50 protein-coding genes and 1 pseudogene (1 of these 51 only partly in view) are annotated in these 56,907 nt (G+C 72.7%); 29 read left to right on the top strand and 22 right to left on the bottom strand.

Annotation, left to right across the window (positions count from 1 at the left end):
- Both ACZ5D2_RS32050 and ACZ5D2_RS32045 read right to left on the bottom strand, forming a co-directional pair.
- A protein-coding gene (locus ACZ5D2_RS32050; RefSeq protein ID WP_371675863.1) for a CocE/NonD family hydrolase crosses the window boundary here: on the bottom strand, positions 1-777 show its 5' end (the start). It extends 813 nt beyond the left edge of the window; the window shows 777 of its 1,590 coding nt (coding positions 1-777); the start codon lies at positions 775-777; the stop codon falls past the left edge of the window.
- Positions 778-887: 110 nt separating this feature from the next.
- Positions 888-2,060, bottom strand: coding sequence for a L,D-transpeptidase (locus ACZ5D2_RS32045; RefSeq protein WP_468934254.1), 1,173 nt, complete (start codon positions 2,058-2,060; stop codon positions 888-890).
- Between the two features lie 347 nt (positions 2,061-2,407).
- Here ACZ5D2_RS32045 and murJ point away from each other — a divergent pair, with 347 nt between their 5' ends.
- From murJ to ACZ5D2_RS32020, 5 genes are read left to right on the top strand one after another with little or no spacing between them, the layout of a single operon-like run.
- On the top strand, positions 2,408-4,102 hold the full coding sequence (murJ, locus tag ACZ5D2_RS32040; protein WP_371675862.1) for a murein biosynthesis integral membrane protein MurJ: 1,695 nt from the start codon (positions 2,408-2,410) through the stop codon (positions 4,100-4,102).
- 22 nt (positions 4,103-4,124) lie between these two features.
- On the top strand, positions 4,125-4,814 hold the full coding sequence (locus ACZ5D2_RS32035) for a response regulator (protein WP_371675861.1): 690 nt from the start codon (positions 4,125-4,127) through the stop codon (positions 4,812-4,814).
- A gap of 10 nt (positions 4,815-4,824) precedes the next feature.
- Positions 4,825-6,270, top strand: a complete 1,446-nt coding sequence (locus tag ACZ5D2_RS32030) for an ATP-binding protein (RefSeq protein WP_371675860.1) — start codon at positions 4,825-4,827, stop codon at positions 6,268-6,270.
- A complete protein-coding gene (locus ACZ5D2_RS32025; RefSeq protein ID WP_371675859.1) occupies positions 6,267-6,788 on the top strand; it encodes a hypothetical protein in 522 nt (173 codons plus the stop codon). Before ACZ5D2_RS32030 ends, ACZ5D2_RS32025 begins: the two co-directional genes overlap by 4 nt.
- Before the next feature lie 54 nt (positions 6,789-6,842).
- Positions 6,843-8,168, top strand: coding sequence for a cytochrome P450 (locus ACZ5D2_RS32020; protein WP_371675858.1), 1,326 nt, complete (start codon positions 6,843-6,845; stop codon positions 8,166-8,168).
- On the opposite strand, the gene ACZ5D2_RS32015 is transcribed toward ACZ5D2_RS32020, so the two are convergent.
- A complete protein-coding gene (locus ACZ5D2_RS32015) occupies positions 8,128-8,853 on the bottom strand; it encodes a beta/alpha barrel domain-containing protein (protein WP_371675857.1) in 726 nt (241 codons plus the stop codon). The genes ACZ5D2_RS32020 and ACZ5D2_RS32015 overlap by 41 nt on opposite strands.
- Positions 8,854-8,954: 101 nt before the next feature.
- Between ACZ5D2_RS32015 and ggt the strand changes: the two genes are divergently transcribed.
- Positions 8,955-10,775 (top strand): gamma-glutamyltransferase, encoded by a 1,821-nt coding sequence (gene ggt / locus ACZ5D2_RS32010; protein WP_371675856.1) that lies wholly within the window; start codon positions 8,955-8,957, stop codon positions 10,773-10,775.
- On the opposite strand, the gene map is transcribed toward ggt, so the two are convergent.
- Entirely contained in the window at positions 10,762-11,529 is a 768-nt protein-coding gene (map, locus tag ACZ5D2_RS32005; protein WP_371675855.1) for a type I methionyl aminopeptidase, read from the bottom strand. The genes ggt and map overlap by 14 nt on opposite strands.
- Positions 11,530-11,595: 66 nt before the next feature.
- Between map and ACZ5D2_RS32000 the strand changes: the two genes are divergently transcribed.
- The 7 genes from ACZ5D2_RS32000 to ACZ5D2_RS31970 all read left to right on the top strand — a co-directional run bounded on the left by ACZ5D2_RS32000 (position 11,596) and on the right by ACZ5D2_RS31970 (position 18,610).
- Positions 11,596-11,847 carry a helix-turn-helix domain-containing protein gene (locus ACZ5D2_RS32000; RefSeq protein ID WP_371675854.1) on the top strand — a complete coding sequence of 84 codons (252 nt, stop codon included), beginning with the start codon at positions 11,596-11,598 and terminating at the stop codon, positions 11,845-11,847.
- Between the two features lie 104 nt (positions 11,848-11,951).
- Positions 11,952-12,128 (top strand): hypothetical protein, encoded by a 177-nt coding sequence (locus ACZ5D2_RS31995; protein ID WP_371675853.1) that lies wholly within the window; start codon positions 11,952-11,954, stop codon positions 12,126-12,128.
- A gap of 173 nt (positions 12,129-12,301) precedes the next feature.
- Positions 12,302-13,780, top strand: a complete 1,479-nt coding sequence (locus tag ACZ5D2_RS31990; RefSeq protein ID WP_468934183.1) for a hypothetical protein — start codon at positions 12,302-12,304, stop codon at positions 13,778-13,780.
- 167 nt (positions 13,781-13,947) lie between these two features.
- Positions 13,948-14,790, top strand: a complete 843-nt coding sequence (locus ACZ5D2_RS31985) for a nitrilase-related carbon-nitrogen hydrolase (RefSeq protein WP_371675851.1) — start codon at positions 13,948-13,950, stop codon at positions 14,788-14,790.
- Positions 14,787-16,082 (top strand): aspartate aminotransferase family protein, encoded by a 1,296-nt coding sequence (locus ACZ5D2_RS31980; protein ID WP_371675850.1) that lies wholly within the window; start codon positions 14,787-14,789, stop codon positions 16,080-16,082. The genes ACZ5D2_RS31985 and ACZ5D2_RS31980 overlap by 4 nt, the downstream gene beginning before the upstream one ends.
- A 52-nt stretch (positions 16,083-16,134) precedes the next feature.
- Positions 16,135-17,535 (top strand): dihydropyrimidinase, encoded by a 1,401-nt coding sequence (gene hydA, locus ACZ5D2_RS31975; protein ID WP_371675849.1) that lies wholly within the window; start codon positions 16,135-16,137, stop codon positions 17,533-17,535.
- A 58-nt stretch (positions 17,536-17,593) separates the two neighbouring features.
- Positions 17,594-18,610 carry a TIGR03842 family LLM class F420-dependent oxidoreductase gene (locus tag ACZ5D2_RS31970; RefSeq protein ID WP_371675848.1) on the top strand — a complete coding sequence of 339 codons (1,017 nt, stop codon included), beginning with the start codon at positions 17,594-17,596 and terminating at the stop codon, positions 18,608-18,610.
- A gap of 120 nt (positions 18,611-18,730) precedes the next feature.
- Here ACZ5D2_RS31970 and ACZ5D2_RS31965 read toward each other — a convergent pair whose 3' ends face one another.
- Positions 18,731-20,311 (bottom strand): alpha/beta hydrolase, encoded by a 1,581-nt coding sequence (locus ACZ5D2_RS31965; protein ID WP_371675847.1) that lies wholly within the window; start codon positions 20,309-20,311, stop codon positions 18,731-18,733.
- A 269-nt stretch (positions 20,312-20,580) separates the two neighbouring features.
- Positions 20,581-21,315, bottom strand: a complete 735-nt coding sequence (locus tag ACZ5D2_RS31960) for a hypothetical protein (RefSeq protein ID WP_371675846.1) — start codon at positions 21,313-21,315, stop codon at positions 20,581-20,583.
- A 273-nt stretch (positions 21,316-21,588) separates the two neighbouring features.
- Here ACZ5D2_RS31960 and ACZ5D2_RS31955 point away from each other — a divergent pair, with 273 nt between their 5' ends.
- On the top strand, positions 21,589-22,095 hold the full coding sequence (locus ACZ5D2_RS31955) for a hypothetical protein (RefSeq protein WP_371675845.1): 507 nt from the start codon (positions 21,589-21,591) through the stop codon (positions 22,093-22,095).
- Between the two features lie 175 nt (positions 22,096-22,270).
- Positions 22,271-23,713, top strand: coding sequence for a serine/threonine-protein kinase (locus ACZ5D2_RS31950; protein ID WP_371675844.1), 1,443 nt, complete (start codon positions 22,271-22,273; stop codon positions 23,711-23,713).
- A 103-nt stretch (positions 23,714-23,816) separates the two neighbouring features.
- Here the strand turns inward: ACZ5D2_RS31950 and ACZ5D2_RS31945 are convergent, their stop codons facing one another.
- Together ACZ5D2_RS31945 and ACZ5D2_RS31940 are read right to left on the bottom strand one after the other, a co-directional pair.
- Complete coding sequence (locus ACZ5D2_RS31945) at positions 23,817-24,116, bottom strand: hypothetical protein (protein WP_371675843.1); 300 nt, start codon at positions 24,114-24,116, stop codon at positions 23,817-23,819.
- 152 nt (positions 24,117-24,268) lie between these two features.
- Entirely contained in the window at positions 24,269-25,279 is a 1,011-nt protein-coding gene (locus ACZ5D2_RS31940; protein ID WP_371675842.1) for a glutathione S-transferase family protein, read from the bottom strand.
- A gap of 169 nt (positions 25,280-25,448) precedes the next feature.
- On the opposite strand from ACZ5D2_RS31940, the gene ACZ5D2_RS31935 reads away from it, so the two are divergent.
- From ACZ5D2_RS31935 to ACZ5D2_RS31925, 3 genes are all read left to right on the top strand, one after another.
- Positions 25,449-26,273 carry an inositol monophosphatase family protein gene (locus ACZ5D2_RS31935; RefSeq protein WP_468934175.1) on the top strand — a complete coding sequence of 275 codons (825 nt, stop codon included), beginning with the start codon at positions 25,449-25,451 and terminating at the stop codon, positions 26,271-26,273.
- A 79-nt stretch (positions 26,274-26,352) separates the two neighbouring features.
- Positions 26,353-27,771, top strand: coding sequence for a phytoene desaturase family protein (locus ACZ5D2_RS31930; RefSeq protein WP_371675840.1), 1,419 nt, complete (start codon positions 26,353-26,355; stop codon positions 27,769-27,771).
- Positions 27,771-28,289, top strand: a complete 519-nt coding sequence (locus ACZ5D2_RS31925; protein ID WP_371675838.1) for an O-acetyl-ADP-ribose deacetylase — start codon at positions 27,771-27,773, stop codon at positions 28,287-28,289. Before ACZ5D2_RS31930 ends, ACZ5D2_RS31925 begins: the two co-directional genes overlap by 1 nt.
- Before the next feature lie 63 nt (positions 28,290-28,352).
- Here the strand turns inward: ACZ5D2_RS31925 and ACZ5D2_RS31920 are convergent, their stop codons facing one another.
- Entirely contained in the window at positions 28,353-28,835 is a 483-nt protein-coding gene (locus ACZ5D2_RS31920) for an Lrp/AsnC family transcriptional regulator (RefSeq protein ID WP_371681118.1), read from the bottom strand.
- Between the two features lie 167 nt (positions 28,836-29,002).
- Between ACZ5D2_RS31920 and ACZ5D2_RS31915 the strand changes: the two genes are divergently transcribed.
- The 7 genes from ACZ5D2_RS31915 (at position 29,003) to ACZ5D2_RS31885 (ending at position 36,983) form a co-directional block, all read left to right on the top strand.
- Positions 29,003-30,001: a DMT family transporter gene (locus ACZ5D2_RS31915; protein ID WP_371675837.1), complete on the top strand. Its 999-nt coding sequence runs from the start codon at positions 29,003-29,005 to the stop codon at positions 29,999-30,001.
- Positions 29,994-31,181 carry an amino acid aminotransferase gene (locus tag ACZ5D2_RS31910; protein ID WP_371675836.1) on the top strand — a complete coding sequence of 396 codons (1,188 nt, stop codon included), beginning with the start codon at positions 29,994-29,996 and terminating at the stop codon, positions 31,179-31,181. The genes ACZ5D2_RS31915 and ACZ5D2_RS31910 overlap by 8 nt, the downstream gene beginning before the upstream one ends.
- 273 nt (positions 31,182-31,454) lie before the next feature.
- Positions 31,455-31,940, top strand: coding sequence for a BTB/POZ domain-containing protein (locus ACZ5D2_RS31905; protein ID WP_468934169.1), 486 nt, complete (start codon positions 31,455-31,457; stop codon positions 31,938-31,940).
- Positions 31,937-33,157, top strand: coding sequence for an MAB_1171c family putative transporter (locus tag ACZ5D2_RS31900; RefSeq protein ID WP_371675834.1), 1,221 nt, complete (start codon positions 31,937-31,939; stop codon positions 33,155-33,157). The genes ACZ5D2_RS31905 and ACZ5D2_RS31900 overlap by 4 nt, the downstream gene beginning before the upstream one ends.
- On the top strand, positions 33,154-34,047 hold the full coding sequence (locus ACZ5D2_RS31895; protein ID WP_371675833.1) for a DNA-binding protein: 894 nt from the start codon (positions 33,154-33,156) through the stop codon (positions 34,045-34,047). Before ACZ5D2_RS31900 ends, ACZ5D2_RS31895 begins: the two co-directional genes overlap by 4 nt.
- 160 nt (positions 34,048-34,207) lie before the next feature.
- The gene (locus tag ACZ5D2_RS31890) at positions 34,208-34,684 is read left to right on the top strand and encodes a DUF3574 domain-containing protein (protein ID WP_371675832.1); all 477 of its coding nucleotides are present in this window, start codon (positions 34,208-34,210) and stop codon (positions 34,682-34,684) included.
- Between the two features lie 241 nt (positions 34,685-34,925).
- Entirely contained in the window at positions 34,926-36,983 is a 2,058-nt protein-coding gene (locus tag ACZ5D2_RS31885; protein WP_371675831.1) for a SpoIIE family protein phosphatase, read from the top strand.
- A gap of 56 nt (positions 36,984-37,039) precedes the next feature.
- Here ACZ5D2_RS31885 and ACZ5D2_RS31880 read toward each other — a convergent pair whose 3' ends face one another.
- Together ACZ5D2_RS31880 and ACZ5D2_RS31875 are read right to left on the bottom strand one after the other, a co-directional pair.
- Entirely contained in the window at positions 37,040-39,847 is a 2,808-nt protein-coding gene (locus ACZ5D2_RS31880) for a SpoIIE family protein phosphatase (RefSeq protein WP_371675830.1), read from the bottom strand.
- Positions 39,844-40,851: a GlxA family transcriptional regulator gene (locus ACZ5D2_RS31875; RefSeq protein WP_371675829.1), complete on the bottom strand. Its 1,008-nt coding sequence runs from the start codon at positions 40,849-40,851 to the stop codon at positions 39,844-39,846. The genes ACZ5D2_RS31880 and ACZ5D2_RS31875 overlap by 4 nt, the downstream gene beginning before the upstream one ends.
- 113 nt (positions 40,852-40,964) lie before the next feature.
- Between ACZ5D2_RS31875 and ACZ5D2_RS31870 the strand changes: the two genes are divergently transcribed.
- Positions 40,965-41,567: a cysteine hydrolase family protein gene (locus ACZ5D2_RS31870; RefSeq protein ID WP_371675828.1), complete on the top strand. Its 603-nt coding sequence runs from the start codon at positions 40,965-40,967 to the stop codon at positions 41,565-41,567.
- Positions 41,568-41,702: 135 nt separating this feature from the next.
- On the opposite strand, the gene ACZ5D2_RS31865 is transcribed toward ACZ5D2_RS31870, so the two are convergent.
- Entirely contained in the window at positions 41,703-42,851 is a 1,149-nt protein-coding gene (locus ACZ5D2_RS31865; RefSeq protein WP_371675827.1) for a glycerate kinase, read from the bottom strand.
- 144 nt (positions 42,852-42,995) lie between these two features.
- Here ACZ5D2_RS31865 and ACZ5D2_RS31860 point away from each other — a divergent pair, with 144 nt between their 5' ends.
- The 3 genes from ACZ5D2_RS31860 (at position 42,996) to ACZ5D2_RS31850 (ending at position 45,755) form a co-directional block, all read left to right on the top strand.
- Positions 42,996-44,714, top strand: a complete 1,719-nt coding sequence (locus ACZ5D2_RS31860; protein WP_371675826.1) for a BCCT family transporter — start codon at positions 42,996-42,998, stop codon at positions 44,712-44,714.
- 50 nt (positions 44,715-44,764) lie between these two features.
- Positions 44,765-45,265, top strand: a complete 501-nt coding sequence (locus ACZ5D2_RS31855) for an NUDIX domain-containing protein (RefSeq protein ID WP_266843700.1) — start codon at positions 44,765-44,767, stop codon at positions 45,263-45,265.
- 61 nt (positions 45,266-45,326) lie between these two features.
- The gene (locus tag ACZ5D2_RS31850; RefSeq protein WP_266843702.1) at positions 45,327-45,755 is read left to right on the top strand and encodes a hypothetical protein; all 429 of its coding nucleotides are present in this window, start codon (positions 45,327-45,329) and stop codon (positions 45,753-45,755) included.
- Positions 45,756-45,773: 18 nt separating this feature from the next.
- Here the strand turns inward: ACZ5D2_RS31850 and ACZ5D2_RS31845 are convergent, their stop codons facing one another.
- From ACZ5D2_RS31845 to ACZ5D2_RS31800, 10 genes and pseudogenes are all read right to left on the bottom strand, one after another.
- A complete protein-coding gene (locus ACZ5D2_RS31845; RefSeq protein ID WP_371675825.1) occupies positions 45,774-46,298 on the bottom strand; it encodes a methylated-DNA--[protein]-cysteine S-methyltransferase in 525 nt (174 codons plus the stop codon).
- A 12-nt stretch (positions 46,299-46,310) separates the two neighbouring features.
- Positions 46,311-47,786: an AlkA N-terminal domain-containing protein gene (locus ACZ5D2_RS31840; RefSeq protein ID WP_371675824.1), complete on the bottom strand. Its 1,476-nt coding sequence runs from the start codon at positions 47,784-47,786 to the stop codon at positions 46,311-46,313.
- An 83-nt stretch (positions 47,787-47,869) separates the two neighbouring features.
- Complete coding sequence (locus ACZ5D2_RS31835) at positions 47,870-50,089, bottom strand: protein kinase domain-containing protein (protein WP_371675823.1); 2,220 nt, start codon at positions 50,087-50,089, stop codon at positions 47,870-47,872.
- A gap of 174 nt (positions 50,090-50,263) precedes the next feature.
- Entirely contained in the window at positions 50,264-51,124 is an 861-nt protein-coding gene (gene pssA / locus ACZ5D2_RS31830) for a CDP-diacylglycerol--serine O-phosphatidyltransferase (protein ID WP_199922199.1), read from the bottom strand.
- Positions 51,111-51,767 carry a phosphatidylserine decarboxylase gene (locus tag ACZ5D2_RS31825; protein ID WP_030235022.1) on the bottom strand — a complete coding sequence of 219 codons (657 nt, stop codon included), beginning with the start codon at positions 51,765-51,767 and terminating at the stop codon, positions 51,111-51,113. The genes pssA and ACZ5D2_RS31825 overlap by 14 nt, the downstream gene beginning before the upstream one ends.
- A gap of 186 nt (positions 51,768-51,953) precedes the next feature.
- Positions 51,954-53,159, bottom strand: a complete 1,206-nt coding sequence (locus ACZ5D2_RS31820) for an acyl-CoA dehydrogenase family protein (protein ID WP_030235019.1) — start codon at positions 53,157-53,159, stop codon at positions 51,954-51,956.
- Positions 53,160-53,161: 2 nt separating this feature from the next.
- Positions 53,162-53,674 (bottom strand): MaoC family dehydratase, encoded by a 513-nt coding sequence (locus tag ACZ5D2_RS31815; protein ID WP_030155134.1) that lies wholly within the window; start codon positions 53,672-53,674, stop codon positions 53,162-53,164.
- A 5-nt stretch (positions 53,675-53,679) separates the two neighbouring features.
- On the bottom strand, positions 53,680-54,654 hold the full coding sequence (locus ACZ5D2_RS31810) for an HpcH/HpaI aldolase/citrate lyase family protein (protein WP_371675822.1): 975 nt from the start codon (positions 54,652-54,654) through the stop codon (positions 53,680-53,682).
- Positions 54,651-56,702: a protein meaA gene (locus ACZ5D2_RS31805; RefSeq protein ID WP_371675821.1), complete on the bottom strand. Its 2,052-nt coding sequence runs from the start codon at positions 56,700-56,702 to the stop codon at positions 54,651-54,653. The genes ACZ5D2_RS31810 and ACZ5D2_RS31805 overlap by 4 nt, the downstream gene beginning before the upstream one ends.
- 31 nt (positions 56,703-56,733) lie before the next feature.
- Positions 56,734-56,907, bottom strand: a pseudogene (locus ACZ5D2_RS31800) (crotonyl-CoA carboxylase/reductase); the annotation flags it as partial.

The raw sequence follows: 56,907 nt of genomic DNA, 5'->3' as shown, positions 1-56,907 counted from the left end.
GTTGCCCAGCATGATCGCGGCGCCGTTGGCGTTGATCCGGTCGATCTGCTCGGAGGCGGAGCGCTTCTTCCCCCAGTCGATCATCGCCTGTTCCCTGTCCAGCCGTGAGCCGAGGAAGTCGTCGAGGATCCGGCGGAGTTCGGGGCCGGGGCGGCCGGTGAGGTATCCGGTGGCCCCGAGGAGGCCGGCCGCCTGGCGGTGCTCGGTGCGGCCGGAGTAGATGGACTCGATCAGGTCCGCCCAGCCGCTGAGCGCGACCACGGTCTTGACGCGGGGGTCGTGCGCGGAGGCCAGCAGGCTGATGCCGGCCCCGTACGAGACCCCGCCGAGGCCGATCCGGCCGGGGTCCGCGGGCGTGGTGGCGAGGGCCCAGTCGATGACGGCGGAGACGTCCGCGATGTCGGCGGGGCCCGCCGTCTCGATCTCGCCGCCGGACAGCCAGAAGCCGCGCGAGGCGTAACTGACCACCACGTAACCGGAGTCGGCGAGCTTCCGGGCCTGGGCGACGTATTCGATCTGCGGCAGGCCCCAGCTGCTGGGGAGCACGATCAGCGGATACTTCCGGCCGGGCTGGGCGCCGGCGGGGGTGAAGACGTTGCCCTTGAGGGTGATGCCTCCGGAGCCGGGAATGTCGTGGAAGCGCAGTTCCGGGGAGGCGGCCGGGGCCGAGGACGCGGGCGCTGCGGGGGCCGCCTGGGCCTGGTGGGGGGCCAGGCCCAGGGCGGTCGCCGCGAGCAGGGCGGCCACGGCCGCCGCTGGGGTGGGGCGGGCTTTCATCGATCGCTCCTCGCGTGCGCCGGTGTCCTAAAGTGACCCGACGGTAACGGGAGGAACTTACCGAAGGTAACCCGTCAGTAAGTTACGTGGTGGTAACAATTGATCCAGGGTCAGCCGTTCTGGTTGCCGCCGGCCAGCGCGCTCTTGGCCTTCCAGGCGTCCCAGGACAGGTTCCATTCGCCGTAGCCGTTGCCGATGTCGGCGTTGCCCTTGGAGCCGCTGCCGACCACCTCGAAGAGGTCGCCGACCTGCGCCTGCTCGTAGAAGGACTTCGCGTTGGCGTCGCTCATGCCCACGCAGCCGGAACTGGTGTTGGCGCTGCCGAAGTTCGCGTTGTTCCACGGCGCGGCGTGCGCGTACATGCCCGACCAGGTCAGCCGCATCGAGAAGTCGACCATCTTGTCGTAGGAGTCGCCCAGGCCCACCGTCTGGGAATCCATCCGGATGGTGCCCTCCTTCGCCATCAGCACCATCTTCCCGGACCAGGAGGCCTTCTGCCCGCCCGGCGTACCGGCGGAGACCGGGATCGTCCTGACCGCCCGGCCGTCCTCGATGACCGCCATCTTCTTGGTGTCGAGGCTGACCTCCATCCGGCGGTCCTTGCCTATTTTGAATTCGGTGTTGTAATCGCGCGCGAAGAGACCGCCGCCGGGACCCGAATCCACTCCGTTCAGGTTCATCTCCACCTTCACGTCGGTGCCGGACTTCCAGTAGTCCTTCGGGCGCCAGTCCACCCGGTCCTTGCCGGAATAGTCCTTGAACCAGCCCCAGGAACCCTCGGTGTTGTTCGAGGTGCTCACCTTCAGCTGCTTCTCCACCTCGGCCTTGTTCTTCACCGGGTTGTCGAAGACCAGGGAGACGGGCATCGCGACGCCCACCGTGCTGCCCTTGGAAATGTTGATGGAGACCTTGTTCACCTTGTCGGCGGCCGAGGTCTTGAACTGGGTGGTGGCGCTCTGGCTCTCGGAGTTCTGCGCCTCCACCTTGTAGTCGGTGCCCGGGGAGGCGTTGCGCTCCGAGGTCCAGGTCTTCCCGTCGGGGGCTATCCGGCCCGGGAGTTCCCCGCCCTTGCCGTCCGTGACCTTGACCTGCGCGAGCCTGCCGTCGGCGATCGTCACCCTGACCGGCTCGCCGGCCTTGACCTGATCGCCCGAGAGGTTCACCGAAACCGCCATGTCCGGCTTCTTCTTCGGGTCCGACTTGCCGTCCCCGCCGGCACCCGTGCCGGAGCCGCCCCCGCAGGCGGTCAGTGCGGCGGCCAGGAGTGCGGTGCCCGCCAGCATGGCGTGACGGCCCCGACGACGCGGCAGTGCGGTACGGCGTGTGCGGCTCAACGAAAACCCCTCCGAAGTAATGGTCGTCCGTGAACAAGGAGCGAACGGCACGACTCTAGGTTCCCCGTTCCGCGGAAAACATCGCCCTTCGCCTTGTGACGTGCACCGCAGCGAAACAGTTGCAGTTCGGTCATATAGAAAAACCCATTCCGGAAAGGACTTTAGTCCCGGAGAAAAGGCCGAAAAGCACTGGCGGGAAGCCGGCACCGCCGCACGCGCGGCCGGGGCCGGAGCGGGAGCGGCCGACGGGACCGGGTTACCCTCCACCTTCGACCAGGTGAAGGGACACCACCTCGATGGAAGCCACCACCCGCACGGAACCCCGGGCGGCCGAAGCCGACGCCGAAGCCGACGCCGACCGGAGGGGCCCCGCGGGAGGCGGCTCGGTCCTGCGCAGCGGCGCGCTCATGGCGGCCGGCTCGATCGTCTCCCGCGTCATCGGCTTCGTCCGCTCCGCCGTGGTCCTCGCCGCGCTCGGCACCGGATTCCTGGGCGACAGCTACACGGTCGCCAATACGGTCCCGAACATCCTCTACATGCTGCTCGTCGGCGGTGCCCTCAACGCCGTCTTCGTCCCCGAGCTGGTGCGCGCCGCCCGGGAACACCGCGACGGCGGGACCGCCTACACCGACCGGCTGCTGACCGCCTGCACCGTGGCCCTCCTCGTGCTCACCGCCATCGCCGTCCTGGCGGCCCCGCTGATCATCGAGACGTACACCCCCTGGTACGAGGGGGCCGACAAGAGCACCACCATCGCCCTGGCCCGCTTCTGCCTCCCGCAGATCCTCTTCTACGGGCTCTTCACCCTGCTCGGGCAAGTGCTGAACGCCCGCGGCCGCTTCGGCGCCATGATGTGGACGCCCGTCCTCAACAACCTGGTCGTCATCGGCGTCTTCGGGTTGTTCCTGTACGTGTCCCACGGCCCCGCCGAGGGCCTCACCGCCGACGGGACCCGCCTGCTCGGCATCGGTACCACCGCCGGGATCGTGCTCCAGGCCCTCGCCCTGATCCCCTCGCTGCGCGCCGCGGGCTTCCGCTGGCGCCCCCGCTTCGATTGGCGCGGCAGCGGCCTCACCCGTCCCCTGCGCAACGCGGGCTGGCTGGTCCTGCTCGTGCTCGCCAACCAGATCGCCTACTGGGTGGTCACCCGGCTCTCCACCGGCGTCGGCCACGACCTCGGCAACGCCGGATACGCCGCCTACACCAACGCCTACCAGCTGTGGGTCGTCCCCCAGGGCATCGTCACCGTCTCCCTCGTGACCGCTCTGATGCCCCGGATGAGCGCCGCCGCCTCCGACGGCGACCTGCCCGCGGTCCGCACGGACGTCTCCTACGCCCTGCGCTCCAGCGCTGCCCTCGTCGTGCCCGCCGCCGTCCTCTTCGCCGCGCTCGCACCCTGGGTGATGGACTGCGTCGCCGGGTACGGCCACAACGGCCCCGCCGGCGTCGAGGCCATGGCGGGCATGCTCATCGCCTTCGCGCCCGGTCTGATCGCCTACTCCGCCCAGTACGTGCTCGCCCGCGGCTTCTACGCCCTCTCCGACACCCGGACCCCCTTCTTCCTCAACCTGGTCATCGTCGCCGTGAACGCCGGGCTCTCCTACACCGCGTACGCCGTGCTCCCGCCGCGCTGGGCCGTCACCGGCATGGCCGCCGCCTCCTCCCTCGCCTTCACCGCGGGCGCCGCCGTGACCGCGTACGCCCTCGCCCGCAGGCTCGGCCCGCGCGCGCGGACCCGTACCGCCGCCCGCCCCACGGCCCTCGGGACCCACCTGCGCCTGCTCGCCGCCTGCCTGCCCGCCGGGGCCGCCGCGTACGCGACGGCCAGGGCCGCCGACGGCCTCGGGGCCTACGCGGCGGCCGGGGCGGGAACCATCGTGCTCGCGCTGGTCGTCGTACTCCTCGCCGGGCCCCTGCGCCTGACGGAGATCACCGACCTGATCGACTCCCTGCGGCGCAAGACCGGCCGGAAGTGGGAGGAGACCGTATGAAACACCCTGGGATACTGACCGGATGCCACGCGTACTGCTGATCGAGGACGACCCTTCCATCCGGGAAGGGGTGGGACTCGGCCTGCGCCGCCGCGGCCACGAGGTGAGAGCCGCCGACACGGGCGAGGCCGGCCTCGCCCTCATGGGCGGCTTCCACCCCGATCTGGTGCTCCTCGACCTCATGCTGCCCGGGATCAACGGCGTCCAGGTGTGCCGCCGGATCCGCGAGACCAGCGAGGTCCCGATCATCATGCTCACCGCACGCGGCGACGACTTCGACATCGTCGTCGGCCTGGAGGCCGGGGCCGACGACTACATCGTCAAACCGGCCCGGACCGAGATCATCGAGGCCCGCATCAAGGCCGTACTGCGCCGGCTCGTCGACCCCGGGGGCCGCCCCGGCGTGGAACACCACGGCGAACTCGCCGTCGACCGCGCCGGCCTGACCGTCGCCAAGAGCGGCGAACGCGTGCCCCTCGCCCCCAGCGAGATCAAGCTCCTGCTCCACCTGACGGCCTCGCCCGAGCAGGTCTTCTCCCGCCAACAGCTGCTGGAGTACGTGTGGGAGCACAGCTACCACGCCGACGCCCGGCTCGTGGACGCCTGCGTGCGCAGGCTGCGCAACAAGATCGAGGACCCCGGCGGCAGCCCCCGCTACATACAGACCGTGCGGGGCTTCGGCTACCGCTTCGGACCGCTCGGACCGCGTTAGGAAGACCGCCGTGCGAAAGTTCGCGCCGCTCGGGCTGCGCACCCGCATGATCGCGGCCTTCCTCCTGGTCGCCGCGATCTGCGCGGTCAGCACGGCCGCCCTCACCTACCGTCAGGCCCGCAGCGCCGTCCTCACCCAGAGCCAGGACACCGCCGTCAGCACCCTGCGCGACCAGCTGGAGGCCCAGGCCCTGACCCTGCCGATGGACCGCGCGCAGCTCCAGCGGGTCGTCAACGAGATCGGCAAGCGCGGCAAGCCCCACCCCTGGACCGTCTACGCCGAGTACGGCACCCTGCGCGCCTCCTCCAATGTCACCCCCACCACCTCCGGCATCGTCACCGACGCCCTGCGCGCCCAGGTCGCCGACCATCCGCACGGCGCCTTCCAGCGCGTCCAGGACGAGCGGGGCGAGCCGTACCTGACCATCGCCATGCCCGCCGTCTTCGCCCACAACGGCGTCCGCGAGCCGACCGGAGCCGTCCTCTACGCCGTCATGCCGCTGCTCACCGAGCAGCAGACCGTCGACGCCATGGTCCAGGCCGCCCGGCAGGGCGCCATCCCCGGCCTCGCCATCGCCGTCGTCCCCGCCCTGCTCGCCGCGCGCAGCGTCCTGCGGCCCGTGCGCAACCTGCGGCGGGCCGCACAGAGCATGGGACGCGGGCAGCTGGACACCCGTATCGAGGTCCGCGGGGCCGACGAACTGGCCGGACTGGCCCGCACCTTCAACGAGACCGCCGGAGCCCTGGAACAGTCCGTCGCCGAACTGCGCGAGGCGGAGGTCCGGGCCCGCCGGTTCGCCGCCGACGTCTCCCACGAACTGCGCACCCCGCTCGCCGGGATGCTCGCCGTCACCGAGGTCCTCGACGAGGACGCCGAACGGCTCGACCCCGACACCGCCAAGGCGCTGCGGCTGATCAGCGCCGAGACCGGCAAACTCGCCGTCCTCGTCGAGGACCTGATGGAGATATCCCGCTTCGACGCCCGCGCCGCCGAACTCAACCTCGACGACGTGGACGTCGCCGAGGCCGTGCGCAAGAGCCTCGAACGTCGCCACTGGGACGGCGACCGGGTGAGCGCCGACCTGCCGCACGAGGTCCGCGCCCGGCTCGACCCGCGCCGCTTCGACGTGGTCCTCGCCAACCTCGTCGGCAACGCCCTGCGGCACGGCGGCGCCCCCGTACGGATCGCCGTGCGCACCGAGTCCCGCGCGGACGGGGAACGGCTGCTGGTCGAGGTGGCCGACAGCGGGCCCGGCATCGCCGCCGAGGTGCTCCCGCACATCTTCGACCGGTTCTTCAAGGCCGACGCCGCCCGGACCCGCTCCGCCGGCAGCGGCCTCGGGCTCGCCATCAGCCTGGAGAACGTCCGGCTGCACGGGGGCACCCTGACCGCGGCCAACGCCCCCGACGGGGGAGCCGTGTTCACCCTCGACATGCCCCTGGAGGCCACCGCGTGACCCTCCCTTCCGCATCCGGCCGCCGCACCGCCGCGGCCGTGGCCGCCGCCCTGCTCGGCCCGCCGCTGGTCACGGGCTGCGGGATCAAACCCACCGAGGTCGTCGAGAGCGGCTCCGCCGCCCGCGTGCTGGTCGCCGCGCCCTCCCGGGCCCCGATCGCGTACTTCGTCACCGGCGAGGGGCGCCTGGTCCCCGCGCCCGAGCCCGACTACGCCGACACCAGCCCGCAGGGCAGCCTGCAGTTGCTGATGCGCGGACCCGACGGGGTGGAGCAGGAGGCCGGGCTCGGTACCCGGCTGCCGCCGCTGGACCCCGGGGCGGCCGGGGGAGTCAGGGCCTTCTTCACCTCGGAGTTCCGCCTGGAGGTCCGCGTCCCCTTCGCCGTGGCCGCGCTCGACCCGCTCGGCCTGAAGCAGCTGGTGTGCACGGCCGTGTCCACCGCGGGACCGACCGTCCAGGTGGTGGTGCGCGGTCCGGACACCGAACTGGAGCCCACCCGCTGCGAGGCCGGGCGCTGACGCGGGGGCCCGGCGCCCTTGCGGGGCGCCCCGCGTGCCGCCACCGTGTGGACCATGGACCGCGCCGCAGCAGCCCCGGACACCACATCCGACGTTCCCCGGATCGCCGACGTTCCCGGGGCCCCCGACGTCCCCGGGATCCCCGACGTGTTCGATCCGCGCCTGTACGCGGCGGGCGTCCCGCACGCGCGCTACCGGTGGCTGCGCGACCACCGCCCGGTCGCCTGGCAGGAGGAGCCGGAGGTCGGGGGCTGGCCCGCCGGCCCCGGGTTCTGGGCCGTCACCCGGCACGCCGACGTCGTCCGCGTCCTGCGCGACCACACCGCGTACTCCTCCTGGACCGGCGCCACCCAGATCCGCGACCCCGACCCCGCCGACCTGCCCTTCCTGCGCAGCACCATGCTCAACCAGGACCCGCCCGGGCACGGCCGGCTGCGCCGCCTGGTCGCCCGCGCCTTCACCCCCGCCCGGGTCGACGCCTTCGCGGGCCGGGTCCGGGAGCGGGCCCGCACCCTGCTGGCCGCCGCCCGGGACGGCGCCGAGGACGGGGCCGTCGACGTGGTGGCGTCCGTCACCGACGAGTACGCCCTGCTGAACCTGACCGACCTGCTCGGCGTCCCGGCCGCCGACCGGGGCCTGCTGCTGGAGTGGACCGTACGGGTCATCGGCTACCAGGACCCCGAGGACGCCCCCGCGCCGCTCCTCGGCCCGGACGGCACACCGCTGAACCCGCGGTCCCCGGCCCTGCTCGGCGAGATGTTCGCGTACGCCCGCGAACTGGCCGCGTACAAGCGCGCGCACCCGGGCGACGACGTGATGACCGCCCTCGCGCAGGCCGGGCTGGACCCCGCCGAACTGGAGATGTTCTTCTTCCTGCTCACCGTCGCCGGGAACGACACCGTCCGCAGCGCCGCGCCCGGCGGACTCCTCGCCCTCGCCCGCAATCCCGACGCCCACCGCCGGATCGCCGACGGCAGTGCCCCGGCCGACCGGGCCGTGGAGGAGCTCCTGCGCGTCCACCCGCCCGTGCTCAGCTTCCGGCGCACCGCCGCCCGCGACACGGAACTGGCCGGTCAGGCGATCCGCGCCGGGGACAAGGTCGTGGTCTTCCACGCCTCCGCCAACCACGACGAACGCGTCTTCGCCGACCCGGGCCGCCTCGACCCCGGCCGCTCCCCGAACCCTCACGTCTCGTTCGGCGACGGCCCCCACGTCTGCCTCGGCGCCCACTTCGCCCGCCTCCAGCTGCGCATCCTCCACGAGGAGTGGCGCACCGCCCTGCCCGCGCCCGAACTCGCCGGGGAGCCGCGCCGACTGGTGTCCAACTTCATCAACGGGATCACGCGGCTGCCGCTACGGGTGTCCGGGCCGCCCGCGTGACGTCCGCGACGAGCTCGCTCACGTCCGGACCGTAGGCGTCGGAGTTGATCACCTTGAGCAGGAGGCAGAAGGAGTCGCCGCCGTGCGCGCGCGCCAGCTCCCGGTGGTGCCTGGCCAGGTAGCGGGCGGCCGCCTGGTTGCTGTTGGCGGTCTGCCCGCACAGGACGAACACCGGCCGCGTGCCCCGCTCCGTCACCAGCCGTGCCAGCAGCACGTATTCGGCCGCGCCCGCCTCCCAGCGGTACGTCCGGCCGCCCACGGTGATCGCCCCCCGGTCCTGGACGGGCTCGGCCGCGACGACCATCCGCACCCCCGGCAGCAGGGAGGTCAGGTGCGCCGTCGTACGCGAGTTGGAGGAGGGTCCGCCCACACAGAACTCGGCGCGCTCGCCGAAACCCTGCCGGGCCGCGTCGTGGCCGACGAGCTGGACGGTCGCCCCGCAGTCGCGGATCAGCGCCGATATCTCCAGCAGCGCGAAGGCGTCGTTGCGGTGCAGCGAGGAATCCTTTCCGCCCATCTGCCGGTTGACCACGAACAGGCAGTCGGAGCCGGCCGGGAGCCCGAAGAAGGACTGCTTGCGGCGCAGTTCGCGGCGCCACAGGTAGGTCCGGAAGAACCAGCCGAAGCCGCCGCTGACGGCGGTGGCCACCACCCCGAGCACGATGTTGCGCACGTCGTCGTTCATGCGGCGGATGGTAACCGTCGCCCGGCCTTCCTGACGCGGCCGGTGCGGTGAAGTTACGCTGCGGCTCGCAGGTCTGACAGGTCGTCGACTGGAGGAACCGGATGCGCCGTCCCGCAGCACGTCAGTTGGCCCTCGTCGCCCTCGCCGGGGCGCTCGTCTCGACGGGGGCCGCCGCGCCGCCACAGGACACCGCCGCACCGCCCAAGGTCCCGGTGGCCGCCGGCTACGGGGGCGCCGTGGCCAGCGTCGACGCCGACGCCTCCGCCGCCGGGATCGCGGTCCTGCGCGCCGGCGGCAACGCGGTGGACGCCGCCGTCGCCACCGCCGCCGCGCTGGGAGTCACCGAACCCTATTCGGCGGGCATCGGCGGGGGCGGCTACTTCGTCTACTACGACGCCGCCTCCCGCCGGGTGCAGACCATCGACGGCCGCGAGACCGCGCCCGCGAGCGCCACCGCCACCCTGTTCCAGGAGAACGGCGTCCCGATCCCCTTCGACCAGGGGCAGACCAGCGGCCGCTCCGTCGGGGTCCCCGGCACCCCCGCGACCTGGAAGAGCGCCCTCGACGCCTGGGGCACCCGGCCGCTGGGGCAGCTCCTGCGGCCCGCCGAGAAGCTGGCGCGGGACGGCTTCACCGTGGACGCCACCTTCCGGGCCCAGACCGAGCTCAACCAGGACCGGTTCAAGGACTTCCCCGACACCCGCAAACTGTTCCTGCCCGGCGGCCGGTTGCCGGTCGTGGGCTCCACCTTCAAGAACCCCGACCTGGCCGCCACCTACGCCGAACTCGCCCGCAAGGGCACCGGCGCCCTGTACCGCGGCCCGCTCGCGCAGGACATCGTCCGGGCCGTCCGCACGCCTCCCGTCGACCCGGCCGCCACCCGTGTCGTCCGCTCCGGAGACCTGACCACCGCCGACCTGAGCGCCTACGCCACCAAACGGCAGGCCCCCACCCAGGTGGGCTACCGGGGCCTGGACGTCTACAGCATGGCGCCCTCCTCCTCCGGCGGCACCACGGTCGGCGAGGCGCTGAACATCCTGGAGGGCACCGACCTGTCGAAGCTCTCCGAGGCGCAGTACCTGCACCGCTACATCGAGGCCTCCCGGATCTCCTTCGCCGACCGGGGCCGCTGGGTCGGCGACCCGGCCGCCGAGCAGGTCCCGACCCGCGAGCTGCTCTCACAGCGGTACGCGGACACCCGCGCCTGCCTCATCAGGCCGGACCGCGCCCTGACCAGCCCGCTCGCCCCCGGCGACCCCTGGCACCCGGCCCCCTGCGCCACCACCGGCCAGGTGGCCCCGACCACCTACGAGGGGGAGAACACCACCCACCTGACGGTCGCCGACCGCTGGGGCAACGTGGTCTCCTACACCCTGACCATCGAGTCCACCGGCGGCAGCGCCATCACCGTCCCGGGGCGGGGCTTCCTGCTCAACAACGAGCTGACCGACTTCTCCTTCGCCCCGGCCGCCCCCGGTGTGCCCGACCCGAACCTGCCGGGGCCGGGCAAGCGCCCGCGCTCCTCGATGTCCCCGACGATCGTCCTCAGGGACGGCCGGCCGGTCCTGGCGGTGGGTTCGCCGGGCGGGGCCACCATCATCACCACCGTCCTGCAGACCCTGCTGGGCCGCCTGGACCGGGGCCTGCCGCTGGTCGACGCCATCGCCGCCCCGCGCGCCAGCCAGCGCAACCAGACCACCACCGAACTGGAACCCGGGCTCTGGAACAGCCCCGTGCGCACCGAGCTGGAAGCCCTCGGCCAGGGCTTCCGCCAGAACCCCGAGATCGGCGCGGCCACCGGTGTCGAGCGCCTGCCGGACGGCCGGTGGCTGGCCGCGGCCGAGACCACCCGGCGCGGCGGCGGCTCGGCGATGGTCGTCCACCCCTACGGGAAGCCGGCGGGCGGGCCTACGGGGCGGTGAGGATCCTCGGGCCGTCGACGGTGACGGCGACCGTGTGCTCCGCGTGGGCGGCCCGGCTGCCGTCGACGGTGCGCAGGGTCCAGCCGTCGGCGTCGCAGGCGTAGTCGTCCGTGCCGCCCGCGATCAGCATCGGCTCGATCGCGAGGACCATGCCGGGGCGCAGCTTCATGCCGCGTCCCGGCGGGCCCTCGTTGGGGACGCCGGGGTCCTCGTGCATGGTGCGGCCCACGCCGTGGCCGCCGAAGCCGTCCGGGATGCCGTAGCCGGCGGTGCGGCAGACGGTGCCGACGGCGTGCGCGATGTCGCCGATCCGGTTGCCGGGCACGGCCGCGGCGATGCCGGCGGCGAGGGCCGCCTCGGCGGTCTCGATCAGGCGCAGGTCGGCGGGGCGGGGCCGGCCGACGGTGAAGCTGACGGCGGCGTCCCCGACCCAGCCGCCGAGCTCCGCCCCGCAGTCGACGCTGACCAGGTCGCCGTCGCGCAGCCGGTAGTCGTCGGGGATGCCGTGCACGATCGCGTCGTTGACCGAGGCGCACACCACCGCCGGGAAGGGCACGGGCGCGAACCGCGGCCGGTAGCCCAGGAAGGGGGAGGAGGCCCCGGCCCCGCGCAGGACCGTCCGGGCCACTGCGTCCAGTTCCCGCAGGGAGACCCCGACCCTCGCGGCCTCCTGGACGGCGGCCAGGGCGTGCGCGACCACCCGGCCCGCGGCGCGCATCTCGTCGATCGCTTCGTTCGTCTTCAGTTCCACCATGCCAATAACTATACCGGTATAACTTTACCGGGATGATTATTGGGGGCGGAGGGGTAGGCTGGGGGCATGGTCCGTACCCCCCTGACCCCCGAAGAGCGTGAGCGCGGCGAACGTCTGGGCGCGCTGCTGCGCAAGGCCCGCGGCGAGCGCAGCATGGTCGAGGTCGCGGCCGGCGCGGGCCTCTCCTCCGAGACCCTCCGCAAGATCGAGACCGGGCGCGCCCCCACCCCCGCGTTCTTCACGGTGGCCGCGCTGGCCGAGGCCCTCGGTCTCTCCCTGGACGAACTCGTCCGCGCCTGCGTCCTCGTACCCGCCTGACGGCGGAGCCCCGCGCGGCGGTGCGCCCGCGCCGGGGGAGTGTCCCGAGGCCGATCGGCGCAACCGGCGGTGGCGCCGCCGGGGCACGGGGCAAGCCTGACGGCATGCCAGCCGTGAACGAAACGAAACGCCTCGGTCTCGCCGTGCTCGGCGCCCTCCTCGCGAGCGGCCTGCTGCTCGCGGCCTGCGTCGACCCCGAGGTCCGGGCACCCGCACCCGCCAAGGACCCCGGTGACGTGGTCCTGCCCCACCGGGGCGACGGGCTCCCGCGGCGCGAGTAACCGGGCCGGGCCGCGCCGCGCCGCGGAGGGCTCCGTGCGGACGGGGTGCGCGCGGGATCGCCGTCAAGCTTTGAGACTCCCGTATCCCGCCCGTAACGCGGGTGGGATCCAATGCGGTCATGGAGACGCCGACTGCGCTGGTGATCGGGCAACTCACTGAATACGTGCGGGGTTTGACGCGGAGACTGGACCCCGGGGCGGGCTGGTACGGGGAGTTCCTGCGACGGGATCCGGGTGGGATGGGGGCCTGTCTGGAGGGGGTCGCGATACCGCCCTGGGACGTACTGGAGTCGCTGCTCGGGGACCTTCCGGGGGATCCGGAGACCAAGGCCCGGGAGGCCGCCCTCGCGGCGGGGCTGCGGGCGGCCGCGGTGGCCGCGTGGGACGCGATGCCGGGCGGGGAGCGGGAGCTGCGGCTCCAGCTCGACGCCGCGGCCGGGCAGTGGGCCGCCTCGGAGGCCGCACTGCGCGGCCTCACCGACCGGCTCGGCGGCACCGCCGACCCGGGGGAGGCGGCCGCCCTGGCCCGGGAGCTCGCCTGGACCCGCGACGACACGGCCCGCGCCGCAGCACGGCACGCGGACCTGACCACCCGCCTGCGGGCACTGCCGCTGGCGGGCGTCCCGAGGCAACGGGAATGGCAGCCGGACCCGGCCCCGGACCGGGAGCGGCGGGGGAGGCCGGAGGGCGGCTCCGGGCAGGGGTGGCGGCCGGAGCCGGAGCCGGAGCCGGAGCCGGAGCCGGAGCCGAAGACGGAGTCGGAACCGCAGTCGGTGTCGGTCGGCAGGGGTGAGGGGCGGTGGCTGCGGGGAGCCCGTCGCGCCGGTGGGGCCCGGTACGCCGGCGCACCCCCGGCCGCCACTGCGCCGACCACCCCGGCGGCCCCCCTCCCCGCCCCGCGCGGCGCCCGGTTCGCGGGGGGCGGGGCCACCGTCGCGGAGCCCTTCCCGTCGGCCCCGCCCACCCGGCCCGCGCCGGAACCGGCGGTCTCCGAAGCCCCCGCCCGCGGACCGGAGGGGCCCGGGGGGACCGAGAGCCCCCGATCCGCCCCCACCCCGGCCGGCCCCGGCCAACAGGTTCCGGAGCGCGGCCCGTTCGAGCCCGCCGGCCGGGCGCCCCGCAGCGCCGGGACCGCGCGGCGCGACTTCGTCGCCGAATTGCTGGCCCTGCGGGAACAGGGCCGTACCGGGGAAGCGCACGCGCTGCTCTGCGAGGCCGCCGCGTGGCCCGCGGGGCGGCTGCCCGCGCTCGCCACCGAACTCGGCCGCGCCGGGCTGGCCGCCGACTGGGCCACCCTGCTGTGGGAGGCGGCCTCGCTCCCGCCCGAGCGGCTCGCCGCGGCCGCCGCCGCCCTCGGAGAGGCCGGCCGGGAGGGCGACTGCGACCGGCTGCTGCGCCAGGGCGTGGCCCGCCCCGCCGCCGAGGTCGCCGAAGCCGCCCTCGCCCTCGGCGCCGCCGGGCGGGACCGCGAGGCCCGCACCCTGCTCGGCGCCTTCGTGCGCCTGCGCACCGCCGAGGAGGCGGCGGCCCTGGCCCGCCGCGACCCGCACTGGTTCGCTCCCCGGCTGCTGGCCGGGGCCCGCGCCCTGTCCGGCTCCCGGCACCGGGACCTGGCGCACGCCCTGCGCGTGGCGGGGATCCCGGCGAGCTGAAGCGCCCGTCTCCTGACCGCAAACGACCACCTTGCGACGTAACTTGATCGACTACTCCAACCGCGCACGGTGGTCTTGCCCCACGCTGTGACGAGGCCTACCTTCGACTCCCTACGCACACCGTCTACGTGCGTAGAAGTCGGCGTTCCCGTCGCGAGGAGCAGCTCATGGCCCAAGTCGTCCGCGCCGCACTCGTCCAGGCCACCTGGACCGGAGACACCGAGTCGATGATCGCCAAACACGAGGAGCACGCCCGCCGGGCGGCCGCCCAGGGGGCGAAGGTCATCGGCTTCCAGGAGGTGTTCAACGCCCCCTACTTCTGCCAGGTGCAGGAGCCCGAGCACTACCGCTGGGCCGAGCCCGTCCCCGACGGCCCCACCGTACGGCGGATGCAGGCACTCGCCCGCGAGACCGGCATGGTGATCGTCGTCCCGGTCTTCGAGCTGGAGGCCGAGGGGTTCTACTACAACACCGCCGCCGTCATCGACGCCGACGGCAGCTACCTCGGCAAGTACCGCAAGCACCACATCCCGCAGGTCAAGGGCTTCTGGGAGAAGTACTACTTCCGCCCGGGAAACCTCGGCTGGCCCGTCTTCGACACGGCCGTCGGCAAGGTCGGCGTGTACATCTGCTACGACCGCCACTTCCCCGAGGGCTGGCGCGCGCTGGGCCTGGCCGGGGCCCAGCTGGTCTACAACCCGTCCGCCACCTCCCGGGGCCTGTCCGCGTACCTGTGGCAGCTGGAGCAGCCCGCCTCCGCCGTCGCCAACGAGTACTTCGTCGCCGCCATCAACCGCGTCGGACAGGAGGAGTACGGCGACAACGACTTCTACGGCACCAGCTACTTCGTCGACCCGCGCGGCCAGTTCGTCGGCGAGGTCGCCAGCGACAAGGAGGAGGAACTCCTCGTCCGGGACCTCGACTTCGACCTGATCAAGGAGGTCCGCGACCAGTGGGCCTTCTACCGCGACCGCCGCCCCGACGCCTACGGAGGGCTCGTACAGCCGTGACCAACCCCATCCCCCTGCACAGCCGCCACGCCGCCGTCCTGCCCGACTGGCTCGCGCTCTACTACGACCGCCCCATCGAGCTCACCCACGGCGAGGGCCGCCACGTCTGGGACGCCGACGGCAACCGCTACCTCGACTTCTTCGGCGGCATCCTCACCACGATGACCGCCCACGCCCTGCCCGAGGTCACCAAGGCCGTCTCCGAACAGGCCGGCCGGATCATCCACTCCTCCACCCTGTACCTCAACCGGCCGATGATCGAGCTGGCGGAACGGATCTGCGCGCTGTCCGGGATCCCCGACGCCCGGGTCTTCTTCACCACCTCCGGCACCGAGGCCAACGACACCGCCCTGCTGCTCGCGACGACGTACCGCCGCTCCAACCAGATCCTGGCGATGCGCAACAGCTACCACGGCCGCTCCTTCTCCACCGTCTCGATCACCGGCAACCGGGGCTGGTCCCCGACCAGCCTCTCGCCGCTCCAGACGTACTGGGTGCACGGTGCCGTCCGCACCCGCGGCCCCTTCGCCGCCCTGTCCGACGCCGGGTTCACCGCCGCGGCCGTCGCCGACCTGGAGGACGTGCTCGGCCAGGCCCGCGGCGGGGTCGCCGCCCTCATCGCCGAACCGATCCAGGGCGTCGGCGGCTTCACCTCCCCGCCCGACGGGCTCTACGGGGCCTTCCGCGAGGTCCTCGACCGGCACGGCATCCTCTGGATCAGCGACGAGGTGCAGACCGGCTGGGGCCGTACCGGCGAACACTTCTGGGGCTGGCAGGCCCACGCCCAGAACGGCCCGCCGGACATCCTCACTTTCGCCAAGGGCATCGGCAACGGCATGTCCATCGGAGGGGTCGTGGCCCGCGCCGAGGTGATGAACTGCCTCGACTCCAACTCCATCTCCACCTTCGGCGGTTCCCCGGTCACCATGGCGGCCGGCCTCGCGAACCTCGCGTACCTGCAGGAACACGACCTCCAGGGCAACGCCCGCCGCGTCGGCGGACTCCTCCTGGAACGGCTGCGCGCCGTCTGCGCCGGCGTGCCGGCGGTACGGGAGGTCCGCGGCCGGGGCCTGATGGCCGGCCTGGAGCTGACGAAGCCGGGGACCGACCGGGCCGACCCGCAGGCGGCCGCCGCCGTCCTGGAGGCCGCCCGCGCCGGCGGCCTGCTCCTCGGCAAGGGCGGTGGCCACGACACCAGCGTGCTGCGCATCGCGCCGCCGCTCTCCCTCACCGTCGCCGAGGCGGAAGAGGGCGCCGACATCCTCGAACAGGCCCTCCGGACCATCCAGTAGCAGCCAGCAGCCAGCAGCCAGCAGCCAGCACCCAGCCCGTAGGGGGAGTTCCTTGAGCACGCGCACCCTGATCCGCGGCGGTCTGGTCGTGACCGCCGCCGACGAGCTGCACGCGGACGTCCTCGTCGAGGACGGTCGCGTCGCGGCCCTCGCCGCACACGGTTCCGCCGCGGCGGACGTCTGGACCGCCGACCGCACGATCGACGCGAGCGGGAAGTACGTCATCCCCGGCGGTGTCGACGCGCACACCCACATGGAGCTCCCCTTCGGCGGCACCTCCGCCTCGGACACCTTCGAGACCGGCACCCGGGCCGCCGCCTGGGGCGGCACCACCACCATCGTCGACTTCGCGGTGCAGAGCGTGGGCCGCTCCCTGCGCGAAGGGCTCGACACCTGGTACGCGAAGGCCGACGGCAACTGCGCCGTCGACTACGCCTTCCACATGATCCTCTCCGACGTCAACGAGCACACCCTGAAGGAGATGGACCACCTCGTCGGCGAGGGGGTCACCTCCTTCAAGCTGTTCATGGCCTACCCGGGCGTCTTCTACAGCGACGACGGCCAGATCCTGCGCGCGATGCAGCGGGCGTCTTCCAACGGCGGGCTGATCATGATGCACGCCGAGAACGGCATCGCGATCGACGTCCTCGTCGAACAGGCCCTGGCCCGCGGCGAGACCGACCCCCGCCACCACGGCGAGGTCCGCAAGGTGCTGCTGGAGGCCGAGGCCACCCACCGCGCCATCCAGCTCGCCCGGGTCGCGGGCTCCCCGCTCTATGTCGTCCACGTCTCGGCGGAGGAGGCGGTCGCGGAGCTGGCCGCCGCCCGGGACAAGGGGCTGCCGGTCTTCGGCGAGACCTGCCCGCAGTACCTCTTCCTGTCCACCGACAACCTGGCGGAGCCCGACTTCCAGGGGGCCAAGTACGTCTGCTCCACCCCGCTGCGCCCCCGCGAGCACCAGGCGGCGCTCTGGCGGGGCCTGCGGACCAACGACCTCCAGGTGGTCTCGACCGACCACTGCCCCTTCTGCTTCCGCGGCCAGAAGGAGCTGGGCCGCGGCGACTTCTCCAAGATCCCGAACGGGCTGCCGGGGGTGGAGAACCGCATGGACCTCCTGCACCAGGCCGTCCTGGACGGGCACATCAGCCGCCGCCGCTGGATCGAGATCGCCTGCGCGACCCCGGCCCGGATGTTCGGGCTCTACCCGCAGAAGGGCACCATCGCCCCGGGTTCCGACGCCGACATCGTCCTCTACGATCCGCACGCCGAGCAGGTCATCTCCGCCGAGACCCACCACATGAACGTGGACTACTCGGCGTACGAGGGCAGGCGGATCACCGGACGCGTCGACACGGTCCTCTCCCGCGGCGAACTCGTCATCGACCGCCGCGAGTACACCGGCCGGGCCGGCCACGGGGCCTTCGTCCACCGTTCCACCTGCCAGTACCTCTGAGGGGCGCCGGGGCCCGCACGCCCCGGCCGCCCGCACTCCCCAGCAAGGAGCCGCCGCCATGGACTTCGGCCTCGTCCTGCAAACCGACCCGCCGGCCTCTCAGGTCGTCAGCCTCATGAAGCGCGCCGAACGCAACGGCTTCCGCTACGGCTGGACCTTCGACTCGGCGGTCCTCTGGCAGGAACCGTTCGTCATCTACAGCCAGATCCTGGCCAACACGCAGAAGCTCCACATCGGCCCGATGGTCACCAACCCGGGAACCAGGACCTGGGAGGTCACCGCCTCCACCTTCGCCACCCTCAACGACATGTACGGCAACCGCACCGTCTGCGGCATCGGCCGCGGGGACTCGGCCATGCGCGTCGCGGGCCGGGCCCCCAACACCCTGGCCCGCCTCGGCGAGGCCATCGACGTCATCCGCGACCTCGCCGAGGGCCGCGAGGCCGAGGTCGACGGCAAGCCGCTCCGCATCCCGTGGATCAAGGACGGCAAGCTCCCCGTCTGGATGGCCGCGTACGGGCCGAAGGCCCTCGCCCTCACCGGTCAGAAGGCCGACGGGTTCATCCTCCAGCTCGCCGACCCGTTCCTCACGGAGTGGATGGTCAAGGCCGTCCGGCAGGCCGCGACGGAGGCGGGGCGCGACCCGGCGTCCATCACCATCTGCGTGGCCGCTCCGGCGTACGTCACGGCCGACGGCTCGGAGGCCGCCCTCGCCCACGCCCGCGACCAGTGCCGCTGGTTCGGCGGGATGGTCGGCAACCACGTCGCCGACCTCGTCTCCCGCTACGGCGAGCACTCGGGCATGGTCCCGGACGCCCTCACCGAGTACATCAAGGCCCGCCAGGGCTACGACTACAGCCACCACGGCCGCGCCGGAAACCCGTCCACGGACTTCGTCCCGGACGAGATCGTCGACCGCTTCTGCCTGCTGGGCCCGGTCGAGGCCCACATCGAGAAGCTCCGCGCCCTGCGCGACCTGGGCGTGGACCAGTTCGCCGTCTACGACATGCACGACGCCCGGGAGGCCACCATCGACGCGTACGGGCAGCACATCATCCCGGTACTACGCGACTGACCCGCCGCGCCGCGCTCCCGCGAGCGGCGTGGTCAGCCGCCCCCCGAAATCGGGTCTCACCCCACGACGGGGGGCGGCTTCCGGTGCGGGCTCAAGGGGTTGTGCCGGGCGGCCTCTTCGTCAGCCGGCCTGCTTGACGCAGGTGCGGTCCTTCGGCGGGAGCTTGCCCGTGGCCAGGTACCTGTTGACCTGGTCGTCCACGCAGGTGTTGCCGTAGAGCCCGAAGAGGGCGTGGCGATTGGCGCCCTCAAGGGTGAGCAGCCGGGAGCTCGGCAGCAGGTCGTGCAACGCGACGCTGCTCTTGTACGTGGTGCGCGGATCGCCGGTGGCGGCCACGATCAGCACCGGGGCGTCGCGCCGCACCTGGGTGGGCTCCTCGCGCGGCCGGTCCCAGAAGGCGCACGGGCCGATGTTGTTGGTCATCGGTCCGAACAGCGGGTGCGCGGCGCGGCTGCGCTCGATGTCCCGCCAGTAGACCTCGGGATCGCGCGGGGCGGCCCCGTCCCCGCAGATGATCGCGGACTGCGCGCCCGTGGGCTCGCCCTCGCCGCGCAGCGCGTACCGCAGCGCCGTGGCGAACTGCGGCGAGAGCGTGGCCGGTCGGCCCTCCGCGGCCTTGGCCAGGGCGGACACCGTCTCGCCGAAGGACGCCCGCGCCGGGTCGGTGTCGTCCGAGACGCCCGTGAACAGGAGGAGCGGCACCTGGCTGTCGTCGATCCGGAAGGCATCGGCGCCGCTGCCGAGGGTCAGCGGCGCCCGCGCGGACGCCGCGGCGATTCGGTCGATGCGGGCGAGCACCTCCGCGCGGGTGCGGCCGAGGCCGTAGGCGGCGTGGCGCTCGGCCGCCCAGGCGGCCCAGTCGGAGAGGGCCTTCTCGTTCTCGGGTTCGGAGCCCTTCAGCAGCCGGGGGCGGTAGTCGGCGGGGGTGATCGCCCCGTCGAGCACGACCCGGTCGTAGCGGCCGGGGAACATCTGGGTGTAGACGGTGCCCAGGTAGGTGCCGTACGAGTAGCCCAGGTAGGAGATCTTCCGCTCGCCGAGCGCGCCGCGGATGACGTCCATGTCGCGGGCCGTGTTGCGGGTGCTGATGTGCGGGAGCACCGAGGCGTCCTTGGCGCGGCACTTGTCGGCCAGGCCCTTCTGGAGGGCGACCTGGCGGTCGAACCCCGCCCGGCCGGCGCCGGCCGAGAACCAGGTCATGCCGACGGGCCAGCCGCAGTCCAGCGGGGTGCTGCGGCCCACGAAGCGCGGGTCGAACCCGACGATGTCGTAGCGCGCACCGACGTCCTTCATCGCCTTGCGCACGTCCGGTGGTGACCCGACGGCACCTCCGCCCGGGCCCCCGTTGTTCAGCAGGATCGCGCCGATGCGGTGGCGGGTGTCGGTGGCCTTGAGCCGGGACACCGCGACGGTGATCGTCCGTCCCCGGGGGTCGGCGTAGTCCAGTGGGACGGTCACGTCCGCACACTGCACCCCGGCCTTGTCCAGGTCCCGGCCGGTGGTGTCGTCGGGGCCCGTGACACAGCTGCCCCAGCCGAGGCGCTGCTGGTGGTACGGGCCGAGCCCGGCGGGGGCGCCATCTCTGGCAGGGGCAGGGGCGGGGGCCTCGGCGGCGGCCAGGGCGGGGGACGTGGTGAGGCCGGCGGAGAGGGCGAGGCCGACGGCGCAGGCACGGCGCACGGCCGGGCTGAGGGGGTTCACGGGGTCTCCTCGGGCTGGTGGATGCGGTCGGTGGCGCGCTCCCGAGGCTAGGAACCGCCCCCGCCCACCACATCGCCCCCGGGCACGAGGACCCCGGTCCTACCACCCCCCTCGCCCGGGACCCCCGTCCCGGCCGCCCCCACCATCCGGCCCCACCGGCGTTCGTGGCGCTGGGGCAGCGGGGCGAGCCCCCGAAAGTCCGGCGCAGCCGGGTCCGCTTCGCGCGACGGCGCGGGACCCGCCCCCGTCCCACCCGGCGGAGCGCCCCGTCACCCCCGCGGCTGCACCCACAACGCCTCGGCCACCGCGCAGAGTTCACCCTCCGCCGTGGCCAGCGCCGTGCCCGCCGTGTACGTGCGGCCCTCCCCGCCGAGCAGCCAGGCGTACGAGATCAGCCCGCCGCCCCCGGCCGCCGGCACCGGCCGCAGCAACCGCGCCGTCAGCGCCGCGGTGACCGCGCCCGCCGGGCGGTGGTCCAGCAGCCGCCCCGCCGCGTTCCCCGGGCAGTCCAGCGCGCCCCACACCAGCTCCGGCGGCAGCATCCCGTCCGGCCCCGCCAGTTCCGGCCCCGGCGTCCACGCCGCCGCGACGATGTCCCGCCCGGGCACCCGCCCGCAGTGCAGCCGCAGCCCCGTCGCGGGCGTCCGGTCCAGCCCGCAGCCGAAGCAGTCGGCCTGCCCCTGCGGCGGGTCCGCCCGGAACGCCTCGGCCGCCTTCGACGCCTCGTCCCACGACGGCACCTGCGGCACCTGCGGCACCGCCCCGCCCGGGGCCCGCGCGGGAGAGGCCGCCGCGAGCAGCGTGTCCGCCGCGTCCAGCAGGGACACCCCGCCCCCCTCGGCCGCCACCGGGCGCACGGCCGTCCCCGTCGGCACCGGCCGCCGGAAGTCCACCCGTACGGCATCGGCATCCGCCACCCGCGCCGCCAGCAGCCCGGCCACGTACCCGCCGAACGCCACGCCCGGGTACCCGTGCAGCCGCTCCGGCACCGAAATCGTCTCCATGCCCGTCCCCATCCTCATCCCCGTCTCGGTGACCTCCGACGTCAGCCACCCTCACACACAACGCCGTACGTCGGCCGCCCCGCGACGCGGAGGTGCCTCACCCATCCGGATCCCCCACCATCCTCCTCACCGACCACACCGTCTCCCCGTGCGTTCCGCTGCTTGTGGCCAACCCCTGACCGGCCGGTGACGCGGGCGCCGCCGCCCGCTCACCCCGTCCTGGTAATTTGGCACGCTCTTTCGATCAACTCGCTTTCCACTGGGGGACTTCTCGTGCACAAGAACCTGCGACACGGTGTCATCGCCGCCGCCGTCATCGCCGCCGCCCTGGCCCTCACGGCCTGCGGCAGCGACTCCGGCGGCGACTCCGGCAAGGGAAAGGCCACCGTCGCGAAGGACCCGAAGCCGGCCTCGACGCCGAGCAGCACGGCGGGCGGCCCCGACAGCGCGCCCACCACCGGCTCGGACGCCAAGATCGGCAGCGTGGAGGGCAGCTGGCTCTCCGCGGCCACCCCGTCGAAGCCCGTCGTCGTCACCGTCAAGGGCAAGATCGCCGTGGTCGTCGAGGGCTCCACCGGCCTGACCTGCCAGGGCACCACCGACGGCAAGGCCTTCGACTTGAAGTGCCCGGCGGGCGCCCTGCACGCGAAGGGCACGATCCTGTCCGCCGACGCGGCGGGCCTGAAGGTCACCTGGACCGAGGTCGGCACCGAGACCTACCAGAAGACCGACCCCGGCAAGCTCCCCACGGGCCTGCCCGGCACCCTCCCGAAGTCCTGACCCACCGCGTACGGTCCACCGCCGCTCGGGCGGTCCGCCCGAGCGCGGGGTCCGAATCGCCTGCACAGCGGGCCACGGGGAACGGCCGCCGGGCCCCTCCGCGGTATGCCAGACTTTCCGTCCTGGCTGTCAAACCCCGGTCCGAGCAGGCCGGTTGACGCGGAGGCGAGGCCTGATGGGCGAGACGGCGGAGGGCCTGTTGATCGCCGGCCGCTACCGGCTGGCGGAGAGGATCGGCGGCGGTGGCATGGGCGCCGTCTGGCGGGCTTTCGACCAGAGCCTGCGGGTGGAGGTCGCGGTCAAGCAGGTGACCGTGAGCCCGCACGCCTCCGCGGAGCAGCGGCAGCAGGCCCTGGCGTACGCGCGGAAGGAGGCCCGGCACGCCGTCGCCCTGCGCCACCATCCGAACATCGTCGCCGTGCACGACGTCGCCGAGCACGACGGCATGCCGTGGATGGTGATGGACCTGGTCGAGGGTCAGTCCCTCGCCCGGATGCTGGAGTCGGGCCTCCTCACCACCCAGCTGGCGCACACGGTCGCGGCCGGGGTGCTGGCGGCGCTGAAGGCCGCCCACCGGGCCGGAATCGTGCACCGGGACGTGAAGCCGGCCAACATCATGATCGACCGGACCGGCCACGTGCTCCTCACCGACTTCGGCATCGCGAAGCACAGCATGGACACCAGGCTCACCGCCGCCGGGGCGCTGGTGGGCACCGCGGAGTACATCGCGCCCGAGCGGTTCCGGGACGACGAACGCCCGGCCGGTGACCTGTTCTCGCTGGGAGCCAGCCTGTACGAGGCGGTCGAGGGCGTGTCACCGTTCCGGCGCGGCTCCGTGCTCTCCACGATGAACGCCGTCGCCTCCGAGGAACCCGCGCCGCCGAAGAACGCCGGGCACCTGGCCGCGCTGATCCTGCGGCTCCTGGACAAGGACCCCGACGCGCGGCCGACCATCCCGCAGGCCGAGGCGGCCCTCGAAGGGGTGCCCGTGGGCCGTCAGGCGATCGCGGTACCGAAAGGCGTCCCGTGGGGCCACTGGGTCCGGGTGCTCGCCATGGCGGTGCTCCTCGCGGGGGCGCTGTTCCTGCCCCTGCTGTCGGAGGTCTGGACGGACCGGGAGACGGGGACGCCGGCGGCGGTCGAGACGCTGACGGGCCGAATGCTGTTCCCGTGGCACCTCGGCGTCCCACGGGGGGACCTCCGGTTCTGGGACCGGGCCGACTGGATCTTCATGTCGGTCTACCTGCTGGGCACGGCCGCGGTCGTCGTCGTGGCCGCGGCGAGGCCGCTGCTCGTCCACTCCGGCGGTCTGGGGACGAGGGCCGTCGTCCTCGCGCTCCGCGTCGCGGCCGTCCTGTGGTGCGCGGCCCTCGCACTGTCCCCGACGTACTGGGCCGCCCTGGGGGCCTCGCCCCCGGCCCCGGACGAGCCCGAACACCCCGAGCACCTCTTCCACGTGACCCCCATGATCGGGGTGTGGCTGTTGTGGCTGGTGGGGCTGGTGGCGGGTTACTCCCTGCTGCACCGGACGCCGACGCCCAGCCCCCGTCGGCCCCCGGCGTCTCGCCGGAGCCTCCTCCGCCGCCCCGCTCCACGGGTTCGCCCGGAGGGTGGATGAGCAGCCCGCTCTCCTCGGTGGACCGGGGCAGCCGCGCGCGGCGCCGGGGCGCCGAACGGGGCGACGCGCCCGCCGCGGGCTACGGGGCTGCGCCCGCCGCGGGCTACAGGGCTGCGGTCGCCGTGGGCCACGGGGCTGCGGTCGCCGCGGGCACCGGGCCCCGTGCGGCGCGCATCCGGGTCCCGTCGAACTCCACCGTTTCTCCGGGCAGGACCAGCAGGCCGGGCTCACCGTCCTGCCAGGCCGCGCCGATCCGCCGGATCTGGACCGCCGGCCCGCGCGCGCCGGCCATGAAGACGGTCGGGTCGACCTCCCAGCCGTGGCCGGCCAGCCACCCCTCCAGCGTCGTTGCGTCCGTGCCGGTCGCTTCTCGCGGCCATTCGTACGTGTTCCGGCTGTCCATGCCCGTCCCCCTCCAGTGCGGCCGGATGCCCGGCGCCGCGCCGATCCTCGCATCCGCCACCGACACGGGCCGGGCAATTTCCCCGCCGCGGGGCGGCCCCGGCCCCGGGCGGGCGGGGCCGGGGCCGCCCGCCCCCGCCCGCCGCGGTCGTGTCAGGGGTGCGACGGGGCGCGCCGGTGCGGGACCGCCTCGGCGGGGGAGGGGGGCGCGGGCGGGGTGCCGTCCCCGAAGGGGCGTCCGCCCAGCGCCGCCCGGCCGTGCGGTTCGAGCCAGCCCGACGGGTCGGGGCCGTCGGGAACGATCCCGGACGGGTTGATGTGGCTGTGGACGAGGTAGAAGTGCTTCTTGATGTGGTCGAAGTCGACCGTGTCCCCGAAGCCGGGCGTCTGGAACAGGTCCCGGGTGTACGCCCACAGCACCGGCATCTCCGAGAGCTTCTGCCGGTTGCACTTGAAGTGGCCGTGGTAGACGGCGTCGAAGCGCACCAGCGTGGTGAACAGCCGTACGTCCGCTTCGGTGATCGTCTCGCCGACGAGGTAGCGCGACCGCTCCAGCCGCTCGGAGAGCCGGTCGAGACGGGCGAAGAGCCGCTCGTACGCAGCCGTGTACGCCTCCTGCGACTTGGCGAACCCGGTGCGGTAGACCCCGTCGTTGACGTCCGTGTAGACCTCCTCGTTCACCGCGTCGATCTCGGGCCGGAGCGCGGCCGGGTACAGGTCCGGTGCCCCGTCGCGGTGGTACGCCGTCCACTCCAGCGACATGTCGACGGTGATCTGCGCGTAGTCGTTGGTGACCACCTCGCCGCTCGGCACGTCCACGATCGCGGGCACGGTGATGCCCCGGTCGTAGTCCGGGTCGCGGGCGAAGTACGCCTCCTGGAGCCGCTCTATCCCCAGCACCGGGTCGCGGCCCTGCGGGTCGAGGTCGAAGGTCCAGCTGCGCTTGTCGTGCGTCGGTCCGGCGACGGCCATGGGCAGGGCCTCCTCCAGCCCGAGGAGCCGTCGGACGATCATCGCGCGCTGTGCCCAGGGGCAGGCGCGGCTCACCACGAGACGGTAGCGACCGGGCTCCACCGGGAAGCCGTCGCGGCCGTCGGCGGTGATCCGGGTGGTGATGTAGCGGCTGTCGCGGGAGTACCCCTTGGCGGGGCGTACGTAGCTCATCCCCGGGCCCTACCCAGGAACCGGGGTGGTGAGCGGCCGCTCCACCGGGGCTCCGGCGTCCCTCGACCCGGCCCTCGCCGGCCGGGTTCACCCGCAGTCCACGAGGTGTGCGGTCGGGCGACCCGCATTGTCGGTGGGGATTGTCGGCGGGGCGTGCTTTGCTGGAGGCATGATCGATGAATTTCTGGCCCGTGACCTGTCCGCCGTCGAAGAAGCCGTCCGCAAGGCGGCGGCGGTGGAGATCATGCCGAGATTCCGGCAGCTCGCCCGGCACGAGGTCGACCAGAAGAGCGGCCCCCACGACCTGGTGACCATCGCCGACCGGCTGGCGGAGGAGCACCTGACCGCCTCGCTGACCCGGTTGCTGCCCGGCTCGGCCGTGGTAGGCGAGGAAGCCGTCCACGCCGACCCGGGCGTCTACGCCGCGCTCCGCGCCGACGCGCCCGTCTGGATCGTCGACCCCGTCGACGGCACCCGCCAGTTCGTGGGCGGCGACCCCGCCTTCTGCACCCTGGTCGCGCTGGCCCACCGCGGCGAGATACTCGCCTCCTGGACCTTCGCGCCGGTGCTGGACGAGCTCGCCACCGCCGTGCGCGGGCAGGGCGCGTACGTCAACGGCGAGCGGATCCACGCCGGTTCGCCGGAGCCCGGCGCCGTGCTCCGGGTCGCGATGGCGCATCCGCTGTACACCTCCGAGGAGGACAGGCGGACCCTGGCCCGGCTCGACGTGCCCGGCGTCGCCGCCCGGCCCTGCGGTTCGGCCGGCCTGGAGTACCTCAAGGTGGCCCGGGGCGAGATGGACGGCCTGGCGTTCACCTGGCCCTCGGCCTGGGACCACGCGGCCGGGCTGCTGCTGGTCGCCGAGGCGGGCGGCGCCCAGTCCACCGTCGACGGCGTCCCCTTCCGGGTGGACCGGGACAACGCCCTGCCCTTCGCGGTGGGGCGCGACGAGGCCACCGCCGTACGGATCCGCGAGTTGCTGCGGGGGGCGTAGGCGCGCGGGCGCGCGGGGCCCGTATGGACGGGCGGAATATCCTGGGAGCGGAGGCCGCCGCCGGACGAAGGAGCTGTCAGTGCCGTCGATTCTCGACGCAGTCGTGGTGGGGGCGGGGCCCAACGGCCTGACGGCCGCGGTCGAACTGGCCCGCCGGGGCTGCTCCGTTGCCGTGTTCGAGGCGGCGGACGGCATCGGGGGCGGGGCCCGCACCGAGGAGCTCACCCTCCCCGGCTTCCGCCACGACCCCTGCTCGGCGGTGCACCCGCTGGGCGCCGGTTCCCCGGTCTTCGCGACGATGCCGCTGAAGCGCTACGGGCTGGAGTGGCTGCACGCCCCGCTGCCCATGGCGCACCCCTTCGACGACGGCACGGCCGCGGTGCTCTCCCGCTCCGTCGCCGAGACCGCGGCCTCCCTCGGGCCCCGCGACGCGGGCGCGTACCGCCGTCTCGTCCAGCCGTACCTCGGCAAATGGGACACCCTCGCACGGGACTTCATGTCCCTGCCGTCCACCGCCCTGCCCCGGGACCCGCTGACCCTGGCCCGCTTCGGCCTGGCCGGGCTGCCGCCCTCCACCTGGCTGCTGCGCCGCTTCCGCGACGACCGCGCGCGTGCCCTGTTCGCCGGGCTCGTGGCTCACGTCATCGCCCCGCTGAGCGGGATCGGGACCGGCGCGGTCGGCCTCGTCTTCGCGCTGGCCGCGCACGCGGGCGGCTGGCCGATGGCGCGCGGCGGCTCGCAGTCGGTCTCCGACGCGCTCGCCGGGTACCTGGCGGACCTCGGCGGCACCGTGCACACCGGCTTCGAGGTCAAGCGGCTCGACGACCTGCCGCCCGCCCGCGCGTACGTCTTCGACACCTCGCCGACCGCCCTGGCCCGGATCGCCCGCCTCGGCCGCGCGTACGACGGTTACCGGTACGGCGCCGCCGCGTTCAAGCTCGACTACGCGCTCGACGGCCCGGTGCCCTGGACCGCCGAGGCCCCCCGCCGGGCCGGCACCGTGCAGATCGGCCCCGGCAGCCGCGACATCGACGCCGCCCTCCAGCTGGCCTGCGGCGGCCGGGCCCCCCGCAGCCCCTTCCTCATCACCGCGCAGCCCAGCCTGGTCGACCCTGGCCGGGCCCCGAGCGGCAAGCACGTGTTCTGGGCCTACGGGCACGTGCCCGCGGGCTGGGACGGAGACCTCACCGAGGCCGTCGAGCGGCAGCTGGAGCGCTTCGCCCCGGGCTTCCGCGACCTGGTGCTGGCCCGCGCCACGGCCGGACCGCCGCAGCTCGCCGCCCGCAACCCCAACTACGTCGGCGGGGACATCGCCTGCGGCGCCGCCTCCGGCCTCCAGCTCCTGCTCCGGCCGAAGGTCACCCTGTTCCCGTACGCCACGGCCCACCCGGCCGTGTTCCTCTGCTCCTCGGCGACCCCGCCGGGCCCGGGCGTCCACGGGATGTCCGGCCACAACGCCGCCAAGGCCGTCTGGCGGCACCTGCGAAAGGCCTCGTGATGGTGCGCATCATCCTCGTCCAGGGAGACATCACCGCAGAGGAGGCGGACGCGGTCGTCAACGCCGCGAACTCCTCGCTGCTCGGCGGCGGGGGAGTGGACGGCGCCATCCACCGGCGCGGCGGCCCGGAGATCCTCGCCGCCTGCGAGGACCTGAGGCGCTCCCACTACGGCAAGGGCCTCCCGACCGGCCGCGCGGTCGCCACCACGGCGGGCCGCCTCCCGGCGGAGCACGTCATCCACACCGTCGGCCCGGTCTGGTCGCGGGACGAGGACCGCTCGGAGCTGCTGGCCTCCTGCTACCGGGAGTCGCTGCGGGTCGCCGACGAGCTGGGTGCGCGTACGGTCGCGTTCCCCGCGATCTCCACCGGGATCTACGGCTGGCCGATGGACGACGGGGCCCGGATCGCGGTGGAGACCGTACGGGCTGCCCCGACCCGGGTCGAGGAGGTCCGCTTCGTGCTCTTCGACGCGGCGGCCCACGCCGCCTTCGCGGCGGCGGTCGCGGCGGCGTCGTAGGCTCCCTCGCGCCCCGGCCGTAGGCTCCCTCGCGCCCCGGTCAGAGCCCCCCTCGGGCCCCGGTCAGAGGCGGCGCGCCGAGCTCCCCGGGGTGGGGCGGGGGTAGGTGCGGGACTGCTTCACGCTGCCGAACGCGAAACTCGACTCGATCGAGGCGATCCCCGGGATGGCGTGGATCCGGTGGCGCACCAGGGATTCGTAGGCCTCCAGGTCCTCGATGACCACCCGCAGCAGGTAGTCGCTGCTGCCCGCCATCAGGTAGCAGTCCTGGATGTGCTCGATGACCGCGACGTGCTCCTCGAAGAGCCGGACCGCCTCCGCCGTGTGCCGCTCCAGGCGGATACGGACGAAGACGGTGATCGGCAGCCCGAAGGCGACCTGGTCGACCATCGCCGTGTAGCCGCGGATCAGGCCCGCCTCCTCCAGCCGGCGGACGCGGCGCAGACAGGGCGAGGGGGAGAGCCGCACCCGGTCGGCGAGGTCCTGGTTGGACAGCCGGCCGTCGGCCTGCAACTCCCGGATGATCTGCAGATCGACCGCGTCCATGGCCACGTTCCGGCGCTCCTCGGCTGTTCTTCGCCACTCCTTGGCAGATTCTGCCCCAAACGTATGTCCGAGCGGCAGAACTGGCAATCGGCTGCCCCGCCCCAAGCCCTAGCGTTGCCCGGGAGCGGACCGGACCGGTCCGTGTAGCAGAGGCTGGAGTCACTTCCTTGGTCGCGACGAACACCACCCGAGCGGCCGAGCCTCCCCACACGGTGAGCGAGCCGGCCGGACACCCCGGCCGGTTCGGGCTCTCCCCCCAGGCCCGGGGCATGGCGGCGCTGCTGGTCACGGTGGCCATCTGGGCCGCCTTCGCGCTCAGCGCCCGCGCCCTGAGCGCCTCCACGCTGCTCCCCGCCGACGCGGCACTGCTGCGCTTCGGGGTCCCGCTGCTCGTCCTGGCGCCCGCCCTGTGGCGTCGGCGCCGGCGGATCGCCGCCGTACGGCCGGGCGCGGCCGCCAAGATCATCTGCGGGGCCGGGGTGCCCTTCTTCCTGGCCGCCATGCACGGCGGCGCCCTCACCTCGGCGGCCTTCGTCGGCTCGATCGTCCCCGGGATGGTCCCGCTCTTCGTCGCCGCCCTGATGGCCGCCCGGGGCCGCGGCCTGCCCCGGGGGACGCAGATCGCCGGGCTCGCGCTGATCGCGCTGGGTGTGGCCGCCCTGGTCTGGCGCTACGTGGTCCCGGTCGACGCCGACGTCCTGGAGGGCGCCGGAACCCTGCTGGTGGCCAGCGGCCTGTGGGCCCTGTACACGGTGGGCCTGCGCGACGTGGACCTCGACCCCGTAGGCTCGATCGGCCTCCTGTGCCTGCCCTCCTTCGCGGTGATCGGCCTGCTGGTGCTGACCGGGGTGCTCCCGACCGGCCTCGCCCACGCGGCGGGCGGCGACATCGCCCTGTTCCTCGTGGTGCAGGGGCTCGGCGTCGGACTGTGCGCCGGCCTCCTCTACGCCTTCGCCATCCGCCGGCTCGGCGCGGAGCGCAGCTCCGTCGTCGGCAGCCTCAGCCCCGTGGCCGTCGTCCTCCTCGCCATCCCGCTGCTCGGCGAGTCCCCGACCACCGCCGTGCTGATCGGCGTCCCCCTGATCACCGCCGGCGTCGTGCTCGCCAACCGCCGTTCCGCCACCGCCCGCCCCCAACCCCGCCCCGAGGTCCCCGCAGATGCTTGAGCTCCTCCCGCCGCCGCCCACCGACCCGCTGTGGGACCTGACGTACGAGTTCGGTTCCGACGAGCGCGCCGAGCGGCTCAACCTGGTCCTCGGCGTCTACCGGGACCCCTCCGGCCGCACCCCCGTCATGGCCGCCGTGCGGGAGGCCGAGATCCGCCTCGCGGAGCGTTCGGAGTCCAAGGAGTACCGGGGGCTGTCCGGAAACGCCGCCTTCAACCGGGCCCTGCTCGCCATGGTGCTGGGGCCGGGCGCGGAAGCCGACCGGGCCGCGGCCGTCCAGACCGTCGCCGGCTCCGGCGCGCTGCGTCTGCTGGCCGACCTGATCTGCCGGACCCGCCCGGGAACCACGGTGTGGATCAGCGACCCGGCGTACGTGAACCACCAGCCGATCCTGGAGGCCGCAGGGCTCCGGGTGCGCACCTTCGGCTGGTGCGACGACGAGGGCGGCTTCGACTCCGCGGGCGTCCTCGCGGAGCTGGGGGAGGCGGGACGCGACGACGTCGTCCTGCTCCAGGGCTGCTGCCACAACCCTACCGGAGCCGACCCCTCCGGGGAGGACTGGGCGGCGCTGGCCGAACTGGCGGTGCGGGGCGGCTGGGTTCCGTTCGTCGACCTCGCCTACCACGGGCTCGGCGACGGCCTGGAGGCCGACCTGTGGGCCACGCGCCACCTGGCCGCGCGGGTCCCGGAGATGCTCATCGCCGTCAGCTGCTCGAAGAATTTCGGCCTCTACAGCGACCGCACCGGCTGCGCCATCGTCCTCGGCGCGTCGGGCCGTTCGGTGCGGCACGCCGAGACGGCCCTGCAGAACGCCGCCCGCACCCTGTACTCGATGCCGCCCGAGCACGGGGCCGCCGTCGTCACGACCGTCCTGGAGGACGAGGGCCTGCGGGCGCTCTGGCGGGCCGAACTGGACGTCATGCGGGGCAGGATCGAAGCCAACCGGTCGGAACTGACCGCCCGCCTGAGCGCCGACGGCCACGAGGTCCAGGCCCGGTCGCTCGCCCGGCAGCGCGGCATGTTCTCGATGCTCCCGCTCACGTCGCAGGAGATGCTCCGGCTGCGCAGGGAACACGCGATCTACGGAACCACCGCCGGCCGGATCAACATCGCGGGCATTCCGGCCGACCGGATCCCTTGTCTCGCGCGCGGCATAGCGGAGGTTCTCGCGACGCGTTGACGTTCCCCCGCGCCGCGCCACGGCTCCTTTCCGGCCGCGGTCCCACCGGACCGCGGCCGGAATGCCGGGGGGAATGGCCGGATAGAACGTACGTCGAACAGGCGGGAGTTGGGCGTGTGGCATCATGGCCGCGTTGTCCGACCGCTGGGTTCGCCGGAGGACTGAGGGATGAAGTTACCTGGCACCGGCCTACCGGCGTCGGAGGACAGGCGGCTCAGGCGCCGCCTCAAGAAGGTCCGTCACACGTGTGAGGCCCTGCTCGCGGAATGGGGCATGGAACACGGCTGTGGAATCGACGAACTCCTGCGCCACCTCAGTGAGCGCCGTCAACGTCCCATCCATTTGCTGGCGACGCCTTTCCCCGAACGGCACTTGTTCGGAATCTGGCTGAAAATGGATGAGTTCGACGTCATTGTGTTCGAGCAGGCGGCGACGCCTTCACACAAAGAACACATCATCGCGCACGAACTCGCCCACATCGCTTTCGACCACAGCGGCTCGGTGCAACTCGACCGGAACGATCCGGGCGATCCGAGCCTGCTCCTGCCCGACGTCGAGCCCGAAGCCGTGCGGGGCATGCTGATGCGCTCCCGCTACAGCGACGACGAGGAGCAGGAGGCCGAGACGATGGCCTCGCTGATCCTGGCCCGCGCCGCCAAGCGCTGGACGGAACCGGCCTGGGGCGTCCCGGACGAGGCCGCCGAGATCGTGGCCCGCATCGAGAGCGGACTCGGCCGACCCGACCAGGGGCCCGCGTGATCTACACGGTCCTCGCGTGGGTCTGCGCCTTCGTGGGCCTCGCGGCCTTCGGCTACCGCCTCCCCGACCTGCTGCGCCGCCGGCGCGACGTCGCCCTGTGGGCCCTGTGCACCTACTTCCTCTGCTCCGGGATCAGTTTCCTCGTCGACCTGGACCAGCTGCGGCTGCACATCTCCGGCTTCTTCGGGCTGCCGAACATCACCTCCCTGATCACCCAGGCGGCGGTGGTCGTGCTCACCGCGGCCCAGCAGGTGGTCCTCGTCTACTGGTCGGTGCCGCCCGCCGAGGCCCCGCGGATGGCGCGCCGCCGCGTCCTCGTCTTCGGCGCGGCCCTGGCCGTGCTGGTGGTCTCCTCCTTCGTCGTCGGCCCCGTGGCCCACTCCGAGACGGCCACCTCCACCATCCTGCTCAGCATCCAGCACCGCGGATACGCCCTCTACATGTCGTTCTACCTGCTGGTGTGCGCCGTCGGGCAGTTCGAGACGGTCCGGCTGTCGCTGCGCTTCACCGGGATGGTCAACCGCCAGTGGCTCAAGGTCGGCATGCGCACGGTCACCGTCGGCGCCAGCCTGATCCTGGTCTACTGCGTCACCCGGGGCATCCAGATCGCGGGCACGCGCCTGGGCTTCGACGCGGCCGCCCTCGACCCCGTCCAGTGGACCAGCGGCAGCGTCGGCGCACTGCTGCAGATCGCCGGCTGGACCATCCCCTCCTGGGGCATCCACATCACGCGCGCCCGCGGCTGGATCCGCAGCTACCGCTCGTACCTGCGGCTGCGGCCCCTGTGGTGGGCGCTGTACCAGGCGTCGCCCGACATCGCCCTCGACCCGCCGAGGTCCTGGCTGGGCGACCTGGTGCCGCCCCGCGATCCCCAGTACAGCCTCTACCGGCGCGTGATCGAGATACGGGACGGACAGCTGATCCTGCGCACCGCGCTCTCGATGGCGGAGTTCTCCCGCGTCGCGCGCTCGCTGGACCTCCCCGAGGACCCCACCTCCCCGCTGGGCGAGGCGCTCCAGGTGCGCGCCGTCCTGAGCCGTCCCGCCGAGGAACGGGCCGAGCGGGCGGAGCGGGCCGACGCCGAGTCCGACATCCCGGCACGGCCGCCGTACGAGGACTTCCGCGACGAGGTGGACTGGCTGACCAGGGTCGCGGACTCCTTCAACGCCCTCGGCCAGAGCAGCCCCGGTCCGGTCGGCGCCGGCCTGCTGTCATGACGCCGCCCGCCGTGTCCGCGGCCGTGGCCCTGGCCGCCGTACGGCGCCTCGTGGCCCTCGACACCGAGCGGGGGGCGACCGCCGCCGTACCCGCCGTACGGGAGACCGTGCGGCGGATCCCGGAGCTGTCGGCCGACCCGGGCGCGCTGCGCGACCGGGACGCCGACGGGCTCGCGGCCCTCGCCGAACTGTCCGAGGTCATCGGCTGGATCCTCTTCGACGCGGGCCGCTACCGGCCGGCCCACCGGATGAACGCGCGGGCCCTCGCCCTCGCCCGGCTGTGCGGCGACCGTTGGACGGCGCGACTGGTCCTGCTCAACCACAGCATGCTCACCACCCACACGGGCCACCCGCGCGCCGCACTGCTGAGCGCGGACCGGGTGCGCGGGCCCCGCCCGCTGCCCGCCCGCGTCGCCGCCCTCGTCCTGGTCCGCCGGGCGCACGCGACGGCCCTGCTCGGCGCGCGCTCCGAGGCACTGGAGCTGATCGCCCGCGCCCGGAGCCGCTTCCTGGACGGCGTCTCGCACCGCGACCCGCACTGGGCCTGGTGGATCGACGAGGCCGAGCTGCTCGGTCACCACGGCTGGGTCCAGGCCAGGCTGCGCCGCTGGGACCGGGCCATCCCCCTGCTGCACCAGGCGGCCACCGCCCCCGGACCCGCCTACCGGCACCTGTTCACGGCGGAGCTGCTCTCCGCCCTGGCGGGGGCCGGGGCGTGGCGCGAGGCCGAGGAGCTGATCGCGGAGGTGGCCCCGCGCGCCGCGGGCATCGGGTCGGTCCGCACGACCGAGACCCTCGGCCGGACGGCGGCGGGCCTGCGCGGGTGCGCGGACGCGCCGGGCGGCGTACGGGACGCGGCGGCCTTCCTGCTGGAGTCGCTGCCCGCTTGAGCCTGCCCGGACCGGGGAGACCCCGCCCGGACCAGGCCCTCCCCGACCGGACCGGCCGCACCCCGACCCGACCCGACCCGATCCGCCACGACATGCCCCGACCCGACCCGACAGAACCGACCCGACAGAACCGACCCGACCCGACAGACAGGACGACGACATGCGATCCATCCGGATCTCGACGCCCGCGGCTGCCTTCCTGGCGGCGGCGGCCCTCCTCTTCGCGCTGGGCGGCCCCGCCTCGGAGGCCGCCTTCGGTACGCACGAGGCCTCGGCGGCGAGCGAGCAGACCGTCGCCGAGGAGGGCAGCCCGTACATCTCGACGCACCTCTACTTCGGCACCGGGCGCCACAACGGCAACCCGCCGATCACCGAAGAGGAGTTCATGAAGTTCGTGGCCGACGTGATCACCCCGCGCTTCCCCTCCGGGCTCACCCTCCAGGAGGCCCGGGGGCAGTGGCGCGACAAGGAGGGCGACATCAACCGTGAGAGATCGTACGAGCTGACCGTGATGTACCCGGTGCGCGAGGCCCACGCCCGCAACGCCGACATCGAGTACATCCGGCGCCTGTACTGCAAGACCTGGGAGCTGGAGTCGGTCGGCCGTGCCGACGTGCGCGCCCAGGTGGACTTCTGACCGGCCGGCCGACCCGCTGACCGCGGTGCGGCGTGCGGCGGGACGTGGCGGGACGGAGGCGGCGGCTCCTCGCGCCCACCGGGTCCCGCCCCGCCCGCCCCGGCCCGCGCGGGATCCTGACCGCAGCTCCTGCGGATCGCCTTCGTCATGCCCCGGTCCCTCCGGACACAGCGCCCCGGGCCGAGCCCTCGGATAGGGTGAATCGGTAGGAATCGGACCCCCCCGGGGTGAGGTCGCTGCATTGGACACGTACCAGTCGACGAGCGAGGTGCCCGATCCGCCGGCGGCGGGCGTCGGGTACGCGGGCGTACTGCGCGAGCTGCTGCCGATCGCCCTGTGGCGGGAGGACGCGGACGGCGTCGTCGTGGAGTGGTCGCTGGCCGCCCAGGACCTGCTCGGCCACCGCCCCGAGGAGATCCTCGGCCGGCCCGGCAACACCGTCCTCGTACCGGAGGCCAACCGCGAACTCGCCCAGGACCTGACCCGCCGGGTCCAGGCCGGGGAGACCGTCGTCGGCACCCTGCCCGTGCGCCACCGCGACGGCCACCGGGTGGCGATGGAGATGTGGATCGTGCCCGCCGCCGACCCGCAGGGCCGTACGGGTGCCATGCTCATCGCCGTCGAGACCTCCGAGGTCCTGCACATGCGGGACTCCCTCGCCGCCCTCCAGAGCCTGTTCACCCAGTCGCCGATCGGCCTCGCCACCCTCGGCACCGACCTGCGCTTCCTGCGCGTCAACGACGCCCTCGCCCGGATGAACGGCGCCTCCGCCGCCGAGCACCTCGGCCGGCGCCTCACCGAGGTCGTGCCCGGCGTCAACGCCGTCGCCCTGGAGGCCACCATGCGCCGGGTGCTGGAGTCCGGCACCGCCGTCGTCGACGTCCGCCGCACCGGCCGCACCCCCGCCGACCCCGACCACGACCGGACCTGGTCCTGCTCCTACGCCCCGCTGCTCGACGGCTCCGGCCGCCCCCTCGGCGTGATCGCCTCCCTCATCGACATCACCGAGGGCCAGCGGGCCCAGCTGGAGGCCGAACGGGCCCGCGCCCGCTTCGCCCGCCTCGCCGAGGCCGGCACCCGCATCGGCACCACCCTGGACCTGCGCCAGACCGCCCAGGAGATCGTCGACCTGCTGGTGCCGGAGCTCGCCGACTCGGCCGACGTACAGCTCCTCGAATCGGTACTGGAACCGGACGAGGCCGGCGCCTCCACCCAGGGGCTCCTGCGCAGACTCGCGGCCGTCTTCCCCGACCCCTTCGCGCCGACCGCCCGGCTCAAGCCCGGCCAGACCTTCCGGATCCCGGCCGGCACGGCCTACGAACGGGTCATCGAGGAAGGCATCCCGATGAACCTCTACAGCGCCGACGTCCCCGCCCTGATCACCGACCCCAGGGCCGACGAGCTGCGCGCCTACCTCGCCTCCCTCGGCTGCGCCCGCATGGTCCCCCTCGTCGCCCGCGGCACGGTCCTCGGCGCCGTCGCCGTGACCCGGCTGCGCGGACGCGAGCCCTTCGACGAACAGGACTGCGTCCTCGTCGACGAACTCGTCGCCCGCGCCGCCCTCAACATCGACAACGCCCGCATGTACACCACCCAGCGGCGGGCCGCCCTCACCCTCCAGCGCAGCCTCACCAACAGCGCGCTCCCCGAGGTCCCCGGCCTGGAGCTCACCGGCCGCTACCTGCCCGCCAGCGACCACGACGTGGGCGGCGACTGGTTCGACGTCATCCAGCTGCCCGGCGGCCGCACCGGCCTGGTCATCGGGGACGTGATGGGCCACGGGATCCACGCGGCCGCCGTCATGGGCCAGCTGCGCACCGCCGTGCGCACCCTCGCCCGCCACGACGTGCCGCCCGACCGGATGCTCCGCTCCCTGGACGCCGTCGTCGCGGACCTCGGCGAGGACGAGATGGCCACCTGCGTGTACGCCGTCCACGACCCGGCGGCCGGCGGCTGCGCCATGGCCCGCGCCGGCCACCCGCCGCCCGCCGTGGCCACCGCCGACGGCACGGTGTCCTTCCTCCAGGGCCCGCCCGGGACCCCGCTGGGCACCGGCGGCCGGGACTTCCCCGTCCAGGAGGTCCCGCTGCCCCCGGGGACCCTGCTCGCCCTCTACACCGACGGGCTGATCGAAGCCCGCGACCGGGACCTCGACGAGGGCCTCGAACGCCTCGCGCTGGCGCTGCGACGGGCCACGGAGCCCCTGGAGACCCTGTGCGAGGGCATTTTGGCCGGGCTGCTGCCCGCGGCGCCCCAGGACGACGTGGCGGTGCTGCTGGCCCGCCCCCGCCCGCTCTGACACCACGGGCCCCGCCGCCGGGCATCGGCCCGCCCGGGGCCCGTGCCCCGCCCCCGTCACCAGGCCAGGTCCTCCAGCGCGTCCAGGTCCAGCGCCCCGGGCAGCGGCGGCCCGTCGCCGTCCGACGGCGACAGCTCCGCCCAGATGACCTTGCCGCGCTCCGTGTACCGGGTCCCCCACCGGTCGGCGTACTGCGCGACCAGGAACAGCCCGCGCCCGCCCTCGTCGGTGGTGGTCGCGTACCGCAGGTGCGGGGAGGTGCTGCTGCTGTCGGACACCTCGCAGATCAGGTTGCGGTCCCGCAGCAGCCGGACCCGGATCGGCTCGTTCCCGTACCGGATGGCATTGGTGATCAGCTCGCTGAGCACCAGCTCGGCAGGGAAGGAGACCTCCTCCATCCCCCAAGCGGCCAGCTGCGCCGAGGCCTCCCGGCGCACCCGCGAGACGGCCACCGGGTCGCCCGGCACGTCCCACTCGGCGATCCGGCCGGCATCCAGCCGCCGGGTGTCGGCGATCAGCAGCGCGATGTCGTCGCTCGGCGCAGGGAACAGCAGCGCCGCCAGGACGTCCGCGCAGGCCTGCTCGGGGCTGCGGCCGGGCTGTGCCAGGGTCTCCCGGAGCACCGCCAGCCCGGCGTCGAAGTCCCGGTCGCGGTCCTCCAGCAGCCCGTCCGTGAACAGCACGAGCCGGCTCCCCTCGGGCAGCACCAGCCCCGCCGTCTCGAAGGGCATACCGCCCACCCCCAGGGGGAGCCCGGCCGGCAGCTCCGGGAACTCCACCCGCCCGTCGGCATGCACCAGGGCGGGCCCCGGGTGGCCGGCGCTGGCCATCGTGCACTGCCCGGAGACCGGGTCGTACACCGCGTAGAGGCAGGTGGCGCCCGTGATCCCGGCGGTCTCCTCCACTTCCCGGCCGTCGCCCGCGCCGGGGTCCCCGCCGTCGCCCGCGGCGGGCTTGCCGTTCTCCAGCTGGTCGATCCGGTCGATCAGCTCGTCCAGGTGTCCCAGCAGCTCGTCGGGCGGGATGTCGAGCGTGGAGAAGTTGTGCACGGCGGTCCGCAGCCGGCCCATCGTGGCCGCGGCGTGCACCCCGTGCCCCACGACGTCGCCCACCACCAGCGCCACCCGGGCCCCCGGCAGCGGGATCACGTCGAACCAGTCCCCGCCCACGCCCGCCTTCGCGGGCAGGTACCGGAAGGCAACGTCCACCGCGCTCAGGTCCGGCAGCACCCGGGGCAGCAGACTGCGCTGGAGGGTCACGGCGGTGGCGTGCTCACGGGTGAAGCGGCGGGCGTTGTCGATGGACACGGCCGCCCGTGCCCCCAGCTCCTCGGCGAAGGACAGGTCCTCCTCGTCGAAGGCCTCGGGCGTGTCGGCGGCCCGCCAGAAGTTGGCCATGCCGAGGACCACGCCCCGCGCCTGGAGCGGTACGGAGATCAGCGAGTGGAGTCCGTAGTCGAGGGCGACCCGGGTTCCGGCCGCGTCCTGGGCCCGCCAGCCCATGGCGGCGTGCAGGTCGGCGGCGAGCACCGCGTGCCCGGCGTCCAGGGCCGCCGCCATCGGAGCGGTCGGCACCGCGAAGCGGATGACGTCCCCGACCGGCTGGAGCGGCTGGTCGCTGCGGACCCCGGTCATGGCCGCCCGCCGCATCTCGGTGTGCACCCCGGAGGCGGGGGAGGGCTCGTCCCCGCGCAGCACCGGCTCCAGCAGCTCGACGGTGACGAAGTCGGCGAAGCGCGGGACGGCCACCTCCGACAGCTCCTCGGCGGTGCGCACCACGTCCAGGGTGGTCCCGATGCGCACCCCGGCGTCGTAGAGCAGCTGGAGCCGCTCCCGGGCCACCTCGGCGCGGCCGGAGAGCGCCGAGAGCTCAGTGGTGTCGCGCAGGGTCATGACGCTGCCCGAGGGCCGTCCGCCGGAGGGCTGGGTGGGCCGTACGTTGACGGCCAGGAGCCGGTCGCCCGCCAGGTGCACCTCGTCGGTGGCGACCCGGCCGGAGACCAGCAGCTCGGTGGTGCGCGGGTCGAGGCCGAGGTCGGCCACGTGCCGCCGTTCGGCGTCGGGGGGCAGGTCCAGCAGCCGTCGGGCCTCGTCGTTGGCGAGCAGCAGCCGGTGGTCGGCGTCGACGATGAGCACGCCCTCGCGCACCGCGTGCAGCACCGCCTCGTGGTGCTCGTTCATCCTGGCCATGTCGGCCGCGCCCAGGCCCCGGGTCTGGCGCCGCAGCCTCCGGCTGACCAGTGCGGCGCCCGCGGTCCCCAGGAGCAGGGCCCCGGCGGCCGCGCCGAGCAGCAGCGGCAACTGCCCGCTCAGGGCCTGCCCGACGTTCTGCACCTCGATGCCGGTGGCGACCAGGCCGACGACCTTCCCCTGCGCGTCGCGTACGGGGACCACGGCGCGGACCGCGTCGCTCGGCTGGCCCGTGAAGACTTCCGTGAACGAGTGTCCGGCCGCCGCGCGGGCGAGGTCGCCCTTGGCGCGCTTGCCGATCAGCTCGGGCCGGGAGTCGGTGTAGCGGATGCCGTCCTTGGTCATGACGGCGACGAAGTCGAGGCCGGAGCCCCGGCGGGCGCCCTCCGCCAGGGGTTCCAGCGAGGCCGTCGGGTCGGAGGAGGCCAGGGCGGCGGGCAGACCGGGGGCGTGGGCGAAGGCCTCGGCGGCGGCGAGGGCGCGGTTACGGGCGTCCTGCCGGCTGTCGTAGCGGGCCTGGAACACCAGGGCGAGCGTGGCCGCAGTGATCAGCACCAGCACGATGACGGCCTGGAGCACGAAGACCTCGCCGGAGAGGCTGCGGCGGCCCAGGGAGTGGCGCGCGGGCAGGCTTTCCGGCCGCGCTTCACCGTCCCGACCCGAACGTGCGGTCATGAGCCATTTCTAACACTGTCGCCGCCCGGGGGTGAGGCGGCGGGGACCGCGGAGGCGGCGGACGCCGCCGCGCGGTAGGCGCGCGGGCTCACACCGACGTGGGCGCCGAAGTGCTGGCGGAAGGTGACCTCGCTGGCGAACCCGGCCCGCCGGGCCACCTCGGGGACCGGATGGTCGGTGCGTTCCAGCAGCTTGCGGGCCTCGTCCAGACGGTGCCGCAGCAGCCATTTGTGGGGGGTGGTCCCGGTGGCGGCGGCGAAGTGCCGGGCGAAGGAACGGGGGGACATGCCCGCCCACCGCGCCAGCGTGGCCACGTCCAGAGGCTCGTGCAGCCGTCGCAGGGCCCGTTCCCGTACGGCGGCCAGCGCCTCGGCCGTCCGGTCGGCCGACGGGGTGGGCCGGTCCAGGTACTGGGCGTGGTCCCCGGTGCGGAAGGGGCCGGTCACCATCGAGCGGGCGATCGCGGCGGCCGCCTCGGACCCGTGGGCCTCGCGCACCAGGTGCAGGCACAGGTCGATGCCGGAGGCCACCCCGGCGGAGGTCCACAGCCCGTCGTCCTCCACGTAGAGCGGGGCCTCCTCGACCAGCACCTCGGGGTGGCGGGCGGCGAGCTGCGGGGCGAGCCACCAGTGGGTCACCGCGCGGCGGCCGTCGAGCAGCCCGGCCTCGGCGAGGACGAAGGCCCCCGCGCACAGGGCGGCCACCGGAACGCCCCGGGCGTGCGCCGCCCGCAGCGCGGCCAGCACCGGCTCGGGCGTCGGGTCGGTGGGCTCCGCCAAGGCCGGTACGACGACCAGATCGGCGGCGCCGAGCCAGTCGAGGCCCCGGTCGGGGGTGAGGGTGAGCCCGCCGGGCAGCGCGATCGGACCGCTCTCCAGCGCGCAGCGGCGCAGTTCGAAGGGCGGTACCCCGGCCCGGGCGCGGTCCGGGCCCCAGACCTCGGTGATGACGGCGAGGTCGAAGCTGCGGATCCCGGGCTGGGCGACGATCGCGACGCGGTGCATGCGGCAACTCTGCCAGAACCGGGGTGCACGGAACTGCCAGCCTGGCAGGATCCCATCGTTCACGGTCCCCGCAGCCGCTGGGGCGCGCCCCGCCCGACGGCCACGATGGAGCCATGAACGAGACCGCGATCGAGATCGCCCCCGACAGTGCCCTGATCGTCATCGACGTCCAGAAGGGCTTCGACGACGCCTCCTTCTGGGGTCCGCGCAACAACCCGGCCGCCGAGGAGAACATCGCCGCGCTGATGGACGCCTGGCGGGAGTCGGGCCGCCCCGTCGTCCTCGTCCGGCACGCCTCCGCCCGCACCGGCTCCGTCCTCGCCCCGGACCGGCCCGGATACGCCCTCAAGGACTTCGTCGAGGAGCGCCGCCACGACTCCCCGCTGATCACCAAGACCGTCAACTCGGCCTTCTACGGGACCCCCGACCTGGCGGCCTGGCTGACGGCACGGGGCATCGGCCAGCTGGTCGTCGTGGGGATCCAGACCAACATGTGCGTCGAGACCACCGCCCGCATGGCCGGGAACCTCGGCTACGACGTGCTCGTACCGCTGGACGCCACCCACACCTTCGACCTCGCGGGCCCGGCGGGCCTGTCCCTGACCGCCGACGAGCTGGCCACCGCCACCGCCGTCAACCTCCAGGGCGGCGGCTTCGCCCGGGTCGTGACCACGGCCGGCCTGCTCTCCGCGGCCCGCACCGCGCTCAGCGCGTAGCCCCTGTTCCGGGACGGCGCCGGCGCCCCGCCCTCCGGCCACCCGGCCCCGCGGGAGGGCGGGCTCCGTAACGCCCGAGGCCCGGCACCCCCGCCAAGGGGGTGCCGGGCCTCGGGGCCGCGCTCCGGGAGGAACTCAGAGCACGTCGGCGGCGATGTTCTCCGCGACCCGCTCCAGCAGGGGACCGGCGTTCGGGATGGACTTGGCCGGGTCGGGCTCCAGGTCCGTCAGCGGGTAGGCCCGGCGGATGCCGGCACCCTCCAGGGCCTCCTGGGTCAGCAGCAGGCGCCCGCAGACGGCCACGACCGGCTTGCCGGCGGCCCGCGCCGCGGCGGCGACGCCCGCCGGGGCCTTGCCGTGCAGGGTCTGCTCGTCCAGCGAACCCTCACCGGTGATCACCAGCGTGGCGCGCTCCAGCGCCGGGGCGAAGCCCAGCACCTCCAGCATCAGCTCGATGCCGGGACGGAACGTGGCGCCGAGCAGCAGCGCACCGTAGCCGATGCCGCCGGCCCCGCCCGCGCCCGGCAGCACCGCGCACTCGGCGGCCTTCGGGCCGATCGACTTCTCCAGCACCACCGCGAAGTGCGCCAGCGCCGCGTCGAGCGTCGCCACGTCCTCGGGCGAGGCGCCCTTCTGCGGGCCGTAGACCGCCGCGCAGCCCTTCGGGCCGGTCAGCGGGTTGTCCACGTCGCTGGCCAGGACGAAGTCCACCTCCGCGAAGCGGGGGTCGATACCGGACAGGTCCGCGGAGGCCAGGCCGGCCAGCGCGCCGCCGCCCGGACCGACCGGTTCGCCGTTCGCGTCCAGGAACACCGCGCCCAGCGCGGCCAGCATGCCCGCGCCGCCGTCGGTGGTGGCACTGCCGCCCACACCGAAGACGATCGAGCGCGCGCCCGCGTCCAGCGCGGCCCTGAGTAGCTCGCCGGAACCGTACGTGGTCGCCGTCAGCGCCGCGAAGGTGCCCGCGGGCAGCAGCTGGAGGCCGGAGGCCTCCGCCATCTCGACCACCGCGGTGCCCTCGCGCAACGCGAACGCGGCCGTGACCTGGTCGCCGAGGGGGCCGGTGACCCGTACCTCCCGGCGTTCGAACCCGGCCGCGACAGCGGCCGCGACGGTCCCGTCGCCGCCGTCCGCGACCGGGAGGGTCTCGATCTCCACGCCCGGTACGGCCCTGCGGAGCCCCGCCGTCACCCGCTCAGCGACCTGAACGGCCGTGAGCGAGCCCTTGAATTTGTCCGCGGCGATGAGCACGCGCGCGGCCTCAGTTACTGCTCCGTCCGTCACCTTTGCTAATCCCTTGCTATCGAACAGTGCAGTCGCGCCACCATGAGCTTATCCGGAGGATCCTCCTATGCCCATGAGTGGCCTGGGCCACATGCGGCGCGCCATGCGCCTAAATACGGATATACGCCTGCATAGTGTGGCCGCATGGGCACGGATTCGATGGAACAGCAACCTCCGGATGTCCGGGGAGAGGGGGCCGGCTCCCCGGCGGACGGCGCGCCCGACCGCACCGTCGTCACCGTGGGGGTGGTCGCCGTGCTCGCCGTCGTCGCCTGGGCGGCCCTGGGCGGGAGCTCCTTCGACACGGCCTCCGGCACGGCCCTGGCCTGGGTGCTGAACAACTTCGCCTGGCTCTTCGTGATCGCCGCCGACGTGTTCCTCGTCATGTGCGTCGTCCTCGCCATCAGCCGCTTCGGCCGGATCCGGCTGGGCGCCGACGACTCCGAGCCCGAGTTCACCAACCTCGCGTGGATCGCGATGATGTTCAGCGCGGGCATGGGCATCGGCCTGATGTTCTACGGGGTGGGCGAGCCGCTCACCCACTACCTGATCCCGCCCCCGGCCTCCGGGGCCGCCCCGAGCAGCGGCGCCTCGGCCCTGGCGGCCATGGAGTACAGCTTCTTCCACTGGACCCTCACCCCCTGGGCGATCTACGGCATCGCCGGCCTCGCCCTCGCCTACGCGACCTTCCGCAAGGGCCGCGGCAACCGGCTCAGCTCCGCCTTCGTGCCGCTGATGGGGGAGGAGCGGGCCAACGGGTGGGCCGGGAAGGCCGTCGACCTCCTGGCCGTCTTCGCCACCGTCTTCGGCACCGCCACCAGCCTCGGCCTCGGCGCGCTCCAGGTCTCCAAGGGGCTCAGCATCACCACGGGAATCGAGGACTCCACCGGTGTCGAACTGATCATCATCGCTTCGCTGTCGGCGGCCTTCGTGCTCTCCGCCTTCTCCGGCCTGCACAAGGGCGTGAAGTGGCTGAGCACCATCAACATCGTGCTCGCCGCGGTCCTGATGGTCTTCGTCTTCGTGCTCGGCCCCACCATCTACATCCTGGACGTGATCCCCTCCAGCATCGGCGGCTACCTGCACGAACTCGTGCCCATGGCCACCCGCACCGGCGCCTTCACCGACGCCAAGTGGCTCGGCGCCTGGACGATCTTCTACTGGGCGTGGTGGCTCTCCTGGGCCCCGTTCGTCGGCACCTTCATCGCCCGCATCTCCCGCGGCCGCACCATCCGCGAGTTCCTCATCGGCGTGCTCCTGGTTCCCAGCGGCGCCACCGTCGTCTGGTTCTGCGTCATGGGCGGCACCGCCATCCGCCTCGACTCCACCGGCGTCGTCGACTTCGCGGCCAAGATCAAGGACGGTACGGAGGCCTCGCTGTTCGCGATGCTCGACGCGCTCCCGCTCGGCACGGTCACCTCCTGGGTGGCGATGGCCCTCGTCATGACGTACTTCGTCACCAGCGCCGACTCCGCCTCCCTGGTCATGGGCTCGCTCACCAGCCGCGGCTCGCTGCACCCGCCGACCTGGCTCGTCGTCACCTGGGGCGTCCTGATGGCCGGCGTGGCCGCCGTCCTGCTCGTCGCCGGCGGCCTCAAGTCCCTGCAGACCGCGACCATCCTGGTCGCGCTGCCGTTCGTGATCGTCATGATGCTGCTCTGCTGGGCGCTGGTGAAGGAACTCCGGACGGACCCCGGCGCCGGCCCCGCCCGCCACCACGCCCATCACGGGATGCGGGACGCCGTCAAGGCGATGGTCGGCGACGCCGTCACCGAACAGGGCCCCGCCCGCCACCACCGGCTGCGGCGCGTCGCCGAGTCCAAGGGCCGCGACCGCGAGGACGGCGGCCACCCCCAGGGGTGATCGCGGGGGCGCCCGGCACCCGTGCCGGGCGGGCCGGTTAGGGTGGCCGCGTGACCACCACCGATGACTACGCCGCCTACATCGCGAGCCTGCCGAGGGTGCTGGCCGGGGCCGCCGCCCTCTACCGCGACGCGCGGGGCCGGGTCCTGCTGGTCGAGCCCAACTACCGCGAGGGCTGGGCCCTGCCGGGCGGCACCGTCGAGTCCGACCGGAACGAGTCCCCCCGCACCGCCGCCCGGCGCGAGAGCGCCGAGGAGATCGGCATCGACGTCCCCCTCGGGCGGCTCCTCGCCGTCGACTGGAGCCTGGGACCCGGCCGCCCGCCCCTGGTGGCCTACCTCTACGACGGCGGGGTGCTCGACGCCGACCGGCTCGACGCCGTCGTGCTCCAGGAGGAGGAACTCCTCTCCTGGAAGCTCGTCGAGCCCGAGCGGCTCACCGAATACCTCCCCGGAGCGGTCGGCCTGCGCGCCCGGGAGGCGTGCCGCGTCCTGGAATCGGGCGGCGGCACCGTGGAACTGGAGAACGGCCGCCGGCCCGACTCCGCGTAAGACCCCGGCCCGGCCGGGGGGTTGAACACGGCGCCTACTGCGAGCAGGACAGAATCAGCAGATGATCACGATGTACGCCTGGCCCAGCACGGCCGACGGTCCCGACGCCCTCCCCATGGTCCACTTCACCACCGAAGAGCAGTCGGGGGGCGAGGTCACCGAAGAGGGCACCCCGGTCTGGCTGTTCGACACCGCGATACGCGAGGGGGGCTGGGCCCCGTTCGAGGACTTCGAGGGCTGGTCCGCTCCCGCCGAGGGCTGGCAGGCCTTCTACCGCCGCGAGGACGACCTGCTCGCCGTCACCGGCCCCGGCGCCTGCGAGGGCTGGTACCAGGGCCGGCTCGGCGCCGACGGCGACTGGGTGACCGCCGCCGCCACCCAGCAGAGCCTCGTCCTGCTGGCCGCCCCCGTCCAGCACCCGTCCCTCTACGCCTACGCGGTGGAGGCCGGAGCCGGCTTCGCCCTCCTCGTCCCCCTGGCCGTCATCTGACCCCGACGGTAGCCGTCCCTACCGCCCCTCCAGCTCCAGCAGCCGCACCTTGCGGTCCAAGCCGCCGCCGTAGCCCGTCATCGCGCCCGAGGCGCCGATGACGCGGTGGCACGGCACGATGATGCTGACCGGGTTCTTCCCGTTGGCCAGACCCACCGCCCGCGAGGCGTTCGGCTTGCCGAGCTCCGCCGCGAGCCGCCCGTAGGACCAGGTCTCGCCGTACGGGATCCGCAGCAGCTGCTCCCACACGCTGCGCTGGAACGGGGTGCCCTCCAGGTGGACCGGGACGGTGAACTCCGTCAGCTCCCCGGCGAAGTACGCCGTCAGCTCGCGCACCACCTCGGGGAAGGGCCCCTCGTCGGCCGGCACCCGCTCCCCGAAGGTCTCCTCACCGGGCCTGTGCCGGTGCTCGGTCATGTACAGGGCACTGAGCACCCCGTCGGTGGCCACCAGGGTCAGGGTCCCCAGGGGACTCTGCACCTCGGTGTGGGTCTTCCTGCTGCTCACGGCGCTGCTCGCGGCGCTGTTCATTCCTCGGCTCATGTGCTCCGCTCCTCAAACGGGGAGGTGGTTGATGGCGTGGTCCTCGGTGGCCCACAGGTACTGCACGGCGTACGCCCGCCAGGGCCGCCACCCGGCCGCCCGGTCGGTCAGGGCGGCCGGGGTGGACGGCAGCCCCAGCCCCCGGGCGGCCCGCCGGACCCCCAGGTCGGACGGCAGGAACGCGTCCGGGTCGCCCAGCGCCCGCATCGCGATGATCTCGGTGGTCCACGGCCCGAAACCGGGCAGGGCGTTCAGGGCGGCGCGGGCCGCCTCCCAGTCGCTGTCGATGCCCAGCGGCAGCGAACCGTCCGCCAGCGCCCCGACCAGGGTGGTGAGCGTGGTGCGGCGGCTGCGCGGCATCGACAGGGTCTCCGGGTCGAGGCCGGCCAGCGCCTCCGGGGCCGGGAAGAGGTGGGTCAGCCCGCCCTGCGGATCCTCCACCGGCTCCCCGTACGCGGTCACCAGGCGGGCCGCGTGCGTGCGCGCGGCGGCCGTGGACACCTGCTGGCCCAGCACCGCCCGTACGGCGAACTCCGCCGCGTCCACGGTGCGCGGAACCCGCCGCCCGGGCGCCTTGTCCACCAGCGGGGCCAGCAGCGGATCGGTGCGGAGCTGGTCGTCCACGGCCTCCGGGTCGGCGTCCAGGTCCAGCATCCAGCGGCAGCGGCTGATGGCGATGGTCAGGTCCCGCAGGTCGGTCAGGGCCAGCCGGCAGCCGATGTGCTCGGGACCCGGCGTGAGCGCGACCACCCCGGTGCCGTACGGGAGCCGCAGCGTCCGCCGGTAGGCCCCGTCCCGCCACTCCTCCACCCCGGGGACGGCGGTGGCGGCCAGGTGCCCGAAGAGGTTGTCGGGGTTCAGCGGGGCCCGGTAGGGCAGCCGAAGACTGATCGTCCCGGGCACCCGGGGCTCACTGCGGCCGGCCTTGGCGGCCCTCGCCCGCAGCTCGCCGGGGGTGAGCGCGAAGACCTCGCGCACCGTCTCGTTGAAGTTGCGGATGGAGGCGAACCCGGCGGCGAACGCGACGTCGCCCATCGGCAGCTCGGAGGTCTCGATCAGCAGCCGGGCGGTCTGCGCGCGCTGCGCGCGGGCGAGCGAGAGGGGCCCGGCCCCCAGCTCGGCGCCGAGCTGCCGCTCGACCTGGCGGGTGGAGTACCCGAGCCGGGCCGCCAGCCCGGTGACCCCCTCCCGGTCGACCACCCCGTCCTGGATCAGCCGCATGGCCCGGGCCACGGCGTCGGCGCGGGCGTTCCACTCGGGAGAGCCGGGGCTCGTGTCCGGCCGGCACCGCTTGCAGGCCCGGTACCCGGCCTGCTGGCAGGCGGCGGCGCTGGGCAGGAAGCTCATGTTCTCGACCTTGGGGGGCACGGCGGGACAGCTGGGCCGGCAGTAGATCCCGGTGGTCCGGACGGCGGTGAAGAACCACCCGTCGAAACGGGCGTCCTTCGACTGCACGGCCCTGACGCAGCGGTCGGTGTCGGTGTACATGCCCCCAGCTTCCCGTCCGGACCGGACCCGGGCTGGCAGTTTTCCGACATCAAGGTTACGTGGGCCGTGCTGTCAGCTCATCCTCACCACTGCTCGATGCCAGCCACTGTCTGCGAGATCACCTCCACCACGCGGTTGACCCCGGCCACGTCGAGGGTGACGTCCTCCACTCCCAGGAAGCACTGGTAGGCGCCCTTGTTCCCTGCGCTGCGCCGTACCCCCGGCAGCTTCCCCACGATGCGGTCGAGGCGCAGGTTTATCGACTGGCGGGCGGACTTGCCGGAGGTGAGTGAGGGAACGGGGATCCCGGAGGTAACCGAAAGCTCGATCTCAAGAGACGCCCGCCCCAAGCTTGTGAAGTTCTTGATCCGAACGACGATCTCCACCTGGCGGGACCGGCTGTTCATCCGGCACTCACCCTCGCTGGCGGCATACTCGTTCATGCCGGCGTATAGGTGTCCGATCCGTCGGCAGAGGTCCTGCTCCGGCACGGAGTCCGTACCGCTGGCCATCTGGATGATGGACTCCGCCTCACGTAGGACGCTGACGAAAAGTCCGACGTTCTCCGGGCGCTGGCTGGGGTTTTTGTCAGTCGCCTCTCGGTAGAGTCCGATCAGGGCGTCAGCGGCCCGGTCGTCGATCCATTGGCCGAGCTCGCGGGTGAGGATCTCGACGTTTTTTGCGAAGTTCTCGCCGCTGGGGTCCCGGCCGGTGATCACGAAGAACATCAGCTGGGCCAGACTGAAGACGTCCACGGTTTCACTGCGGGCGGTTTTGGCATTGGGCTCGAACAGCTGTTCCGGTGCTGCGTAGTTGATCACTCCCCCCACCCCGATGTTGGTGGTGACGGTGCGATTGGTTTCGTGGTACGCGAGGTCGAAGTCGGTCAGGTAGGGCTGGAGTCGGCCTGTCTCGCCGTCGTACGTGGCGATGATGTTTTCCGGCTTGATGTCGCGGTGCCGCACTTGCTGTGAGTGGGCGTGACGGACTGTCTCGCAGACGTCGATCATCAGCTGAAGGACCGCTTCAGGTTCCTCGCGGTTGATGTACGCCTTGCGGAGGTTGTCGCCTGGGATGGCGTCCATGAGGAAGCCGTAGGGCGCCGAGATCATCTCGTGCACCCTCACGATGTGTGGATGGGCGAGCTTCCGCATGTTGTGGTAGCCATTGGCGAAGCGGCGTACCTTCACCTCGTCATCCAGTTCGTTTCCGTGGAAGACCTTCATGGCGTATGACCTGCCATCCGGGTCCTCCAGTAGCCACACATGACCGTAGCCGCCGTGGCCCAGGGGGCGAACGACACGACCGAACCGGGTCTCTTCGCCGACGCTGAGATCTCCGAGATTCTTGCGGAACTCCCGGACTCGGGACATGAGCGACTGCCAGTCGGGATTCCGCTTGACGTCCGGCAGGGCCTTCTCGGTGTCGTCGAACCACTTGACCAGAGGAACCAGCTGGGCTGAACAGTGCTTGGCGCCGTATTTGAGTCGTACGTTACGTTCAGACAGCTGGCTCAACTGGAGGTAGTGGTATTCGTCCACCAGGGAGTGGGCCTTGGCGAGGTTGTGCGCGAGCTCGTCCTTGCCGATGGGAGGGCCCTCCCGGGGCGGAAAGCCCCTTCCGAGGACGACCGTGCCGGCGATGTCGCCCTTGAAGACGGGGGTCTGGATGGCCTCGGATACCACGGCGGCCACATACTCGTACACTCCCAGAAGTGTGACCTCGCCGCTCCAGTTCACGGCAGACCCCATCACGGCCTCCGTCAGGGCGCTGGTGAAGACGCCCCGTCCGGAGAACTCCAACGCCTTCTGTTCAGGGCGGCAAGCGGCCAGGATGCACCGGCTCTCATTGACGGCGGGTACCTCACGCTCAATGTCCCCAGCCTGGAGGGGTCGACTGCTCGTCCAGGTGAAGGCCGACCCTGAATGACAGCAGTCGAGCACGGTGATCACGTGCTTGAAGCGGTGGCTCGCTGACTCCATCAGCTGACCTAGCTGGCTCAGCGGGATGCCGAGGTCGTAGGCCTCCCCGTCGTAGGTGACGAGGTGCCCTGCCTGTCCGAGTACCGCACCATGTCCGGCGAAGTAGAAGAGCAGGGTATCGCCCTCCTCCTCGCCATAGGCGAGTTCCGATAAGGAGCGGACGATGTTGCTGCGGGTGGCCTGCGAATCGACCAGCAGCTTGCAGTCGAAGTCGAACTCAGGGAAGGAGAGGCAGGTCGCCATGTCCCTCGCATCGTTGACGCACCCTGCTAACGGGGCCTCCAGGTAGCGGTCGATCCCCACGATCACGGCCTTGTTCACATTGATTCCTCAACCTGGACGGGTCTGTGTTCACGCTGTGCAGCGACATGCTAGACACTGCGAGACCGATCGTCACACCCTGTGGAGCGGGGCAATCCGTGGGGACGCATATACGAGGAGACCCCGGGCGCCTCAGGGCGTCCGGGGTCTCGCGCGCACGGCCGAGCGGCGGCGTTACGGCAGCTGCGCCGCCCGCGCCTCCCGCCGGTTGTGGCGGAACGTGTTCGCGCGACGGGTCGTCGCGAACAGCGGAATGGTCGCCGCCAGAGCGATCTGCAGCGCGCAGCCCGTCTGGAGCAGGAGCTGCCCACCCGGGGCGTCGAACGCCCAGGCGGCCAGCAGCCCCATGGCACCGACGATCCAGCTGAGCATCGCCGCCGCGAGGACACCCCGCGGCTTGGGGTACTCGACCCGGCTCACCATCAGCCAGGCCACCCCGATGATCGCCAGCAGCGTCGGCACGAACGGCAGCTCCAGCAGCACGATCGAGACGACCGTCAGGGCGCCGAAGGGGCTGGGCATGCCCTGGAACATGCCGTCCTTCATGGTCACGCAGCTGAATCTCGCCAGCCGCAGGACCACCGCCAGCAGCACCACGATCGCCGCCAGTGCCGACATCTTCTGGTGCGCGTCGTCGGCGACCATGCCGTAGACGAGCACGAAGTACGCCGGCGCCAGACCGAAGCTGATCAGGTCGGACAGGTTGTCGAGCTCCGCGCCCATCGGCGAGCTGCGCAGCTTCCGGGCGACGATGCCGTCGAAGAGGTCGAAGACCGCCGCGAGGAGCATCAGTATCACCGCGGTCGCCGCGCTGTGCCGGGCCATGCCCGACTCGCCGCTGCCGGTGAGGTGCGGGATGAGGATTCCGGTGGTGGTGAAGTACACCGCCATGAATCCGCAGGTCGCGTTACCGAGGGTGAGGGTGTCCGCTATCGACAGCCGCAGCGAGAGCGGCATGTCGTCTTCGGCGGACTCCTCCTCGGCGCGCTCGGGAACCCAGCCGGTGGCAGGGGTCTCAGGGTCAGTCACGGTCAATTCGGGTCACCCCCGCGGTGGTGGCCTGACCGACCTCGACCGCGACCTCGACACCCTCGGGGAGGTAGATGTCGACGCGCGAGCCGAAGCGGATCAGACCGATGCGTTCGCCCTGCTCCACCTTGGTGCCGGCCGGCAGGTACGGGACGATGCGACGCGCGACGGCGCCGGCGATCTGCACCATCTCGATGTCGCCGAGCTCGGTGTCGAAGTGCCAGACGACGCGCTCGTTGTTTTCGCTCTCCTTGTTGAACGCCGGGACGAACCCGCCGGGGATGTGCTCCACGGACGTCACCGTGCCCGCGAGGGGCGCGCGGTTGACGTGGACGTTCAGCGGGCTCATGAAGATCGCGACGCGAGTGCGCCCGTCCTTCCACGGCATGATGCTCTGCACCACACCGTCGGCGGGCGAGATGACGCGGCCCTCGGTGATCTCACGCTCGGGGTCGCGGAAGAACCACAGCATGCCCGCCGCGAGCGCGGTGGCGGGCACGGCCGCCGCGGCCCAGCGTCCGGACTTGCGCGCCCGGGTGAGGCTGAGGGCCGCGGTGGCGACGGTCGGCAGAAGCCACGGCGATGCTCCGCGTGCGAGACGTCCACCGAGGAGGCCGACGCGAGGTGCAGAGGTTTGGCTGTGGGGCATGGATGACCTTCGTAGCGGGTGATTGCCGCGCCGCAAACGGGGGGACGGGACGGCGGCTTTACTGGAATGCTATCGGTTGCGCGCAACAACTGGGCAAGCCAGAAGCCGAGTCGATGACCCCCGACCCGTGACTGCTAGTGACTCTTTCGCGGTGAATCGCTGGGCGATTCACCGCAAAAGGGACTTTCAGCCCTGGGTCCGGTACTCCTCAAGCAGGCGTCGCCCGATGATCATTTTCTGGATCTCGGCGGTACCTTCGCCGATCAGCAGCATCGGCGCCTCGCGGTAGAGGCGCTCGATCTCGTACTCCTTCGAGAATCCGTAGCCGCCGTGGATGCGGAAGGCATCCTCCACGACCTCCTTGCAGTATTCGGAGGCGAGGTACTTCGCCATCCCGGCTTCGAGGTCGTTTCGTTCCCCGGAGTCCTTTTTGCGTGCTGCATTGACCATCATGGCATGGGCGGCTTCGACCTTGGTAGCCATCTCGGCCAGCTTGAACTGGATGGCCTGGTGCTCGGCGATCGCCTTGCCGAAAGTGTGACGTTGCTGGGCATAGGAGACACCCAGCTCGAACGCACGCTGAGCGACGCCGCAGCCACGGGCCGCCACGTTGACGCGGCCGACCTCGACCCCGTCCATCATTTGGTAAAACCCTCGGCCCGTCTGGCCGCCGAGGACGCGATTGGCCGGAATGCGCAGTCCGTCCATGATGAGCTCGGTCGTGTCGACGCCCTTGTAGCCCATCTTGTCGATCTTGCCCGGAATCGTCAGGCCCGGACGGACCTCTCCGAAGCCCGGCTCCTTCTCCACGAGGAAGGTGGTCATCGACTTGTGGGGCGCGGTGCCCTCGGGGTGTCCTTCGTCACTCCGGACCAGGACGGCCACCAGCGTGGACGTGCCGCCGTTCGTCAGCCACATCTTCTGGCCGTTCAGGACGTACTCGTCGCCGTCCTTCACCGCCTTGGACGTGATGGCCGACACGTCCGAGCCCAGACCCGGCTCGGACATCGAGAACGCGCCCCGGACCTCGCCCAGCGCCATCCGCGGGAGGAAGTGGTCCTTCTGCTCCTGCGTGCCGTGCTGCTTGAGCATGTACGCCACGATGAAGTGGGTGTTGATGATGCCCGAGACGGACATCCAGCCCCGCGCTATCTCCTCGACGCACAGCGCGTAGGTGAGCAACGACTCACCCAGGCCGCCGTACTCCTCGGGGATCATCAGGCCGAACAGGCCGAGCTCCTTGAGACCGTCGACGATCTGCTGCGGGTACTCGTCGCGGTGCTCCAGCTCGGTCGCGACCGGGATGATCTCCTTGTCGACGAACTCGCGGACCGTCTTCAGGATCTCCCGCTGGACGTCCGTGAGCCCGGCGGTCTGGGCGAGTCGGGCCATGGCTACTTCCCCTGTTCCTTCAGCTGCGGGCGGCCGGGCTGCTCGCCGCCGCGCTCCTTGATGTACGTCTCGGTCGGGACCATCACCTTGCGCCGGAAGACGCAGACGAGGGTGCCGTCCTGCTTGTAGCCCTTGGTCTCGACGTAGACGATCCCGCGGTCGTTCTTCGACTTCGACGGGGTCTTGTCGAGGACCGTGGTCTCGCCGTAGATCGTGTCGCCGTGGAAGGTCGGCGCCACGTGCCGCAGGGACTCGATCTCCAGGTTGGCGATGGCCTTCCCGGAGACGTCCGGCACGGACATGCCCAGCAGCAGGGAGTAGATGTAGTTGCCGACGACCACGTTCTTGCCGAAGTCCGTGGTGTTCTCGGCGTAGTTGCTGTCCATGTGCAGCGGGTGGTGGTTCATGGTCAGCAGGCAGAAGAGGTGGTCGTCGTACTCCGTGACCGTCTTTCCTGGCCAGTGCTTGTAGACCGCGCCGACCTCGAACTCTTCGTAGGTGCGTCCGAACTGCATCGGGATCAGGCCTCCGGGATCTCGAACTTGCTGGTGCGCTGCATGCCGGCGGCCCGGCCCTTGCCGGCGATGACCAGGGCCATCTTGCGGCTGGCCTCGTCGATCATCTCGTCGCCGAGCATCGCGGAGCCCTTCTTGCCGCCCGCCTCGGAGGTGCACCAGTCGTACGCGTCGAGGATCAGCTCGGAGTGGTCGTAGTCCTCCTGGGAGGGGGAGAAGACCTCGTTGGCGGCGTCGACCTGGCCGGGGTGCAGGACCCACTTGCCGTCGAAGCCCAGGGCGGCGGCGCGGCCGGCCACCTCGCGGTAGGCGTCCACGTCGCGGATCTGCAGGAAGGGGCCGTCGATCGCCTGGAGGTTGTGCATGCGGGCCGCCATCAGGATCCGCATCAGGATGTAGTGGTAGGCGTCCGCCGGGTAGCCGGGCGGCTGCATGCCCACGACCAGGGACTTCATGTTGATCGAGGCCATGAAGTCGGCCGGGCCGAAGATGATGGTCTCCAGCCGCGGCGAGGCGCCGGCGATCGCGTCGACGTTCACCAGGCCCTTGGCGTTCTCGATCTGCGCCTCGATGCCGATCTTGCCGACCTCGAAGCCCATCGTCTTCTCGATCTGCGTCAGCAGCAGGTCGAGCGCCACGACCTGCTGGGCGTCCTGGACCTTCGGCAGCATGATGCAGTCGAGGTTCTGGCCGGCGCCCTCGACGACGGTGATGACGTCACGGTACGTCCAGTGGGTGGTCCAGTCGTTGACGCGCACCACACGGGTCTTGCCGGTCCAGTCGCCGTTGTTCAGCGCGTCCACGATCGTGTGGCGGGCGCCTTCCTTGGCGAGCGGGGCGCAGGCGTCCTCCAGGTCGAGGAAGACCTGGTCGGCGGGCAGGCCCTGGGCCTTCTCCAGGAACCGCGGGTTCGAGCCCGGCACCGCGAGGCAGGAACGGCGCGGCCGCAGCCGGTTCACGGGAGACGTGGGCGTGGTCATGCGGAGACCTCCAGAGGGTCGAGCTTGTTCGCTTTCCGGATCTCGTCGACGATACGGCCGATGATCTCCGTGATACCGAAGTCCTTGGGTGTGAAGACGGCGGCGACTCCGGCCGCCTTGAGCGCGATGGCGTCGGCGTTCGGAATGATGCCGCCGAGGACGACGGGTACGTCACCCGCCCCCGCCGTGCGGAGGCGTTCCAGCACGTCCGGCACGAGCGCGCTGTGCGAGCCGGACAGGATGGACAGTCCCACGCAGTGCACGTCTTCGGCCAGTGCCGCCGAGGAGATCTCCTCGGGCGTCAGCCGGATGCCCTGGTAGACCACCTCGAATCCGGCGTCGCGGGCCCGTACGGCGATCTGCTCGGCGCCGTTGGAGTGCCCGTCCAGGCCCGGCTTGCCGACCAGCAGGCGCAGCCGGCCGGAACCGAGGTCCTCGGCGGTGCGGGCGACCTTCTCGCGGACGAGGGCCATCGGCGTGCCCTCCTCGGCGGTGACGGCCACCGGGGCCGAGGAGACCCCGGTCGGGGCGCGGAACTCGCCGAAGACCTCGCGCAGCGCGTTCGCCCACTCGCCGGTGGTGACACCGGCACGGGCGCATTCGAGGGTCGCCTCCATCAGGTTCTCGGTCCCGGCGGCGGCCTCCTTGAGCCGGTCCAGGGCCTGCATCACCGTCGGGAAGACGAACGGGTCGCCGCCGCCCTGCCGGTCCGAGGACTCCTGCCGCTCGGCCCGCCAGCGGACGATCCGCTCCACGGTCAGCGCCTCGGTGGCCGGGTCGACCGTCATGATGGCGCCGTCCAGGTCGGCCGTCAGCGGGTTCTCCTCGGTCTGCTCGAAGCAGTTGACGCCGACGATCTTGTCCTGGCCGGCCTCGATCCGGGCGCGCCGCTCGGCGTGCGAGGCGACCAGCTCGCCCTTCAGGTACCCGGACTCGACGGCGGCCATCGCACCGCCCATCTCCTGGATCCGGTCGATCTCGGCCATGCAGTCGGCGACCAGGGAGTCGACCTTGGCCTCGATGACGTGGGAGCCGGCGAAGATGTCCTCGTACTCCAGCAGGTCGCTCTCGTGCGCCAGGACCTGCTGGATGCGCAGCGACCACTGCTGGTCCCAGGGCCGGGGCAGGCCCAGTGCCTCGTTCCAGGCGGGCAGCTGCACGGCGCGGGCGCGGGCGTCCTTGGAGAGGGTGACGGCCAGCATCTCCAGGACGATCCGCTGGACGTTGTTCTCGGGCTGCGCCTCCGTCAGACCCAGCGAGTTGACCTGGACGCCGTAGCGGAAGCGGCGCTGCTTCTCGTTCTCGATGCCGTAGCGCTCCCGGGTGACCTGGTCCCAGATCCGGCCGAAGGCGCGCATCTTGCACATCTCCTCGATGAAGCGGACGCCCGCGTTCACGAAGAAGGAGATGCGGGCGACCACCTCGCCGAAGCGCTCCTCGGGCACCTGGCCCGAGTCGCGCACCGAGTCCAGGACGGCGATCGCGGTGGACATCGCGTACGAGATCTCCTGGACCGGGGTGGCCCCGGCCTCCTGGAGGTGGTACGAGCAGATGTTGATCGGGTTCCACTTCGGGATGTGGTTGACCGTGTACGCGATCATGTCCGTCGTCAGCCGGAGCGACGGCCCGGGCGGGAAGACGTGCGTCCCGCGCGAGAGGTACTCCTTGACGATGTCGTTCTGGGTGGTGCCCTGGAGCAGGGAGACGTCCGCTCCCTGCTCCTCGGCCGCCACCTGGTAGAGCGCCAGCAGCCACATGGCGGTGGCGTTGATCGTCATCGAGGTGTTCATCTGTTCCAGGGGGATGTCCTGGAACAGCCGTCGCATGTCGCCCAGGTGGGAGACCGGGACCCCGACCCGGCCCACCTCGCCGCGGGCGAGGATGTGGTCCGGGTCGTAGCCGGTCTGCGTCGGCAGGTCGAAGGCCACCGACAGGCCGGTCTGCCCCTTGGCGAGGTTGCGGCGGTACAGCTCGTTGGACGCCTCGGCCGTGGAGTGGCCGGCGTACGTCCGCATGAGCCACGGACGGTCTTTCTGGCGCTCTGTCATCTCAGGCGATCCTTATGGCCTTTGAGCGGACTCAGACGTTGCGGAAGCGGTTGATCGCGTCGAGGTGCTGCGCGCGCAGCTCGTGGTCGCGGATGCCGAGGCCCTCTTGCGGGGCGAGGGCGAGGACGCCGACCTTGCCCTGGTGGAGGTTGCGGTGGACGTCGTAGGCGGCCTGCCCGGTGTCTTCCAGGGAGTAGACCTTGGA

Source organism: Streptomyces sp. NPDC031479, from assembly GCF_055581065.1.
Note: the sequence above shows the minus strand (reverse complement) of the source record. Positions and strands in the feature narration are given on the sequence as shown.

Excerpts from the sequence above, each read along its gene's own strand:
- ACZ5D2_RS31905 (WP_468934169.1), top strand. The coding sequence starts at position 31,455 with ATGGAACACGGCTGTGGAATCGACGAACTCCTGCGCCACCTCAGTGAG.
- ACZ5D2_RS31870 (WP_371675828.1), top strand. The coding sequence starts at position 40,965 with ATGAACGAGACCGCGATCGAGATCGCCCCCGACAGTGCCCTGATCGTC.
- ACZ5D2_RS31810 (WP_371675822.1), bottom strand. The coding sequence starts at position 54,654 with ATGACCACGCCCACGTCTCCCGTGAACCGGCTGCGGCCGCGCCGTTCC.
- ggt (WP_371675856.1), top strand. The coding sequence starts at position 8,955 with ATGCGCCGTCCCGCAGCACGTCAGTTGGCCCTCGTCGCCCTCGCCGGG.
- ACZ5D2_RS32015 (WP_371675857.1), bottom strand. The coding sequence starts at position 8,853 with ATGAACGACGACGTGCGCAACATCGTGCTCGGGGTGGTGGCCACCGCC.
- ACZ5D2_RS31970 (WP_371675848.1), top strand. The coding sequence starts at position 17,594 with ATGGACTTCGGCCTCGTCCTGCAAACCGACCCGCCGGCCTCTCAGGTC.
- ACZ5D2_RS31815 (WP_030155134.1), bottom strand. The coding sequence starts at position 53,674 with ATGCAGTTCGGACGCACCTACGAAGAGTTCGAGGTCGGCGCGGTCTAC.
- ACZ5D2_RS31845 (WP_371675825.1), bottom strand. The coding sequence starts at position 46,298 with ATGAGCCGAGGAATGAACAGCGCCGCGAGCAGCGCCGTGAGCAGCAGG.
- ACZ5D2_RS31985 (WP_371675851.1), top strand. The coding sequence starts at position 13,948 with ATGGCCCAAGTCGTCCGCGCCGCACTCGTCCAGGCCACCTGGACCGGA.
- ACZ5D2_RS31825 (WP_030235022.1), bottom strand. The coding sequence starts at position 51,767 with ATGCCCCACAGCCAAACCTCTGCACCTCGCGTCGGCCTCCTCGGTGGA.
- ACZ5D2_RS31945 (WP_371675843.1), bottom strand. The coding sequence starts at position 24,116 with ATGGACAGCCGGAACACGTACGAATGGCCGCGAGAAGCGACCGGCACG.
- ACZ5D2_RS32020 (WP_371675858.1), top strand. The coding sequence starts at position 6,843 with ATGGACCGCGCCGCAGCAGCCCCGGACACCACATCCGACGTTCCCCGG.
- murJ (WP_371675862.1), top strand. The coding sequence starts at position 2,408 with ATGGAAGCCACCACCCGCACGGAACCCCGGGCGGCCGAAGCCGACGCC.
- ACZ5D2_RS31875 (WP_371675829.1), bottom strand. The coding sequence starts at position 40,851 with ATGCACCGCGTCGCGATCGTCGCCCAGCCCGGGATCCGCAGCTTCGAC.
- ACZ5D2_RS32045 (WP_468934254.1), bottom strand. The coding sequence starts at position 2,060 with ATGCTGGCGGGCACCGCACTCCTGGCCGCCGCACTGACCGCCTGCGGG.
- ACZ5D2_RS31890 (WP_371675832.1), top strand. The coding sequence starts at position 34,208 with ATGCGATCCATCCGGATCTCGACGCCCGCGGCTGCCTTCCTGGCGGCG.
- ACZ5D2_RS31920 (WP_371681118.1), bottom strand. The coding sequence starts at position 28,835 with ATGGACGCGGTCGATCTGCAGATCATCCGGGAGTTGCAGGCCGACGGC.
- ACZ5D2_RS31935 (WP_468934175.1), top strand. The coding sequence starts at position 25,449 with ATGATCGATGAATTTCTGGCCCGTGACCTGTCCGCCGTCGAAGAAGCC.
- map (WP_371675855.1), bottom strand. The coding sequence starts at position 11,529 with ATGGTGGAACTGAAGACGAACGAAGCGATCGACGAGATGCGCGCCGCG.
- ACZ5D2_RS31805 (WP_371675821.1), bottom strand. The coding sequence starts at position 56,702 with ATGACAGAGCGCCAGAAAGACCGTCCGTGGCTCATGCGGACGTACGCC.
- ACZ5D2_RS32035 (WP_371675861.1), top strand. The coding sequence starts at position 4,125 with ATGCCACGCGTACTGCTGATCGAGGACGACCCTTCCATCCGGGAAGGG.
- ACZ5D2_RS32000 (WP_371675854.1), top strand. The coding sequence starts at position 11,596 with ATGGTCCGTACCCCCCTGACCCCCGAAGAGCGTGAGCGCGGCGAACGT.
- ACZ5D2_RS31910 (WP_371675836.1), top strand. The coding sequence starts at position 29,994 with ATGCTTGAGCTCCTCCCGCCGCCGCCCACCGACCCGCTGTGGGACCTG.
- ACZ5D2_RS31950 (WP_371675844.1), top strand. The coding sequence starts at position 22,271 with ATGGGCGAGACGGCGGAGGGCCTGTTGATCGCCGGCCGCTACCGGCTG.
- ACZ5D2_RS31860 (WP_371675826.1), top strand. The coding sequence starts at position 42,996 with ATGGGCACGGATTCGATGGAACAGCAACCTCCGGATGTCCGGGGAGAG.
- ACZ5D2_RS31880 (WP_371675830.1), bottom strand. The coding sequence starts at position 39,847 with ATGACCGCACGTTCGGGTCGGGACGGTGAAGCGCGGCCGGAAAGCCTG.
- ACZ5D2_RS31840 (WP_371675824.1), bottom strand. The coding sequence starts at position 47,786 with ATGTACACCGACACCGACCGCTGCGTCAGGGCCGTGCAGTCGAAGGAC.
- ACZ5D2_RS31940 (WP_371675842.1), bottom strand. The coding sequence starts at position 25,279 with ATGAGCTACGTACGCCCCGCCAAGGGGTACTCCCGCGACAGCCGCTAC.
- ACZ5D2_RS31850 (WP_266843702.1), top strand. The coding sequence starts at position 45,327 with ATGATCACGATGTACGCCTGGCCCAGCACGGCCGACGGTCCCGACGCC.
- ACZ5D2_RS31820 (WP_030235019.1), bottom strand. The coding sequence starts at position 53,159 with ATGGCCCGACTCGCCCAGACCGCCGGGCTCACGGACGTCCAGCGGGAG.
- ACZ5D2_RS31895 (WP_371675833.1), top strand. The coding sequence starts at position 33,154 with ATGACGCCGCCCGCCGTGTCCGCGGCCGTGGCCCTGGCCGCCGTACGG.
- ACZ5D2_RS31960 (WP_371675846.1), bottom strand. The coding sequence starts at position 21,315 with ATGGAGACGATTTCGGTGCCGGAGCGGCTGCACGGGTACCCGGGCGTG.
- ACZ5D2_RS31925 (WP_371675838.1), top strand. The coding sequence starts at position 27,771 with ATGGTGCGCATCATCCTCGTCCAGGGAGACATCACCGCAGAGGAGGCG.
- ACZ5D2_RS31995 (WP_371675853.1), top strand. The coding sequence starts at position 11,952 with ATGCCAGCCGTGAACGAAACGAAACGCCTCGGTCTCGCCGTGCTCGGC.